Consider the following 56,070-nt stretch of genomic DNA (forward strand, 5'->3'; position numbering starts at 1 on the left):
GGACCGTGATCGAACGGCCGGCGGATGGCCAAGCCTTCGCAGCCCGTCTGGCTGATCGGTCCATCCAGCGCTACGGCTACACCTCCATCTCGGGCGCCATCGACTTCAGCCTCTGGAAGCTGCGGACAAGCGGCGTTCAGGCCGTCCGGCAGGTGATCGACATCTCCGGTGATGGCGCCAACAACCAGGGCCGCATCGTGACCGCGGCGCGGGACGAGGCGCTGGCGCAGGGGATCACCATCAACGGGCTGCCGCTCATGCTGAAGCGGCCGGACGGCCTGTGGGACATCGACAACCTCGATCTCTACTTCCGTGACTGCGTGATCGGCGGACTGGGGGCCTTCATGATCCCGGTGCGGGAGAAGGCCCAATTTGCCGAAGCCATTCGAACCAAGGTCGTCCGCGAGATCGCCGACAGGCCCCGGATCCAGTCGCTTGTCCAGCCGACCCAGGCAGAGGGCCGGGCCAACTGCCTGGCCGGGGAACTCCGGCGGCAGCGGAGTGGAAACTGACCGATCCGGGAGCGGTCAGAGCCAGTCGGATGATCCGGCGGCAGCTCGGGATGGTCATGCGCGATGACCTCAACCTGCTGCGCCTGGCCTTGATCGCAAGCATGACCTCGTCCCGGCCTCGAGGCTGCGATCGCAGATCCGGCAGGCGGCCGCATCATGGCACGGGCGCCCTGCGGCATCCGTTGGAACGAGGGGCCAAGCGACACGGTTGTTTCGGCATCGGGCGGGCCATCGCAGAAGAGCCGCGCTCACGGATGAGGAACAGACGCCATGACGCACAGATTTGGGATCGGCCAGCTCGTGCGGCCACGGGAACGCCTTCTCGAGAATACCGGGATCTACGAGATCCTGGGTCTTCTGCCCTCCGGACCGGACGACGAGCCCCTCTACCGGATCAAGGCAGCGGCAGGGCCGGTCCAGCGCGTCGTACGTGAAGCCGACATCGTGCCGGCATCCGCGTCCTCGCAAGCAAACGGCTGAACAGGGTCCGCCCCCGGCGCATCATCCGAACCAGGAACGATCGGCGAGATGATCCCGATGCGCATCGCCGTCCTTGCCCTTGCAGCCCTGTTCCCCGGCATCTCCGCTGCCCAGGGTGATGTTTGGACCCTCGAACTCCTGGAGCGATACGCCTCCTGGGTCAGGGACGGCGGATTCGCCTGTCCCATGGCCACGAGGGTCACGGAGGTCGGTTCCGATGACCGAGGCACTGCGTTCAAGGTCATCTGCGGTCCGGCCGCGGCCGCCGTCACCGGGGAGGAGGTTGCGTACCGCCTGGAGGTGCGCCCGAACGACACCCGGCTTGTGGAGCCGTGGCAGGAGTAGCCCGCCTCCCGGCGGAAGGATTCTCGTGCCGATCCGCCAAGGACGCACCGGGTCCCGCCCTGCCGATGCTTGCGCGGCCGACCCGCCGGACTCCAAAACGGATTCCAGGTTCAGCCCTTGACCGATCTGTAGCGTTGTGCCGCCCCGATCTCCTCTGATGTGATGACGGCTGGCAGCCTTGGCGCGGCGATTCCGATCAGGTCCTTCACCATCGGATGATCCAGGTGGATGCCGACCTGCCCCCGGCACGCCCACAAGGGCATTCCCGCCATGCCCGCCCATCCTTGCTTCAGTCCGGCGGACGTATGCGGTGGATGGCCTTCCCCGAGACCCAGAGCGATCCCGCCCCGTAACGGATGGCATCGCCCATGGGACCCGACCCGGTGAAGCGGCGGATCAGCGTGTTGGTCCTGGGGTCGATCTGCGCGACCGGCGTTCCCGGGACACTGATCCAGACGTAGCCGCCACCGCAAACGATATCGCCGCCGTCCAACCGTCCGATCGTCTCGATGGTCGCCAGCACCTCGCCGGACCTCCCATCGATCCTTTGCACGGTACCATCGCCTTGGTTCAGCACCCAGATCGAACCTTCTCCGGACGCAATGAAGCGCGGCTTGTCATGGAGCCTCGTGGTCGAAACGATGGCATTGCTCTTCGGGTCGATCCGGTAGAGCTCGCCGTTCTCGGAACCCGTGACCCAGACCGAGCCGAAATCGACCACGATCCCGGCGCTTCCTGACGGGAGTGGGATATTCGCCTCGACCGCCCCGGTCTGGGAATTGTAGCGCGTCAGAACGGTGTCTTTCGTCGGACTGGACTCGGCTGCCGTCACAACCCAGACCCCGCCCTCCCCCGCACCGATGCTGCCCTCGCTGGCCACCATCTGGGCCGGGATTTCCTGCACCAGCTTATTGGCGCCCGGGTCGATCTTGAGGATCAGGTCCCGGCTCGTGGCAGGCACCCACACGGCCCCTTCACCGACCGCCATGGCGCGATACCTACCAAAGCTGCCGAGCTCGATGGCCAAAACACTGTTGTCAGCGGCATCGACCCGGACCAGGGGGCCACCGCTTAGGGCTGGATCCGCAGATCGGGCCATCATCCAGAGGGAGCCAAACCCAAACCCCAGGAAGTCGCCGCCCCGGGGAATTTCCGTCTGCATGATCAGGCTGGTGGCTGGCAACTCTTCCGCCGCCAAGCCCAGGCTTGGCGAACCCAAGATCGGAAGCGATAGCAAGATCAACGTTCTTGCCATGCTCCTCGCCGTCCTCCCTGGAAGGACATCGGCTCGGAAGCTCCGTCCCGTCGGACCGATTACAGCATGGAACCAAGGCTGCGCCTCGCAGGGGAACACGCTGGATCGCACGGCTTGGAACCTGCCATCCACTCCTCCTTCAAGGCTAATTGAGGGTGGGGCGGCGAAGAGGGCAAGCTTGAGAGACATGGGCCGCTCCATAAGACGGGTGGGCGGCGCTCGTCAGAGCGTCGGGAAACGCTACTCGGCCTAGTTTACTCCCATCCGGGCATCCTGTCGTCGCACCAGCGCGTAAAGTCGCGCTATTTCGGATAACCCTCAGTATGGAACCGCTCTGTCGCCCTTCTCGGGGCGCCTGTTCGCTTCTCCAAAAACGGCTGTCTCGCGGCCGCTGATTGATGCCCTGCGGTGTCCATTCCAGGGTGAGAAGCTGCCAAGCCACCACGGCCAGAACCACGACCCCGAAGAGGCTGACCAGAAGAAGGATGGCGCGCATCCTTTTCCTATGTCGGATCAACTCGGCATCGTTGGCTGTTCCCAGCCAATCCGGTTCACTCTGATTGCGCTGTTTGGTCTTCACGGTGCCCCCCGGCAGAAGGAACCGTAGCAGCCTCGCGCACGCAAGACAAAGCCGGCCGCGAATTTTGCATAATCTCCAGTATGGAACTGGATCCCGGGTGCAGATTTTGCTTGACCGGATGAGACACGAAATTCCCATCAAGAAAATTTGAACCTCTGCCGTTAATGCCCGTTATTGCTCCGCTCAGTCCGTGAGGTAATTGACCTTATGGGACAGCAATCCTGGGGGTCTGATGCCTAAGCCGAACGGTCACAGAGCCAGATGGGTGCAAATAGAGGCGGCAAAGCACACCACCCCGGAAAGCATTCGGCGGCGAATTGCCTATGCGGAAAAGCAGATCAATGCCTTAGCGGGCGCGGGTCTCGGTCAAGAGATAGAACAGGCTCGGGAGACCCATTCCGAGTTGATCCAAGTTCTGTCGGAACGCCTCGCCTGTCAGAACTCGTTAGACAAGTCTCTGATTGTCCTCCTTAGAGATGTCACCTCCGGGGAGTGACTGCTGAGAGCTCAACCCACCTTGAACAGGCTCTTGCCTTGGCCGCGCCGCCGCGGGGCGCTGTTGCTCCGGCTCATGTCGAGCTCCTTCTGCCGCTCGGCGATATAGGCCAGAACCGGGCCCAGCCGCTTGTTCTCGACGACCGCCGCCTGATCCACCTGCTGACGGCGGTCAAAGGGCCTGTAGGGCAGCTCCAGGCCCTTGTGCTTGATGGCAAAGCGCCCATCCGGATAGTCATAGACGGTCACCCGCTGGCGGGCGAGGGACAGCGTGATCGCGTTCGGCTCGAGAATGAACAGCACCTGGTCGTACTGCAGGGTCAGATTGCGCGAGACCGTCCGCTCCTCGCGCCAGGCGAACACGTCATCCAGCTCATCGTCCTCGCTGAGCGGGCGATGCAGGTCCTTGTCGCTGTAGGGCGCCTTGGCAAAGCGGCGGTTGAAGTCCGCCATGAATGCCGGCAGGAAGGCATTGCCCGCCTCAAGGGTCGAGATCCCAGCCAGTCGCATCTCCTTGACCAGGCGGTCCTGCAAGGTGCCGTTGGCGCGCTCGACGCGGCCTTTGGCTTGGGGCGAGTTGGCGCAGATGATGTCGATGTTGAGCTGATGCAGGGCTCGCCCGAACTGGGTCATGCCGTCACCGCCCACCGCTCCTTTGCCGTTGACGCGGAAGACGGCATGCTTGTCGGAGTAGAACGCCACCGGCTTGCCGTAGGCCTCCAGGTACTCCCGGGTCGATCGGAAATAATCAAAGGTCGACTCGGTCTCGACGAACTTCAGGTGCATCAGCCGGCTGGTGGCATCGTCAATGTAGACCAGAAGCGTGCAGGGTGGGCCGCGATCCTCGAACCAGGAGTGCTCGGAGCCGTCGATCTGGACGAGTTCGCCGACGCAGTCGCGCCGATAGCGCGGCTGGTGCACCCCTTTGAGCTTCTGCCGGCGCTCCTGCCAGAGACCCGCCGCGATCATCCAGCGCCGGATCGTCTCGACACCCAGATCGATGCCGTGCCGCTCGGCGAGCTTCTCGCAGGCGAGCGTCGGGCCGAAATCGGCATAGTTGGCTGTGATCAGCGCCAGCACCTCGGTCCGCAGCGCCGCCGGGTAGGAGCGGTTGCTGGGCTTGCCGCGCCGGCGCGACACCAAGGCCGTGGGACCACCGGTCTGATAGGCCTTGAGTAATCGGAACACTTGGCGCCGTGTGATCCGCAGCAGTTGGGCAGCTTCGCGCACCGTAATTCGCTCCGCCACGACGTCCCGCAGAATGTGAACCCGATCGATCTCCGGCCGGCTCATCCCGATCACCGTCATCAGACCCAATCTCCCCAGCACCATCACCCAGGGAGAGTGACATTTGTAACGGGGAGAGGAGTGACCTTTCTAACGGGGTTCTACACCACCATTTCGCATTTACCTGGAGGTGTTCTGTAAATCCTTAGGCAGGCCAGGCGATTAGACCTGATTGACATGTCATCCATGGGCATTTGCGATCGAGGTGCCACCGCCATGCTCGCTGTCAAGAACAGGCCTGCGGCCTGCCGCCTCCGGCGGGGCCCTGCGGGCCTTCTTGACCGCTCCGCGTGCCGGCGGCTTGGGGTGTCCAAGCCCTGACGGCTTTGCCCGTCATGGCTCATGACGACCCATAACGTGTCAACCGGCTGCGCACCTCAAGAAGCTCGGTCACGGCGCGCTGATGGCGGCTACGCCATTCCTCTGCTTCGCCGAGCGCGCGCTCATAGCGGCGATCCAGCTCCATTTTCTGCTGGCGGACCTCGGCCAGCTCCGACTCCAGCCGCTTGACCTTGTTGCGCAGCGCCACCTCGATCGTTGCGGCACGGCCCGCCGAGCGAACCCGGACCTCCTCGCCATCGACCGTCACAACCTGCTGAAGCGCTGTCGTGCGAAGTTGCTGGATCACCTCCTTGAACTGGCGGTAAAGGTACTCGCGGCTGACGTTGGCGCGCTCGGCCACGGTCTTGAACGAGATGACCTCACCGTTCCGGCGCATGGTGCCCAAGATCTCTTCGACCGCACGCCGCTTGGTCACACTCCGCTGCCGCGCCGCTGCCAGCAGCCCGCTGGTATTTTCGAGCCTGTCCACTGAACGTCCCCTCCGCCTTGATCGTCTTGATGATGGTCTTGACGTTCGCAAGCCCCTGCTGGGTTCGCTCCATCCGCTTGCGACCGATGTCAGCCATGCGCCGATGGCCGTCGTGCTCGAAGCCTTCCACCTCACCTTTGAAGCGGGTGAGGCTGGCAGCCATGGTGCGCATTTCCTTCTCGAAGAACGGCAACTGCCCGATATCGGCCCGGAAGTACGTGCACGTGAAGCAGGCTCCGTTGTGTTCGCACCATTCACCGATCTGGCCCGGAAGCGAGCAGAGGCCGCCGGGGACGTCAACCGCCAGAGTGGCACCCTTGCGCAGCGCCAGTTCGGCGACCTTGTCGTCGACCTCGCCCTTGATGGAGATGAACTTGCCACCACCCTTCTCGAGGACAGCTTTCTTCTTCAGCTTCAGACGCTGATTGACGTAGATCAGGCTCATGTCGGCCGAGGCATGGCCGAGTTCCATCTGGATCATCATGATGTCATAGCCGGCCAATGCCAGTTCGGTGCCGTAAAAATGGCGCAGGTCATGCCAGCCGAACTTGTAGATGCCGCCGTCCTTGTCACGAATGCCTTGGCGGATGATCCACTTCGCGATCACGTCCCGGGTGTGCCCTGGACTGAGATGGACTTCGGCATCGCCGAGCCTGTGCGGGAACAGGTATTGTGTCTCGCGCCGCCATGCTGTCCGGACGTCGTCCTGCTGCTCCTGGATGGCCTGGATGACCAGAGCATGGGCAGCATCGTTCTTGTGCAGCGGCTTGGTGTTCCAGCGCTTGACCTTGGACTGGTAGAAGGTCAGCAGCATGAAGTCGGCATCGTCCGGATCCGGTGCCAGGCAACCGAACGCAAGGGCGTGCAGGTCGATGGACCGCATGCCCGTATAGCGGGCGATGATCAGAAGACGTTTACAGACAACCGGCAGGGAGTCGAACCTCAGGAAGATCTGCTCAATGACCTCCTCGGGCACCATCGCGTCTTCGAGATTGCGCGCATATTCATGCGTCCGGGGATGATAGCTACGAACCCTGCGAACGTTCCTCTTATCGAAGACAAGGCGGCGCCAGCGGTATTCCGGGAGGTAGGCGGAGGCCCATTGGACCATGTTGAGCGGGTCCGTATACCAGTTCTGCCCGGTAAAGCCCTTGTCGTTGCCCCATGACAGGAACGTATGCTCGATGAACTCCTGTGTGATGTGTTCGGGGCGAGGCGAGGAATGAAGACTGTACAGGCATGCCTCGATCTGTCCCAGGGAGGCAATGTAGGATGGCAGAGTGCGCGGCGAGAGTTCCTTGTGCTCGATTTTGTTGAGAACGTAGCGCCGCGCTACGGTGCGCAGCCACGGAAGTTGAATGCGGAAGAAGCTGAGATAGGGTGCTTTGGACCGCGTCACCGGAACTTCATCGGCGGGATAAACATCCTCCAGGAGAACCAGGTCCCTGGCCTCCACCGGCTTGGCTTTCTCGCGCAAGAGGATGAGGGTGAACACCAAGAGGTTGGCCACGGCACTGGCCACGGGCCCATAGGCTGTCTCGTGGATCGTGGCGTCCCGACGCCATTTGAGCTTCGTGGGGCGAACCGAGTATTCCCTCCCTGCCAGCCAATTCTCAAACAGGCTCCGAAGGGGCGTGCTGCCGCAGCCTAAACCGCTCTCGATAGGGCGACCGAAGTCGATCAGGTGGCGGACCGCAGGTGCTTGAGTGGATGCAAGGTCAGCACAGAAGGGAATCAACTGAATCGCTCGCGTGTACCAGCGGTAGTGCCGGCTCTGTGGCCGTGACAGGCGCCAGGCAAAAAATGCCTTGAGCTCCGTCTTGTAGAACTCCGGCACAGCGGCGAAGTCGAAGCCAATCCCACCCAGCAACTCATCGGACAGCGTTTGTCCGCGCTGCCGGATGATGGATGCCGGGCGGCCCTTTCTGCTGCGTTCTCCATGGGTGTTTCTCTCAACACAGCCACTACTGGGCCCAATCTCCTGGGCGTCGCGGAGGATTTGAGCGTGCCGCGCCCCGCCATAACTGTCCGGCGCGTATAACGCGGATCCGGCGTCGATCCCGAAGCATTCCCGAAGCGTATGGAAGCCCCACAGGTCTCGTTCGAGCAGGGCAGGGTGCAGGGCGGCCAGAAAGGCTCGCAGGCTCCCAAGATACGCGACGTCCGGATCGTAGCTTCGGGCGAGCTTCAGAGCCATTTGAGCTTCTCCTCCGCCAGGCCGATACGCCTCAAGTCATTCAGGCGCTCTTCGACCTCCGTGTGGTTCCTGAGCTGCAGCTTCTTGTACTCGGCATTGAACAGGTGCTTGTAGATGGCATTGGTCGTCTGCGGGCTGGCATGCCCGAGGCGGTCAGCGACATCGAGCAGGCTATAGCCCTGAGCGATCGCCTCGCTGGCATGGGTGTGACGGAACATGTGCCAGGTAAACGCAATCCCCGAGTTCCGGACCAGACGCTTTTGAATGTCGTAGGCGTTGCTCTCAGACAGCCCGCGGCCGATTTGCGCTTTGGCGATGTTGCAGAACACATAATTCGTGCCGGTCTCGAAGGCCGGAAGGTATTCGTCGCTGGCGACATAGTCCTCATACATCGTCATCACGAAGTCGAGCACCGGGATCGGCCGCGCCCTGCCGTTTTTGACGCGCGCCTTGTTCTCGTGAAGGCGGGGCGTGACCCAGATGACGTTCTCCTCCAACCGGAAGTCCTCGTGCAGCAGGCCCCGGGCCTCGCCGATCCGGATGCCGGTCGTGTACAGGAGGACCACCAGGAAGGCGTCGCGCATGAGGCTGGCCGCCTCGATGATCTTCAGGACCTGCTCGGGCTTCAGCCGGTGGTCGACGGCCCGTTTGGCGGAGGCCGCCTTGGCCTTGTGGTCCGACCGGCTTTCGGTGCGGCGCCGCGGCTTGCGCTGTGCGATATGAGCCAGGAAAGGCTTGTAGGCGTCGGGATGATAGGCGCGCGGCCTCTCGTCATTGCCAAAGATCAGCGCGGCGTGGCGCATGTCCAGAAAGGTGTAGAAGGCCTTGATCGCAAACAGGATCTGGTTGTGCAGGCTGGCGGAAACGTCCACGGGTTCCGGGCGCAGCGGGATGATGTTGAGGGCGATCTTCAGATCCAGGATCGGGCCATGGCGGATCAGCGCGGGAATGAAGCGGTCGAGGTCCAAGGGTGTGATCTCCCGGAAGCTCTTGCCCATGGCCGCGAGATAGTTGCCCAGCCGGACCACGTGCCGGGCATAATGGGCGACGGTGCTCGGGGCGTGATGGCGCGCCTCCAGGTAGATGACGAACTCGCGGATCTCGGTGACGATGGCGTCACCGTCATAGGCGGTCCAGGTGACGTGGCCGCTTGGGAGGACGCTGCGCTGCAGGTGCATGGGCCGTCATCCGCGTCGTTGATACCTGATGGTACGACTGTCAGGGACCAGCGCCAAGCGTCCAAAGGGGTAGGTCGATCACGTCGTTGACATGACCAAGCGACCTAGAGGTATTCGCATAAGCGCACTTTTGACAAGAAGTTTGTGGCCCTTGCCGTCGTCCTGATAACTACTCAGGCGGCTAGCACGGTTTCCCGATTGAAGCTTTCGAGGATCCATTGCCGAACCGCTGTCACGGCCGGACGCCGCTCGTGATCGCCGGCATCGATCAGGAAAAATGAGGCGGGCGCCTGGACACTCTCAGCGAACGGTCGAACAAGAATCCCCGATTCCAAATAGCGTTGGCAGGTCACGTTGTCTCCCATGGCGAGACCAAGGCCGCCGACAGCCGCCTCGATCATCGCCAGATGATTTCCGAGATAATGGCGTCCTCCGGTGATGATGCTTCCCTGTGGGACCGTCGCCAGCCAGAGATCCCACTCGTGACCGTTCGCGGCACATAGCAGGGGCGTGTCGGCCAGCTCACGGATGTCACCACTTGCGAAAAGATCCGGCCGGCAAACCGGGAAAAGATCGGTGTCAGTCAACCGCTCGCTGCGTCGACCAGGCCAAATTCCATCGCCATAGCGAATGCACAGATCGACATCGGAGGCGATGACCTCCTTCGGACTGTTTGAAGGACGCAGGTGTAACCGCAGGTCCGGGTACTGCTTCAACAGGTCGCCGACTGTCTTCACCAGCCATAAGCATGTCAGGGCCGGAGGCGCGCTCACCGTGACGTCGCCCCGGACACTCGGTCGATCCAAGCTGATGACGGCCGTCGCCAGAAGATCGAACCCGGAACTCAGGGGGGGCAGGAGTTGCTCTCCTGCCACCGTCAGCTTGAAGCGGTTGCCCGCCCGCTCCAGGAGATCGGTGCCGACAAAAGCTTCCAGCGTCCGGATCTGGTGGCTGACCGCTCCGTGCGTCACCCCAAGCTCCTCCGCGGCACGGGAGATCGAGCGGCGGCGAGCCGCTGCCTCAAAGGCCCGCAGAGCATTGAGAGGAGGAAGCCGGCGTGCTGCCATTGTTAGATTTTCTCACAGTTGAGCCGGAGACATTCTCGTTTGCGTGAGCCTATCTGTCTATAGCAAGGTCTGGGGCTCTTGGCGGAGGCTTCCGGTCGGCCGCTGGACGGATTTCAGAAATACTCAAAAAGGGAGCGGCTCGGTGAAGCGTCTTCAACTACTCGGCATTGCGGCTCTGGGGCTTCTTGCGGCCACAGGCAGCACCTTCGCACAGGCAAAGAAATGGGAAACCGTGAAGATCGCCACGGAAGGCGCCTATGCTCCGTGGAACTTCACCGGCCCCGGCGGCAAGCTCGAAGGCTTCGAGATCGATCTCATCGGCGAGCTCTGCCCGCGGATGAAGGTGAAGTGCGAGATCGTGGCCCAGGACTGGGATGGCATCATTCCGGCGCTCAATGCCGGCAAGTATGACGCCATCATGGCCGGAATGCAGATCACCGATAAGCGGCTGGAAACCATCAATTTCTCGCGGCCGTATGCCCGCACCCCTGGCGCCTTCCTTGTTCCCAAGGACTCCCCCCTGGCAAAGGTGCCGAGCGACAAGGTCTTCGATATCGGCGCGGACACTGCAGCCGCCCAGAAGGCCGCTGACGAGATCAAGCCGCTGCTCAAGGGCAAGGTCGTGGGCGTCCAGGGCTCGACCACCCTTGCAACCCTGATGGAGCGCCTGTTCCAGGGCGTGGAAATCCGCGAGTACAAGACCACAGAGCAGCATGATCTCGATCTCGCGGCTGGGCGCGTCGATGCCGTGGCCGCCGCCACGACCGCCCTCGACATCACCCTGAGCAAGCCGGGCTTCGAGACCTTCGTCATTGCTGGTCCCGGCTTTACCGGTGGCTTCATGGGGCGGGGTGTCGCGGCGGGCTTACGCAAGGCTGACCAAGACCTGAAAGTCATGTTCGACGATGCAATCGCATCGGCCCTGGCCGACGGCACGATCTCACGGCTGTCCCAGAAGTGGTTCAAGCGCGACCTCGCCGCAAAGTAATGAAGTTCAACATTGCTGAACTGGCCCCGCTCGGCTGAGCCGGCGGGGCACGCTGCCTCTTTGCATGAGGACGAGACACGAGAGAGCAGACGCTTCCCCGATGTTCGTCCCCTGCCCTCCTTCAAACCTGGAGTCGGACCATGTCCTTTCGCGTTCTCTCGGCACAGATCATGCACGAGTCGAATTCCTTCAGCGTGCGCCTGACATCCCTGGACCGCTTCGCCGACTTGATCCTGCTCCACGGTGACGAGGCCTTAGGGGCGCTCGATGGGACGAATACCGAGGTCGCGGGCTTCCTTGATGTTGCACGCGAGAAGAACTGGGAACTGGTTCATGTCCTCAGTGCCCATGCTAATCCAGCAGGCTGCGTCACCGAGGAGGCTTTCGAGGAGATCGTGAAGGTCGTCGAGGACGCCGCCCGCCGGGAGCGGGAAGGGCTCGACGGGATTCTGATCGCCTTCCATGGCGCCATGGTCACAACCCATTCGGGCGATGGTGAAGGAGAAATTCTCGAACGCCTCCGCGCGATTGTCGGTCGCGATATTCCGATCGCCGCGACGTTGGATCTGCATGCCAATGTCACCAGGCGCATGTGCGAACTGGCTGACATTCTCGTGTCCTATAAGACTTATCCGCATATCGACATGCGCGTGGCTGGCCGGCATGCGGGCGAGTTGCTGCATCGAACCATGGCTCGCGAAATCAAGCCGCACACCCTCTTCGTGCGCCCGCCCATGCTGGAGGACGCTAATGGCGGCCGGACGGATGTTGGGCCGCTTGTCGCTGTGATGGAGCGGGCACGGGCGTATGAAAGCGCGCCCAACGTTCTCGCAGTGAGCGTCAACGGCGCTTTTCCTTATGCCGATATCGATGAGATCGGCCCAACCATCACGGTGACATATTCCGGGGATCCGGAGCCCCACCGACTCTTCGCCGAAGAGATGGCCAAGGCCATGTGGGATATGCGCCATGATCTCGTTAACCGCTTCCTGTCTCCTGAGGAGGCGGTGGCTTCCGCGCTTGCGGGCGATGACCGGCCTGTGGTCATTGCGGATTATGCCGACAATCCCGGAGCTGGCGGGTACGGTGATGGAACGAACCTGCTTCGCGCCTTGATTGCGGCAGACGCAGACGCCTGCTTCTGCCCGATCGTGGACCCCGAGACTGCCTCGCAGCTGCAGAGCCGGAGGCCCGGTGAAACGGTATCGATTCGCCTTGGTGGCAAAGTGAACTCATCGTTTGGCGGTGAGCCTCTGGAACTCACCGGCACCTTGTTAAGCATGTTCGATGGCAGCTACACTTGTGATGGACCGATGTATGCGGGTGTCCGCATGTCCTTTGGCCCTACGGCAGTGGTTGCGGTTGGGCGTGTTCAAGTCGTCGTCGTCACCGAGCCTCACCAGTGTCATGACCTGCAGCAATTCCTCGCATTTGGTATTGACCCTCGCGCCAAGAGGATCGTCGCTGTCAAATCCATGCAACATTTCCGGGCCGCGTTCGAGCCGATCGCAAGTCGTGTTGTGGTGTGCGACAGCGGTGCGCTGGCCTCTCCGGATCTGACGAAGTTCACCTTTACCCGCGTGCCGAGTCCGATGTATCCGCTCGACCCTAATACCCCGTACAATTCCGAAGTCTTCATTCGTTCCCGGTCCTCTGACGAACCTGTCACAGTGGAGAGGCGAGCATGACACAGCCCTCCCCTGCTTGGCTCGATGCCACTGCCGTCGAGGGCCGGATGAAGCGTGTTGACGCCGTCGCGGCGATGCGCGACCTCTTCGAGGCGTACGGACAAGGCCGTGTGACCCAGCCCGCGCAGGTTCTCACCCTGCTACCCGACAGCCGGGGCGACTTCATTACCTACTCGGGTATTCTGGTAGAGGACGGTGTCTTCTGGGTCAAGGTTTCGCCCTACGTGGTCTCCCCGTCTGGTGGCAAGGTCACGGCCACGACGATGCTGGTGAGCCTTGAGACGGGACAACCTTTGCTGTTCTGCGACTCGCTGGCGCTGACGACAGAGCGAACCGCCGCAACAACGGCTTTGGCGGTCGACCTCCTCGCTCGATCTGATGCGGCCAATCTGGCAATCATCGGCAGCGGTCCTATTGCCCTGGCTCACCTGCGTCACGTCATGCCGCTTCGATCGTGGCGCGGGATCCGCATTCATTCACGCAATATCTCCGCCAAAAAGGAGACCCTTGAGGCGCGCGTTGGTAAACTCTGGCCGGTTCCCGAGATCGTTGACGATTGCTCTCTCGCGGTGGCGGATGCCGATGTGGTGCTGCTTTGTACATCCTCCGGCACCCCTGTTTTATCCATGGACCATATCAGGCCCGGGATGCTTGTGACCTCGATCAGCACGAATGTTGCACGAGCCCACGAAATCCCGCCGGATGCCCTGGCGCGAATGAATGTCTATTGCGATGATCGGTCGACGACCCCGCTCATCGCCGGTGAGATGGTCCTGGCATCGGAGAATGGATGGTCTCGCGACGACATCCGCGGTGATCTGGGTGAACTTGCGTGCGGCAAGGCGCAGGCTCCCTCCCCCGATCACCCCAGCTTCTTTCGGTCCATGGGCCTTGGGATTGAGGACGTGAAGATGGCCCTCGAGATCCACCGCTTGAACTCGCAACCTTAAGCTGATGACAAACCCGCATTCTGAAGTTCGTGCCGATGTTATCGTGCTCGGAGCCGGCATTGTGGGCGTCTCCACTGCTTTGCATCTTCAGATGCGAGGCCGTGACGTCGTCCTGATAGATCGACGCGGCGCGGGCGAGGAAACGAGCCACGGCAATGCGGGGCTGATCGAACGGTCGAGCGTCATTCCCTATGGGTTCCCCCGTGATCTCAGGACCGTTCTTCTCTACGCCTTGAACCTCTCCGCCGACGTGCGTTCCGACTGGCGCTTCCTGCCGCGGATTGCCCCTTGGCTCTGGCAGTTCTGGCGCGAATCCACACCCAAATCGTTGAAAAAGGCAGCGGCCGACATGCTGCCTCTCATCGAGCAGTCAGTCGCAGAGCATGAACTCCTCATGGCTGAAGCCGGGCTTCTGGGGCAACTGCGCCGGACAGGCTGGATCGAGGCATTTCGCAGCCTGAAGTCTCTCGATCAAGCAGCGAAGAATGCGGCGGCTCTCGAGACCTATGGGTTGCATTTCGATATCCTAGACGGCAAGACCCTTCGTCAGCGCGAGCCTCACACGTCCGAGACTCTCATTGGCGGAATTCATTGGCGGGATCCGGCGACAGTTCCTGACCCTGGCGGTCTCGTCAAAGGATATGCTGCCCTGTTCCTGCGACGTGGCGGCCGTTTCGTTCAAGGTGAGGCCCGCACGCTCCAGCAGGATGGCATCGAATGGACGGTCCGCAGCCAGGATGGCTTGATTCGCGCCCGCGAGGCTGTGGTCGCTCTCGGACCGTGGTCCGATACTGTCCTTCGCCCCCTCGGCTACCGCGTTCCGCTGGCCGTCAAGCGCGGGTATCACGTGCATTTCAGGGCTAAAGCCGGGTCTATCCTTCACCATCCTATTGTCGATGTGGACGGTGGCTTCCTGCTGGCACCGATGACGCGCGGTATCCGCCTCACGACGGGGGTCGAGTTTGCCCATCGAGACTCCGCTCCAACTCCACTGCAGTTGGACCGAACGGAGCCCTTAGCACGTGAGATTTTCCCTCTTGAGGAGCGGACTGATCCGCAACCGTGGATGGGTGCCCGGCCTTGCCTGCCCGATATGCGCCCCGTTATTGGGGCGGCTCCAAGGCATACAGGGCTATGGTGCGCCTTTGGCCACAATCATCATGGCCTGACCCTAGGGCCCGTTACGGGACGTTTGCTGGCCGAGATGATGACCGGCCGGGAGACTTTCACTGACCCAAGGCCCTATTCGATAGCGCGGTTCACGCCGTGAGCTCTGTTATTGGGCGCCGAATAGGTTTCAGCGGGCGGATCAGAAATGGCCCTCGCACTGCTTGGACGGTGGGCCCGTGCTTACAACTCGAAGGATAGCTGTGGACTCTCAGGTTCGTCGTCTGTGTTCAGAGCCGACAGGGACACGCCTAATAGACGGACGCTCTTCTCCAACGGAAACAACGTCGTTAGGAGGTCGATACTGCCCTGCTCGAGCGTTGATCGGCTGTCAATAGAGCCCGTCAGCGTGCGGCTGCGGGTGACCTGCTGAAAGTCAGAAAACTTCACCTTGAGCGTCACCGTCCGGCCGCGCACGCTCGTCCGTTCGCAGTACCCCACACCTTGTCGATGATCGGATGGAGCGCAGCCCTCATTTCATCAAACCCCACAAGGTCCTTCTCGAAAGTGTTCTCGGCTCCGACCGATTTGCGGATGCGGTCTGGCCGGACGGGTCGATCGTCGACGGCTCGGGCAATCCAGTAGTAATGGGTACCAGCCTTTCCAAAGCGTTCCTGTAGGACACTGAGCGACGGGGCTTTCAGATCCAAGCCGATAAAGATGCCGAGGTCGTTCATCTTGCGGGCTGTGGCTGGGCCGATGCCGTGGAACCTGCCAACCGGAAGGCTCTCGACGAAGGCCGGCCCCGTCTCGGGCGTGATCACGAACTGACCATTCGGCTTGTTCTGATCCGACGCCATTTTGGCCAGGAACTTGTTGAAGCTGATCCCGGCCGACGCGGTCAGCTGGGTCTCCTGCCAGATCCTGGCCCTGATCTCCCGAGCCACCTGGGTGGCATAAGGAATGCTCTTCCGGTTCTCGGTCACATCGAGATACGCCTCATCCAACGACAGCGGCTCGACCAGCGAGGTGTATTCATAAAAGATCTCGCGGATCTGGCTTGAGACCTCGCGGTAGACGTCGAACCGCGGCTTGACGAAGATCAATTCCGGGCATTTCCGCCGGGCCGTGACGGATGGCATGGCCGAATGCACCCCAAAGCGCCGGGCCTCGTAGCTGGCGGTTGCCACCACACCCCGCTCGCGGGAGCCGCCGACCGCAATAGGCTTGCCGCGGAGCTCCGGATTGTCCCGCTGCTCCACACTGGCATAGAAGGCATCGAGATCCACATGCACGATCCGGCGCTGCGGCTCCGGCGCGCCAGATGGCTCACCGGAACCTGAGGTCAGGTTGTCGCTGGACTGATTGTGGTCGTTATCCAACATGGCGTGGCGCTAGCCCTTGATCCCGAATTCGTGGCGCATGCAGCTGGCGGAAGGAGACCGTTGTTGGTCGCGTACCCTGCGACGTTAAAACCTCGGAGCTCAGATACCATTCATCACTGGCTTTCGGTATTGCGTAGCAACAGGCGACTCAACCTCCCATTGACCAACGAACCATCGACGATACTGCCCTATGAAGCCAGAAGACAGGTACGTTGTCATCGACGTCGAAACTGCGCAATCCTACGATCATATCATCGAAATTGCCGCTGTTGAGGTCGTCGGCAGGACAATCTCCCCTCACTCGTTTGTGCGACGCGTCAAGCCCCGCTCAGCCATGAGCCCTTTCTGCTACGCGGTGCATCGCATTTCGTTGGCCGACTTGGAGGAAGAACCGTACTTTGAGCAGGTCGTTCATGATCTGATGGACTTCGTGGGTGCTAACACGATTATTGCTCACAACTATGCTTACGAGTACAATACACTCAAACGAGAGTTCGAGCGCGCAGCACGGCCGACTTATCCAAGAGAGCGCTTCTTTTGCACCATGGCTCTGGCTAAGCAATCCGGTCTTCCGGGCAAACTCCGTCAGGCGTGCGCGCAAGCTGGCATCAGCATTGCCCACCTGCGGGCCGAGCACGATGCCTTGAACGATGCGCTGTTGGCAGCCCATCTGTTCTTGAAGCTTAGTCCGGCCGAGATGCGCTAGCTCAAAGCATTAAGAACATCCCTTTGAAACCATCTCGATTGTTGGTCCGACCGCGTTATCTAAAGGCGATCCAGTGTTTCGGCATTGCCCGCTTCTGATGGACTGTCCGAGATAATGTTCGGTCTGCAAGCCGGGTGAAGCGGGTTTTCTGACGCGCCAATGCGCCAATGCGATGTTTCTTGCTCCAAGTCCGGTTGGCTCTTCCCGCTTCCAGCTGGAGTCTGCCGAGACTGATCCGCGCTCTGGCGTGGAGACGGTGGGCCGCGGTCGCTGTGGTGGTGGGACGCTTGGCCAAGCGCGTGCGCTCAACCTGTTTGCCGCTCGGGCGGGTCTCCAGCTGGGCAAGCTCCCCAAGTGGAGTTCCAAGCTCGATCCCAACAGCAGCAAGATGCCGGTGAGCCCGTCGGCAGTACTCGATGCTCAGCGCGCTCATCGTGTCTGAGCTGTGTCCGGCGCGGTACTGATCTTCCCTCGATTGCGTGGACACTGGGTTAGCCCGCTTTCCGCTCGGCCTGTTCTGGGGTGAGATACCCGAGCGACGAGTGAATGCGCTGCCGATTATAGTAGCCCTCGATATAGCCGAACAGGTCCCGCCGCGCCTCCTCTCGGGTAGCCCAGCGGCACTGATGGACCAGCTCCTTCAAGGAGTGAAAGAACGACTCCATCGGGGCATTATCGTAACAACAGCCCGTCCGGCTCATCGATGGCTTGGCACCCATCGCAGCAAGCTGTCGGGCATACGTCTCGGCAGCATATTGACTGCCGCGATCCGAATGGTGAATGAGGCCACGACCTGGTCGTTGCCGCTGGGCTGCCATGATCAGAGCTGCCAGGGCGAGTTCGGTGCGCATGTGATCGCGCATTGCCCAGCCCACCACCTTCCGGGTCGCCAGATCCAGCACCGCAGCCAGGTAGAGCCAGCCCTCACCGGTTGGAATGTACGTGAGATACTGTCGGCGAATTCCCTGTTGGCTATTCAGCAAGAGGAGGAATCCATGAGCCTTCATCCCGAGCCGATTGGTGAGATCCCGGCCGAGACCGTGCGAGTTGCCCGGGCAGCTTTCCCTAAGGGCAACATTGTGGCCCGGCTCCGGGATGAATTTAGCATCCTCTACCAGGATGAGGACTTCCGACGGTTCTACCCGAGCCGGGGGCAACCCGCCCTTGCGCCGTGGCGGCTGGCTTTGATCACGATCTTCCAGTTCCTCGAGCACCTCAGCGATCGACAAGCCGCTGACGCTGTCCGGGCCCGGATCGACTGGAAGTACGCCCTGGGGCTCGAGCTGACTGATCCCGGGTTCCACTTCAGCGTGCTCACCGAATTTCGGGCCCGCCTTGTCGCCGGCCAAGCGGAGCATCTGCTGTTGGACACCATGCTCGAGCGGTTCAAGGCCCGCGGTCTGATCAAAGCGCGCGGCAAGCAACGCACCGACAGCACGCATGTGTTGGGGGCCGTGCATGACCTCCATCTTCTCGAACTTGTCGCTGAGACGCTGCGCGCCACTCTCGATGATCTGGCCGCCGTTGTTCCGGACTGGATTCGCGTGATCGCTCAGCCGGCGTGGTTCGAGCGCTATGCACATCGCATTGAGGACTATCGTCTGCCCAAGAGCCGGGAGAAGCGTGAAGCTCTCTCGCTGGAGATTGGCACGGACGGGTTCTTCCTGCTCGACGCCTTGGACGATGCGAGCGCACCGGCTGCGGCTCGAGCGGTGCCGATGGTGCAGACGCTGCGCGACGTGTGGCGGGTGCATTACGCACGGGACGATGGGCGGCCGCGCTGGCGGGCGGGAGCGGAACTGCCACCGGTCGGCGAACGGCTGCAGTCGCCCTATGATCCCGAGATGCATTACTGCACAAAGCGTCAGATGGAGTGGTCCGGCTACAAGGTCCACGTCACCGAGACCTGCGATGACGATGCCGCGCACCTGATCACGCACGTCAAGACCTGCCCGGCCATGGAGCAGGACATGACGAGCACGGCCGAGATCCATGCGTGCCTGGCCGCCAAAGGCCTCCTCCCTTCTGAGCATTACGTGGACTCGGCCTACATTGATGCGGCCTTGTTGGTCAGCAGCCGGCGGGACCACGGGATCTCGCTCGAGGGGCCGGTGCGGGGCGTATCGTCCTGGCAGGCCCGCACGGGACAGGGATATGATCTGCCCAACTTCGTGATCGACTGGGAGCGCGAACAAGTAACCTGCCCACAGGGTAAGGTCTCCGTGACGTGGCGCGTCGCGCGCAGAGAGGATGGAAGCCCGCGCATCAATGCCGTGTTCAGCCGCTCTGATTGTGGAGCCTGCGTCGTCAGAGCGCTGTGCACGCCCGCGAAGGAAGCCCGCCGCGCCGTCTACTTCCACACGCGCCAGGAGTACGAGGCATTGAATGCAGCCCGATCCCGGATGCACGATCCCACATGGAAGGAGCGGTATCATATCCGGGCTGGCGTCGAGGGCACTCTCTCACAGGGTGTGCGGGTATTCGGAATGCGCCGGAGCCGGTATATCGGGCTCCTGAAGACCGGCCTCCAGGAAGTGTGTTCGGCGGCTGCGATGAACGTCTTGCGGGTCGTACACTGGTTGGACGGATGGCCGCGCACCAAGACGCGCGTGACCCGCTTTGCTGCGTTGGCGCCAGCCCTCTGAATTCGCCGACAGTATCTACGTGATGTCGGCCAGCCAGACCCGGTTCGGCACAGATGCCGTGAACTTCTGCTGCAGCAGGTTGGGCGCGATCGGCAGCTGATGACGACTGTCGGTCGTGGTCGGCCGGAAACGGCGTCGGGCCAAGGCTCGGATACCATGCCGGCGCATCAGCCGCTCGACCCGGCTGCGGCTGACCCGGTGGCCTTCAGCGCGCAAGGCCGCATGCATGCGCGGGCTGCCATAGCGGCCCTGATGGCGGGCGTGGAGCCGATGCACCTCGTGCAGCAGGCGCCGGTCGGCAAGAGCTCGTGAGCTCTCCGGCCGAGACCGCCAGGCGTAATAGCCGCTGGGCGACACGCCGAGCACGCGGCACATGAGCCGCACTGGAAAGGTGCGGGCATGCTGCTCAATGAAGCCAAACCTCATTTCGGCACCTCCGCGAAGATGCCGATGACTTTTTTAACACATCGCGCTCCATGCGCGTGCGATCGAGCTCACGGCGCAGTCGAGCAATCTCCGCCGCCTGATCGGCTGGAGACGCCATCGGGGACAAACTGGTCGCAGAACCCTTCGAGCCAGCCCTCGATCGAGTGATACCGCCGTGCACAACGGTCCGCCAGTTGCGCAGCATTGAAGGGGAGATCCCCAGCTCCGTCGCGACCTGCATGAGGGGCCGACCGCTGCTTGCCAGAAGCGCCACAGCCTCCCGCTTGAATTCCGGTGTGAAGTCTCGCCTCGTCTTCGTCATCAAACACCTTCCCGCTCCACAGGAGCGTATCAGAGGTGTCCATCAATGCGAGGGAGGATCACCGAAAAGGTCCTCGAATGAAAGGACCTGCATTTCTGCGAAGCCGAATTCATCCTCGACAGCCTCAGCAACCTGCATCAACCGTGGAGGGATAACGGTTCCCCGCATAACGGGGGATGTCTCAATCTTGATCTGGGCGCGGCCGTTGCCAACCAAGATGCGGGTTTCGTTGTTGCCGCCTCCGGCGATGCGCTGGATGCGCATGTCGCGATGGCCTTGCTATAACCCATCCACGATCCGCCCGAGCGCCTCGTCGATACCGCGTAACGACGTCGCCCGATCCTCGATTGGCAGATAGGTCAGGTCAATGTCGACTGACAGCCGCGGCATGTCCCGGTAGAAGAGGTTGATGGCCGTTCCGCCCTTCAATGCGAAGACCGACTCTCGGGCGATGATTGGTAAAGATTGGACGAGCAGACGGACCTGCTCCGCATAGGGGCTATGCATACGCCTCATCTCCCCTCTTCACCGCGGGGGCCAAGTCTGCCGGGACATAGATCTGGTAGTCGGGATGCAGCTTGCCTCCCTTGGTCAATACCCGGGGGCCCGATCCCAAATCGACGACCGCCTTGTCAACGTGATTGAGCCAGGCGTGCTTGTGCTTGTCGGCGAATACGAAGAATAGGCGTTTAACCTTGACGCTCCGGCAGGCTTGCAGGAGGGACGTCAGCCGGCGCGGCCGGAGATTGGTGAGACCCTGGAATATCATGTCGATGTTGTGGAAGCTCTCATGATTGGGCAGCTCGTCGAGGGCCTCGAGGATCGCCCGCTCAGGAGACGAAAGCCGCATCGGCCATCGCCAAGGGCTCAGCATCGGTCCGCCTTCGGCATCGGATCCTTGCCTAGATGGCTGGTCGGTGCTCTCGATCCCCTGTGTATCGGCGCCAAACAGGGATCGGGTCCTTACCACGAGTTGTGTGTCGATCGGCATCCGTCGGAGCCAGGACGGCACATCGCCGTAAAGGTAGACGCGGCTTGGCCCACTGAGTGACAGGTAATGGGTGTGTCCGCGGGCCTCGAGGGCGCTCAGTCCACCGAGATGGACATCTTTTGCCAGGATCCATTGCAGTGAGAGAAGGACGGCTTGCCAATCCGTCTCGGATGTCGTGCTTGTCTGCATGGGCGGAGGGCGGCGGTACACGCCGTGTGTCACCCGTTCGAGCCACCCACGTTCCACGTATTCGTGGATCGATCGGGGATCGACGCCTTGATGCTTGAGCCAAGCGGCGTCCGTCACGAAGCCGGGGGGCAGGCGATCTAAGAGAGCTTTTAATCCAGGCGATTTTCGATGAGGCATTCTCATCAAACTGGCACTTGTTCAAAAGGGTGGCAAGACCGACTTTTGATTTCCCTTAAATTTGATGAGATTTTCTCAAAGAAATCAGCAATCTGTAAAATGATCGCATAACGGGACAGTTGCTTCCGCGATGGTTAGGTGGCCTTCAAGAGCATCCTGATACTCCGTGCGGCAGTCCCGCAACCCATCCGCGGCCCAACGAAAGGATGGATGGCGAAACGGTATTAAATATCGCATAATTAGTCGCCCCTGAACAACCCACAACTGATTGAGGCTGAAGGATTCTTCGTCTTCGCGAAGCATTGTAAAATGCCGGTTCCTGGGGAGTGACCCACTCAAAACCGGTGTTTTGCCATGGGACCCAAGCCGATGCTGCCGAGCTCCGGCGATCTCTACCGCAGCCGTCTCGATCAGATTCTCGATCAGCGTCACGAGCTGTATCGGCTCGCCGCTCTCATCGACTGGGACAGGTTCGATCAGGCGTTTGGCCGCTTCTATCGTCCGCTCGGACGGCCCGCGAAGCCGACGCGCCTGATGGTCGGGCTGTCCTATCTCCAGCACACTTTCAACCTGTCCGATGAAGCCGTGGTGCAGCGTTGGATCGAGAACCCGTACTGGCAGTGGTTCTGTGGCTGCGAGTACTTCCAGCATGAGTTGCCCTGCGATCCGAGCTCGCTGACGCGCTGGCGCAAACGGCTCGGACCCGACGGACTGGAGACGCTGCTTTCCGCCACCATCCAGGCCGGGTTGGAGAGCGGGGTGGTGCGGCCCTCAAGCCTGGAGCGGATTAGTGTCGATACGACCGTGCAGCCCAAGGCGATCACTCATCCCACCGACGCGAAGCTCTATCTGAAGGCTCTCCTCGCCCTTGTACGGCAGGCCAAGCGCGCCGCCGTGCAGGTCGGTCGCTATGCCCATGCCCGGCAGATGCGGCGCATGCGGCGCGAGCTCAAGCGGCTGAAGACCTATCTTGGACGAGTGTATCGCGATGTCGCCCGCAAAGTCGCCGCGGATGAGGGCCTCGCCCTTCGCTTTGCACGTCTGCTGGGCCTGACGGAGCGTCTTCTGACGCAGGAACGCACGAGCAAGAACAAGCTCTACAGCCTTCACGCCCCAGAGGTGGTGTGCATCGCCAAGGGCAAGGCGCATCGGCCGTACGAATTTGGCTCCAAGGTGGCTGTGGCGGTGACGAACCGGGAAGGCTTTGTGCTCGCCTCCAAGGCGCTGGAGGGCAATCCGTATGATGGCCATACGTTGGACGCCACCATAGACCAGGTCATCACCATGACGGACGTGGAGCCCGTGCGCATCTACGTCGACCAAGGCTATCGTGGGCACGACTATGGGCACGAGGAGCGCGTGTTCATCACGCGACAGCGGCGGGGGCTCACGCCCACGATCAGGCGCGAGCTGAGACGCCGGTCGGCGATCGAGCCGATGATCGGCCACATGAAGGCGGACGGGCGGCTCTCACGTAATCACCTGCTCGGAGCCGCGGGCGACGCGATGAACGCCCTGCTCGTGGCCGCCGACATAACCTGCGACTGATCCTGAACTGGCTCAGGCCTTTTGTTGCTTGGCTCTTGGCAGCCCTGATGGGCTCATCCGCGCAATCGGATACTTCCAATGATCTCTGGAAGCCAATCGCCGCCTGATCAAACACCATTATTCAGGGCCGACGAATTAGTGTTGACAAGAAGTCTGCAATCGGTGCCATGGCAGAAGAGCATACGTCCCTCGCGGTAGAGCCGAGGTCAGCCTACCTGTTGCAGGGACCTTCACAGTCAGAGTGGGAGCAAAGCATCCCAGCCGTGGGCCGTCTGCGATTCTCAACCACCTTCAGCAATTTCAGATCGTCGTTCGTTTCCCGGCAGGAAGGTCTTGCTTGAACCCAGCGATGTGCCGGGCTCTTAGAGGCCCTCGCTCACCCGAGTCTGGTCGTAAGCCCGGCGCACCGTTCCCTTGCCGTAGGTCCGCTCCAGGCGACGCACGATGAAATGTCCACGGGCGAGCGTCTGAAAATGGTCGATGAAGGCGGCGTTGACCGCCGCGCCGCCGATCGCCCCGACAATCGGAACGGCCTGGGCCGCGACCTTCTGCGAGACCACTACGCCGAACCGTGAGCCGATCTGGGCCAGCAGGCGCACGATGGCCGAGGCGCTCTCGTCCACGACCCCACGCCCGGCTATCTGCTGCAGGGCACGAGTGACGGACTTCGCCATTGCCGCCCGTACCGCGAAGTAGCCGGCTTCATGCGCGTTGCCCGAGCCGGTGTGTCCGCCCAGAGCGAAGACCTGGAGGCAGGCCAGTGCCGTCTCGGGATGTTCGAGATCCTCACCCTCGCTCTGGGCGATCCGGGCAATCGACCGCAGCATGATCGCCGTCGAGATCGGGAGCTCCACCAGGACGGCTGATACGCCCAGCGCTCCACCCATGGCGCCCGACAGGATCGCAAGAGCCTTGTGAGCGCGGGTTTCCGGATCCCTGCCCTCCTTTGGGATCGTCCGGAGCGCATAGCGCAGTGCTCGGGTGAGCGCCGCCTGCGTGGCTTTCGAGATCATGTCGGATGCGACCTGGGGAAGAGCCTGCCCGAGCAGCTCGATCGGCCGCCCGGCCAAGGCCGACAGTCGGCCGATGTAGCTTGGCCCCTCCAGCGCGCGGACGGCCTGTCTTAAGGCCGCGCGGTCCTCCTCAGACAGGGCGATCTCCGGAGTTGCGACGTTGCCTGCGGATGCCGGAAGCGGTTCCTGGCGGCGAAGTTCCTGGCTCATCCATCCTATCTGGGGATGCGGGTCCGCTTCGGATAGCCCACGCCTTGTCTCCTAAGGCTGGCTCCGCACCGCATCTGGTTACACGTCGAACACGTCCGGGCAGCTTCCCCCATCTGGCTAAGGATCCGCCACGGCCATGGGATTGCGCGCACTCGGCGGAGCGGACCACTGCGATATCTCCACCCATTGCCCACCGCGGCAGCGACGCTCTCTCTACGGAACCCGACCAGACGTCGCCGCCGACGGTTCGGCTTCAGGAGCGGATCGAGCTTGCCGCATCTCGATCGGGCTTGATCGCCGTTGGGGTCCTCGGAACGGTTTGCGCCAAGCGGTACGGTGAGTCGGTCTCCATCACACCTGCCTGACGCTGATCCGTGTTTAATAAGCGGCCAGAAAGCCGTCACGGGTCTTGGATGGACGACAAGAGAGCCTCTAAGCCGCGTGTCGGTAGGTTTCCCCACATTCCACACCCTGGGAACAAATCAAGAACAATTTCGTGGTGGGGCGGGGCACGAAGCAGTACCATTGCGGCTTTCAAGGGAGACGCTAATGACTGAGCCGGGACGGACGCAACGTGACATTGATCCGATCGAAGCCGATGTCACGGCCGTGATCGAGGCCTGCGGCGGTGATGCGAGGACCGCTATCAGGGCCCTCCTCATCGAGCAACTCATTCAGGAGCAACGGATCGAACGGTTAGCCGCAGCCCTGTCATTCGGTTATGTCCGGGGACAGATCGGCGTTACGGCTGAGCAGATCAAGCCGAAGTCTCTGGGCGCAGTTGGCGCGATGAGTTGATTGCTGCCCTTTGGATTAGTTGGAAAGGACCGGGACAGCGGCATTGCTCGGCGGGCCATGCCGCAGGGATTCGACGGATGGATGCCTCACGGCGCCATCACGTGCGCTCAAATCGATTGGTACGAACAACGCTTGGAGCATTCTCCTGATCTTGGAGGTGCAGGCGATGAAGGATGACTTGGCCACGACGGAGCAGGCAATGAACGTGCAGACTCGCCTGGAAGCCAATGCGATCCTCGATCGCCTCGTCGCAGATGGCTCTACCTTCTCCCGAAACGACGCGCTGCGCTTGATTGAGTTGATCCCCGTCACCCCCGTTCGCGGTTTGCGTTCAAGGGCATTTTCAAAGGACCAGGCTCCGGCATCAGAGGGCATGCGCCTGGTCATGGTGACGTTGAACTTAAGGAAGAATCCAAGGAGAAGACGATCACGCTCAACCTGCCGGCTTCGCACAGGATCGGCGGATATGTGGTGATGCACACGCCCGGCTCGATCTATATCGAGTTGATGTGGGCCGAAACCAAGTTGGACCAATCAGGATTGAGTTGCTTGCTCAATTATAATCGAGCCAGCAAGGAGCCTGAAGACATGCGGATCGCCGCCCAGAAGTCACTGTCGCTGCTTTTCCTCACCTTCAACTACATCTCGTCCGTGTCCTGGAAGCAGCCCGGGTAGGTTTGAGGCAGCGCCGTTGGTGACGACGACGTTCGGTTGCCGCTCTGCTAAGCGGTCGTATGCTAAGGCTGAAAACGGCAGCTCTATTGCTTGGGGAGTAGTGGACGACAGACCCGTCCGCAGGCGTGGTCTCAAGTGTGGAACGTAGGCCCGATCCGGTGCCGGGGCGCTACCATAAGTCGGGAACCGCAGAAGGTTACCATGACCTATGAGCGCTTCTCTTTGCCCGAATCCGGGGGTGAGACTTGTTTTGCTATCACGCACCCGCAAGAAGGGCAGCCAGTTCTCGGCTGTAGTTCTCCCGCCGTTGGTGATGGCGGGATTCAAGCATTGTAAGTGCACGATCCTTGACATGCGAATTCGGTAATGTCGCGATGAGGTCCTGTCGCTGCCGTTCGTATTGATCATCCATTTCCTTCAAGATGGCTTGAAGGGACTTTACGAGAGGATGATCCTCGACAAGTGTCGGCTCTGCGGTTTGACAAATCACTCTCTGCTCCCAGGGAACACAGCGCTCCAGCCACTTGTGTGGGAAAATAAGTGCCGCGTCTGTCGGGAAAACGACAAATCCGATGAATCCAATGTGCTTTGGCGTATACTTCCGCACTGCGCTTCATCACTAGACAAGGTTTGCTGAAACAATTGTCATTTCAACTGCCAAGAAGAACGCGTGACGTGCATTGCCAGCCGGCTCAATACCTTACGTTTATTCTCACAGCGCTGTTCATCAGGCAGACACGGATTGTTTACCGCAGTCGCGGCAGAATGCCCGCTGGGCGCGTGGCGCATCAGCCCGAACAGGAACTCTGGTGCCATTGGTGGATGGTGTCAGTGTGGTTGGAGGGCTTCCTCTCCGCTGACGCCCTGGCTGAGGGTTTTCAGACAGCACCCTTAGCCAGGGCGCTTGGACACGCAACCGGCACGCTAGTTGAAGATCAAGCCAGAACAGGGATTGGTCAGCAGGAGAGAGTGCCGTGGCCCGTTACTATTTCGATGTCCGAAACGGGAAGCCGCCCGTGCACGATGACGACGGCGCAGAGTTCGACAACCTCGATGCGGCTGTGCAGGCGGCAGCCCGCTCGGCGGCTGAGATCGGCACGAGCCGGCTGGCAGGAGGCGATTTCAGCGATGTCGTGATTGAGGTGCGGGACGAGCAGAACCAGCGTGTCGCCACTGTAACGGCGTCGATGCGGATCGAGCGGCACGGCTCATCCTATCAGGGACCGCATTCCTGGAGTGCGTAAGTCCCGAGAGGTCATCATACAACGTCCTGCTGGGCACTTCCATCGGTGCGCCTGATCCACCGGCGCAGGTGGGAGGAACGCCTTGGCCGTATTGGCAACCAATTATCGGCCCGCTACGTTGTCTGCGATGTGTGACGCACGGAGGGTTCCGAATGAGCCGGAAGGATCGTGTTGCGCTATGGGGACGCCTATGACTTATCCTGCTGTCTCTTGCCCTGATTGGCGGCATTGTGACCGAGCCGCTCCTGCGGCCCTTGTGGTCCCCGCCCCTGACCATTGCCCAGCAATAGCAACAACCGCTCATCAGAGATCCGGCCCTGGTCGCGCTCCTGACCGAGGTCGTCGAAGACAACGATCCCCGTGCGAACCTGTTACTGTGGCGGGGCTGCTTTCAAGGCTCGGTCGATCGTCTCTACCATCTCCGTAAGGCGGTAAGGCTTGGCGAGGAAAGGCACTCCCACTTTCTCGCACATCCCATGGCAGATCCGCGAGCGGCCCGAGGTCAAGACAATCGACACGAGCGGTTGGAGAGACAAGGCAGCCTGCGCCAGCTCAAAGCCGTCCTGACCGCCCAGATCGATGTCAGTAAACAGAACATCCACTGACATTTCTCTCAGAATAATCTCGGCCTCTTCCGCGCTGGCCGCTGTGAAGACCTCGTAGCCTGCGTCCCTCAGGACCTCAGTCGCGATCTCACCGATGATCAACTCGTCCTCCACGACGAGAACACGCTCGCGCAGGGACTTCGGGGCTGGGTTCTTCTTCGGTTCGGAGCGGGTCCACGGGGACAGGATCGGTGTCATGTACGCAACCTCACTGAACACATCCGGGTGGTTAACGGCCTATTGTGGCAGGTGTTCAGGGCGGGATGCGACAAGTCTCCGGTATGGTCAGCAGATCGTTAAGGCCTGATGCGGCGCGCTTGATCAGGGCGACACCGCGATAACATCCGGTGCCCCACGTCGGATCTCTGGTCATGCATCCTCAGAGCGGAGCGCGTTCGATCTCAAATGAAGAGTACCGGTCAAGTCCGCCGATGAGAGGGATCGCGGTTTCTCGCCATAACCAGGATTCCTGTTGGACAATCGGTGTGCCAAGGCAAGCCTCGCGCTCGTCATGAACGCGGCAGTCCATCTTCCCTGCCCGTTTGTCGCACCCCGGTTGAGCTGTTGCTGCACTGCACCATCTGGCGTCGTACTTTGTTATGCCGGCGGAGGTGGAAAATTGCTTGAGCGATTGTTGAAGTCCGTGTCGCCAGGGGCGGATGCTGTCGACATCGGCTTGGTCGCAACCGCCATGACAGCCGTCGTCACCGCTATTCTCATCTGCAGCCAGTTGCCTTAGGCGGCAAATTTGGCTGGGGTTCGATGGAACGAACCGGCTTTCCCTTGCTACAGCCACCTGACAGCCCGTTGTGAGTTATGCTCGAAAAGCATAGCCGTACCCCATCAAAAGCAGCTCCCCATCGCCAAGCTGGACCCCTATATGCTGCGGTGCAGCAATCGCGACGGTACTTTATTTGAGCCGCTTCTGCGTAGGGGGAATTCATGTTCATGATCTACATTCTTTCCAAAATCCGCAGCCTCAAGCTCGATCGCCAGACGTGAGCGAGCACCGTTGTCCAACGATCCAAGCAGACCCGTCAAAGCAGCATCAATGCCAGCACCCAAGAAGAAGGCGTCAGGCGTCCGGACATCGATCCGCTTTGACCTGCCGCTGAAATTTTCCTCCACGTTGAGTTAGAGTCCGGCCCCTCACAAGGACGGACAATGAAGCGTTCACGGTTCACGGAAGAGCAGATTATTGGGATTTTGCGGGAGCAGGAGGCTGGGGCAAAGGCGGCCGACCTGTGCCGCAAGCATGGCATGTCGGAAGCCACCCTGTACAACTGGAAAGCCAAGTTCGGCGGCATGGATGTCTCCGAGGCCAAACGGTTGAAGGCGCTTGAGGATGAGAACGCCAAACTGAAGAAGCTGCTGGCGGAGACGATGCTCGATGCCTCGGCCTTGCGCGAGCTGCTCGCAAAAAAGTGGTAGGGCCCGCCGCTCAGCGCGAAGCCGTCGCGCACCTGCAGGCCAGCTTTGGCCTGTCGGAACGGCGGGCCTGTTCCCTCATCGGAGTGGATCGCACCACGATCCGCTATCGCTCCTGCCGGCCGGATGATGCAGCCCTGCGGGGCCGGCTGCGCGAGCTGGCTCACGAACGGCGTCGTTTCGGCTATCGGCGGCTGTTTGTGCTGCTGCGCCGAAGGCGAGACCGCGGGTCTGAACCGGGTCTATCGCCTGTATCGTGAGGAGGGCCTGACGGTTCGCAGGCGTCAGGCGCGCCGACGGGCTGTGGGAACACGGGCGCCGATCCTGGTGGAGGCAAAAGCCAACGCGCGCTGGTCGCTCGACTTTGTCCATGATCAGTTTGCCAACGGCCGGCGCTTTCGCATCCTGAACATCGTCGATGACGTGACGCGGGAATGCCTGGCGACGATCCCCGACACCTCGATCTCGGGCAAGCGGGTCGCCCGGGAGCTGGAAACGGTGATGACGCGCCGAGGCAAGCCAGGGATGATTGTCTCCGATAATGGCACCGAACTGACCTCGCATGCTATTCTCGCCTGGTGCGCCGAGCATCGGATCGAGTGGCATTACATTGCCCCAGGCAAGCCAATGCAGAACGGCTACATTGAGTCGTTCAACGGCCGCATGCGGGATGAGCTGTTGAACGAGAGCCTGTTCTTCGGGCTGGATCATGCCCGCGAGCTGATCGCGGCCTGGGTCGCCGATTACAATACCGCGAGGCCGCATTCCTCATTAGGCTATCAGACACCCACGGCCTATGCCGCGGGCCTGAGAACCGCAAGGGACCATCACGCTGCGCAACGGACAGGCTCCGCGCGCTGGCCCCTTGCTCCTGTCGCGCCACACGGCGTAACACCTGCCGAGGCTCTAACAGCGGCTGGATGAAACTTCAGTGGCAGGTCACCCGCAGGGCTCATGTCCAATGGCCGCAGCGGCCGCTCGAATCTCCACTCGTCCGGATCAACAAACCCGGGAACCGGGCGGTCCTCCGGCACGGCACAGGTGAGATCCGGCCGCCGCATGTTGCGGAACAGGTTGTAGGTGCATTCCCGCGCGTGTGCTCGGGCCGGAGCCAGGAACTGAATTGATGACATGAGGATCCTTGAGGCTGGCGCCTTTGGACAGGCCTTCGTGCACAGCATCTGGAGCATGTCTTACCTCAGGCAGCAGGGATTCTGTATCACTCTTGCGGGGTACCCGGAGCAAGTGGGGTCGTCAGAGGCATGAGCTTCCCTGCCCCCGCCGGCAGAGGGCAAACCTGCCTCAGAGAAGCCGCTGGGCGATGCAGGGCGACGCGTGACCACGCCGCTCATGTCGCGCGTTTCCCGGCACCAGATCCAGCCATGAAAGGCTTTGTGTAGACCAGGCGCCGGTGCCAAGGGCACCAGCTCGATCCCTCCTGTGTCTCACTTCCGCAGAAGATCGCTTTCGATTGATCGTCCGAGACAATGAAGCGGCATTGCCGGGCCTGGAGCTTGACCAGGGTGGTTCGGGTCTGCGGGGACGGTTCGCTGATCTCAGGCATGGCTCCGACATCCAGTACAGGACCAGAGTGCAACACGATGAGGGCCTGCGAGAGTTCCATATCGGCTCGAGCTATCAACAGCTTGATCGATCTGACCTAATCGGCTGAAGGCGGTGAAGGCAATGCATTTGACCTTTCCACGGAGTGAATGCGGGATGCCCCCACATTCATCACACTCAGCTCCTGAATGGACGGCACTTCGCCCCGTTGCTTCAGTCCGCGACGCCAGTTCAAAATGCCACAGTCCGATGACCAGGGCGATCGGTTGAAGCGTCGCTGCGGGAGCCTAGCCTTGATCAGGGGACGACTTGATGGACGATCCAGGAGGGGAGCATGGGTGAGTGGAGGACGGTTTTTGAGGAAGAGGTCGAGGGGCGCCTGGTCACGGTCAAGATCTACCGGAGCGAGGACACCGCGGATGACGACGGGGACGAAGGCCCCGCCGTGAGGGTGACGACAACCTCGGTCGATAATTATCCCGGCGTGTTGGAGGACGAGGATGGCGATACGCTCTTGCTCGAGCGCGAGGATACCGGCCGTCTGATGACCTTGGAGCCTTACAGCCTTGATGACCTTGCGGGCGAACTCATGGAGATCGGCTTTAGCCTCGAGGGGGCGGCCAGTGTCGCCAGCAAGGTTCCTGGATGACCAGACCGGGCTTGTCGCGCTGGGTGAGGCGACAAGGACGGCAGTGCATCCGTGCCTGTCCTTGTCCCTCAGGCCAACCAACCACCGGGCTTACCTAAAGCGGCTCGATGACAACCTCATGACGCCGCGATGAATGGCTTTCGGCAGCCACCAGCGCTCAATGGCCCATATCACACGGTCCCCACGCGTGCGTTATCAGGCTCTCTCTTGCGCTCGGTGAAGAGCGCGAGCACGACCGTGAGAACCATGAAAAGTGCGGAGATGCTGAACACCCATCGCGGCAGGCTCTGATCCATAAGCCAGCCGAACAGCAGAGGGCTCAGTATGCCGCTGAAATTGAATCCAGTCGAGACGATGCCGAAGGCGCGCCCTGCCGCGCCCTCTGGCGCGGCACTGCGGACAAGCATGTCGCGCGATGGCGCGATCATCCCGCCAAGAAAGCCCGCGGTGGCCATGGTCATCGTGAGCAGCGCAGGCGGCAGCGTGACCAATGCAATCATCAGTAAAACTGCGGCATTGATGCCTAAGCAAATTGCAGCGACTTGGGAATGTCGATCCGTGCGATCGGCTAGGAACCCGCCGGCGAGCACGCCTAGTGCGCTTGCCACGAGATAAGCAGTCAGCGCGACATTAGCCGTAGAGAACGAGGCGCTAAAGCCATTCATCAGCGCCACGACGCCGAAATTGCTGATACCAGAGGTGGAGAGGCCGAGCAGCATGAAGAAGATGGTCAGCAAGATGAGCGTCGGCGTGATGATGGACCGCTGTGATGCGTGGCCGCTTGCATCCTTCCGGCGATTTTCCCCCGCCTCCGGAACATCGAATGCCAGCAGCAAGACCGCCACGAGCGGCCCGGTCGCACCGCACACCATCAGCGCGGTGATGCCGCCGAGCGATGTCATCAACGCCGCAACGATCATGGGCGCCATCGCACCGCCGAGATAGCCGGCAAAGGTGTGGATCGAAAAGGCGCGGCCCATCCGTGCCTCATCCATATGGGCGGCGAGAATTGCGTAGTCCGCGGGGTGATAGACGCTGTTGGCCAGTCCAAGCAGAACTGCGCTTGCGATCAGGACGGGGTAGCTCAGATGCAAGCCGAGGAGGCCCAGCGAAGCCCCGCCAAGGCAAAGCCCGATCAGGAGAATCTTACGCGCACCAAAGTGATCGACGAGATAGCCCGTTGGCGCCTGGGTGAGCGCCGAGACGACTGCGAACACTGTCAGCACAAAGCCGAGTTCAATATAGTCGATGTTGAGAGCCGTCTTGAGAAACGGAAAAAGCATCGGCAGCACAAGCATATGAAAGTGACTGACCCAATGGGCCGCCGAGATCAGCGCGAGGGTGCGCAGCCTGGTATCGCGCTTGGTTCGCCGAGATGGGGCGACAACATCGACCATTGAAGAGGCTCCGGTTACCTTTCAGGTGTTAGGCATTGGGGGATGGTCATAGGGCGTCAGGCAGAAAGCTGTTGGCCTTAACGTCTTCGTCCACCCTCAGTCGATCTCGACTTGCATGTGAAAGTTAGCAGGGCTTAAAGCAGCAATTTGGTATTTTGGCCATCTGGCACGCGATCCTTAAGCACTTCCCGGCTCGCGCAGTATTCCACCATGACATCGGCGATCATGCCGAGAGAAGCAAAAGTGGGCAGGCGACCGTTCGCTGCCCTCAGAAAAGTGTCGTAGTACACATCGTGGCAGCTCCATTGCCGGTGCCGTGGGAGGCCAAACTAAAGTCGCAGTGCTTGAGCGTGAGCCTTTCGCCAAAAGGCCGTCACCAGCCGGATGGGCCGAAAAGAAAAAGGCCGGGCACGAGGCCCGGCGAAAGTTAAGGTCCGACAAAAGTCAAAACCTTCCAGAGGGAACGGCCGATACGGCAGCGCCGGGAGGAAGAAAGCGATGCCGCAGGAATTCAGCCACTGCTGATATCGGCGGCATCGCGCCTCTTTGCAACGCAAAGCGCCTCATAAAAGGGCTGCGCTCAGAGCATGGCTTCGTAATGTGCCTTTAATGCTTTGTTTTGGCACGACATCGCTGATCCACCGTCTCGGGTTGATAGATAAGGCGTAATCGACGCTTGCTGCGCGATGTCACTTCCAAGGACTTAGTTCAATCCCTGATGCTCCCTCCTAAGGCAGTTGAGCACAGAGAACGACAGCGGCAATCGCGGCCGATGCGGCGGTGGCCGTCAGCCAGAGGTCGACAGTCCGCGGCCGCTGATCGACAAGTCGCTTCATCAAGACAGCGCTCAAGGATGGGGTTTCAAGGCAATGCGCCGCTAACTGGGACATACCGCGCCTCCGTCAACCCTATCCTGCGATGAGTGTCCAATTGTCGCTGACGCGCCGATCCGAGCCGTGGACATTAGCGTTTTCTTATCCCAGACCCGCAATGCAGTTGCAGGGGATTTGGGAGGGGCTTCGATCCCATGACGGATGGAGCTGAGAGAATAAGCCGGAGCTGGTCCAGGCGAGCGTCGTTGGTGTTCGAGATCAACGAGGCCGGGCAAAGAGAAGCGCCCCGTGCATGGCAGAGGCGCTTCCCTTCCAGGGAGGATATCGGCCCCCCAGCCGTTCCTTCAAGGACAGGGACAGAATGCCTGATCTCAATCGCCTTGGCTGTATCGGATTGAGCACAGGCACCGAGAGATCCGCCCTCAAAGCCCGGCCAGCAGCAGGCTCAGGCCGATCAGGGCGGCAAAGGAGACGACAAACCGCACGGCGGCTTGGGTGAATGTCGGGGCAGAGACAGGCGCTGCAACCTCTGTCGACGGCATAATGAACACTTTCGGGGAATTCAGCGAGTTCTGGAAAATGGGCGGAAGCGGCGATCAAATCCTGTCGCCCGGCCCACGCTATGTGTTCGATTTCCGCGCCGATGTCTGTAGCCGGCAGGCCACGCGGCCGGTCTTGATGCGCCTGATCCGGGACCACCGAAAGCAGCATTGCCGAACGCTCAGGATGGCCTAGATCCCAGGGTGTGCTTCACTCCCTTGGCACACCAGCGCCCCGGTCGCGGTTTCAGACAGCGCCTCGGCCGGGGCGCTTCTCCCTCACACCCCCTGAGGCGGTGTGGCGGTTGTTGGTCTTCACCGGCGGATGGCCGAGACAGGCACACGGTTCCTCCAGCGATGGGAGCTGTGCTCAATGTCCCGGAAGGGCGAAGGCCGCTCGTGTCGCGGCAGATCCTCGAGCAGCTCGGCGGTCCAGGTGTAGGGCTGGCGCAAGCCGCTCCTGGCCACGATGGTGTCGGCGAGATAGAGGTCATAGACGCCGGTCGCGAATTGCATCAGCTGACTTTGGGTCCGAAGAGGCCGGCGGCGCGACCGCATGACGGATCATGTGAAACCAGGTGCATGAAACGCATGGGCCTTAATGCAGCGGGAACTCATGCACTCAGCGCGGAGGTGCCCCGCAGAACGCTTGAAGATGAGTTCACCAAACATTCAGCGCCATCGCCGAGTTCTACAGTTTGACAGTGTGCGTGATGCCCCACGCCCTCGCTGAGATCGTCCAAGCACCCATGAGCCCTCCTCCGTCTGTCTCGACCGCAATGGACAGTCCACCCCTTGCCGAAAAGATCTCGGTGATACCAACCACAAGGGGTGGCGCTCCTGCCAAGGATGCAACCCTCGGCGCCATTGGTCTCGCCGTCCTGGCGACCGTCTTCTTCTCGATGGGCGATGTCGTCGCGAAGGTACTGACGGGCACGCTGCCCGCCATCGAGGTCGCCTGGCTGCGCTACATCGTCTTCTGCCTAGTGGTCGTTCCGACAGCCTTCGGCGCACGCGGCCTGCAAGCAATGCGCACCCGGGATCTGCGTCTCCAGATTATCCGGGCGCTGGCGGGTGCTGGCTCGACCGTCCTGTTCTTTCTCGGGCTGAGATATCTGCCAGTCGCCGAAGCGACAGCAATCTTGTTCATCTCGCCGATCTTCATTACTGCCCTCTCGATTCCGCTGCTCGGGGAGACGGTGGGCATCCGGCGCTGGGCGGCAGCAGTGGCGGGCTTCTTAGGTGTGATGCTCGTTGTCCAGCCTGGCGGCTCGGCCTTTCAAGTGGCCGCCCTCCTTCCAATCTGTGCGGCACTCGGCGGGGCTGTCACCGCCATCACCACGCGGCAGTTGAGTTCCGAAGGGCCAGAGACGACCTTGGCATGGACGGCTGTCGTCAGGCTGGTCACTCTGACCGTCTTCGTGCCCTTCAACTGGCACATGCCCACTACGGGGGAGATTGGGTTGGCTGTTCTCATGGGCGCGTTCTCAACGGTGGGCCATTGGCTCACGATCCTGGCCTACCGCAAGGCCGCAGCGTCCACCATCGCCCCGTTCACCTACATTCAGCTCATGTTCGCCGGTCTGCTTGGCTTTGCCGTCTTCGGCACGATCCCAGGGGCGATGACCCTTGTTGGCGGGCTTATCATTGCGGCTAGCGGTCTCTACACAGCCCACCGTGAGCACGTCAGGGCAAGGGAGGCGAAGCTCACTTCTGCCGGAAACTGCCAGCCTTGAATTCTGGTGGTAAGTGGTCAGCCCTGAACAATGCCGTTTGATCAGGCGGCGATTGGATTCCAAGGTTCGCGGGCAAGATCCGATTGCGCGGCTGAACCCAGCAGGGTGCCCTGGGTCAAGCGACAAAAAGCCTGAGACAGTTCAGGATCATTCTGAGATTGTGCCTGACCGCTCCGAACAGGTGATTGCGTCCCCGTCGCCCGTCCGCCTTCATGTGCCTGATCATCGGCTCGATCGCGGACCGGCGTCGCAGTTCCCGCTTGATGGTCGGCGTCAGCCCTCGCCGCTGCCGGGTGATGAACACCCGATCCGTCCTGGTATGAGCGGCCGGCTCTAATCATTGAGCGACAGGCCCACACGTCCTGGAATTTGCCGCATCGAGGATCGCTTGGCTATGGCCGCAACGACACATTGGCGTGGAACTCTGAAGGGTTTCCGGGCTTGGAAGGCACGTCGTTGTCACTGAGCCGCCGATCGCCATGCCGGAGCCCCAGATTCCTGAACCCTCGCCCCGGGATCGAACGACCCTTGTCAAGCTGCGGGCCCGGCAATGCCGCTTCGTCGTCGGGGACGATGACACGTAGGCGATCTTCTGTGGGGCGCAGACGCGACAGGGGTCGAACTGGTGCCCCTGGCACCGGCGGCTGGTCCATGCGGGGGCGACAGGCCCGGCTGGCAAGGAGCAGAAGCCACCAAGCGGCTGATGTGATCCTTAATCCCTCTGAGAGACAGCTAGCGGCCCTTCCTCGACCAGACGGGCGAACGCGGACCACGTCGTGCCGGTCGCATCGAAGCTCTTCTGAATTGTCTCGACATTCGGCCAGCGCTGCCGGCCGCGCGTATGGACCCGCTTCGACCGGTTGAACGCAGTCGCATCCATGCCGGCGGTTTGGCCAAGCCAGAGGGGCTAAATCGGGCCCTCCAGACAATGGTATCGATGGCGTTCCAAACCTTCTGATGGCTGTCCACAGCTTCACTCCATCCTGCCGTCGATGTCGAAGCCGTCGAACCTGTCTTCGAGGGCTCAGGCGGCAATTTCCTTCAGCTCACGGAAGAGGGATCCGAGATAGCCACGCCGCGGTTCACGGACGAGGGTTCGTGCTTGGCCTGGGCGACGAGGGCGGCTCGGGGATGCGAGCACGAGGTCTCGCGGGAGTTGGCCGGTGCGACGCTCACTGGTCAGATCCCCAAAATGCTCTTTGCCTCCACTCGTTTGAGCCTCAACGTCCCCGCGGCTGCAACGAACGGGCTAGCTCCCGGATCACGCTGTCCTCAATGGCGAGCCTGTCGAGCTCCTGTTCCGCCTCGGCATCGAAGCCAGGCTCGGATGGCGCAGGCGCCTGAGCCCGTCGGGTCGAATGCGGCTCGGCCTCCTGATCCCGGTCATGCAAGGCGTCGAGCAGGCTGTGGAGGGCTGCATTCGTGACCTCGACCTCCGGCACAGCTGGGCGACCGTCGAGGGCGATGGCGCGGAGCCGGAAGCTCGGATCAGCTGTGATCTCGGGTCCGAAAAAGGCCGGCGGCTGGAACGCTCGGGCGGCCTTGTCGTGCTTGAACGCCATGCTGATCAGATCGAGCGATCCAGGAGTAAGGAAGCGCTGGATGGTGGCGGTGTGAGAGTCGACCGTCAGGCTGATGCTCAGATAGGCGATTTGCCCGGCGGTCAGCTCGAGCAGCGCCTCGGCCTGCGCCCGGGATATCTCGGCAGCGTCCTCAACCGGCCCCTTGGCGCCATGAGAGGCTAGAACAAGGTGGCCGGCATCACCCGATACCTGCACGTGCGTGCTCTGGTCATGATCTTCGGGGAAATAGCCCTGCTGCACGCGCTGCCCTGCCCTCTCCTTCTCGATCAGCCGAGCCAAGCCAGAGGCTAGCAGAAAGACACGGGTGATGCTCATGGGTATCAGCCTTCCAGTACGGGGCAGCGGGAGGCGCAGCGGCGGTCAGAGCATGGCTTGAGAACAGAACGCAAAGGCTCTTCGCCGATGTCTGCGCCAACCACGGGCCGAGGACGAGGTTCCATCGCCTTACCGCCTGTCCGCGATTCGGCGCTTGATCAGCTTGTGCGCCTCCGCGATCAGGGTCTCGCGATCGGTCGCAAGCAGGATCGTCGGTCGTTGGCCTTGGCGTGCGATGAAGGAAACCCAGCCGGTCTGCGTCGGCTCGAACCGGATCCGGTGGTCCTGGAACTGCATCTCCTCGGTCAGGCCAGGATTGGAAAGGGCCTGAGACGCCAGCTCGTGTTGCGACGTCATCGCTCGAACCTCGCAGTTCGCATGGCTGCCCTCCCGGACTTCCGATCACGAGCCAGCTGCCAAAGGGCTGGCGCGGGGCAAACGAGACGAGATCCGGGAGATAGCCCTCCTTCACCAGCGCCAGCGGCGGTCCGGAGCCGCTGCGGATCAGGGCGACCTGCTTTAGGATGATTTCAGGCTGTGGCTGGATGGACGCAGCGAGGATTCGACGGCTGGGGCGCAATGGTGCAATCACGGTCCCGAAAGGAGTCTCTGTCTCCGTCAGGGTTTCGTTCATTGCCACTGTCAGGCGTTGGGGGACGAACCAGTTCTCGGCCGTTGCGAGCGGCAGCGTGCCCTGCATTAGCCGAACCTGCCGGTAGTGAATGGTTTCGTCGGGATCGAGGTCGAGAGCCGGCAGAACATCGTCATGGACTATAGCAGGCGAGAAGCGCTGACGGACATCGACGGTGATCGGCCCGTCCGAGAGGCCATGCTCCTCACACCAAGCCAAGAGCGATTGCGTCGCCGTTGCACCCGCGATCAGGCGGGTGCTGAGAGCCCAAATGAGCGCTTCCGTGCCTGATGGTACCGTCATGATGGTCGGTCCCCTTCAACGCAGGCTGTGGCCTGCCGATCGACCACATATGAAGCCGCCTCCCGCTGCTGCAACACCGGGATGGTGATCGGCGGCCTTTGTATTGAGGGGTGATGGCTCACGAGAATTCACGCAGTTCTGGAGCCATGGAAGTCGCCGTGGCTTGGGACCTCCTCCTGAGGTGGTTTCGCAGCGATGCGAGAACCGCGAACAGTATGGCGCCGCTGCATGCTCCGATGATCAATTCGCCGACAACCCGCATGTAGACGTCGTTCGGCACATCATTCGAGACGACGAAATGGATCTGGCGGAGAGCACCTACGGCGATCCCGCTCAACCAGCCATAAACGGCGCTGGTTGAGCGGCTCCACATCGGCTCTGGCTCAATCGACTGCTTCATATTGTGCTTCTGCCGGACCTGCAGCAACCTGAGAGGACGTGCGGCGACGCCGTGGCGAGGCGTGGTTCAGTTTTGCCTTGAGAATGTGCGAGGCACTGAAGAGAATGACCCGGCGGGGCTCGATCGGGACTACTGCCCCGCTTTTGGGATTACGCCCCACGCGCTTCGCCTTGTCGCGCAAGGTAAAGGTGCCAAACGAAGACAGTTTGACGTTCTCGCCCTCTTCCAGCGCGATGCAGATCGTTCCGAGAACCTGACCAACCAGCTCGGCGGCATAGTCTTTCGTGACGATGCCCTTTTGATATACGGCCTCGGCCAAATCGGCGCGGGTCAAGGTCTTGCCTGTCATCGGCACATCCCGATCAGGTTGAAAAAGGGGCTGCCGTTACCAGCAGCCCGAGTGTGGGAGGAACGACTTTCCGCAGAGGAACGAGGCCACGGGGCAGTGTGGCTCGCGCAAGTGACTTAGCATCAAGGCCCGATAATTGAAGACTTGTTGCGCCGATGTAATCGTTTTCGTAATTTTATTTTGCGAGTTACTTGGGGCTTGTGGCTGCAAGGACACAGGTTGGCAATGGCTGGAACGCATACGCGACGCTGCGGGCGAGGCAGATCTAGCGTTGAGGCCAACTCGCGTAATGATCAGTCAGGCTAGGAATTGAAGCTCTCTCAAGCGCTACGAGCGAACGCGCTACGCCCGAAATTTCTTTTCACCACAGGGTCGCCGAGCCATTCGCACACCCCTTCCAGGGTTGGAAAGCTATGTTCGATCTCTTTGAAGGGGGCGGGACGCTTGCCAACAGGCAGATCTTCGAGCAGTTCGGCCGTCCAGATCGTATCCATGGTCCGGTAGCCGGATCTGACAACGCTGCCCATCAGTTCGTCGTTCAGGAGGAGGTCATAGGCGCCAGGCGCAAGTTGAATGAGGCTGTAGGTCATCACGTGCTCTTAGTAGACTTGAACTGCATCTCGATCCATTCATGGGCTCCCGCTCGGGCTGTGCCACAAACGCCATCCATTCGACACCGCTCCAGCTGACGCGAATATGGCATCCGTTGCACTCCACGAGGCCGGCATCCTAAGGGGATGAGGATCAGTCTTCATTGGAGTGGCATAGTCTGCTCCTGATCAGGCGCAAAGACCGAACGGATTCAATCAGGCACAGACCTCGCTCTGAACGCTCCATAAAACGGCTGTGTCTCTTCGTTTTACCTCGGCGCCGGAAGGAGCGATTGGCCAGTCATCTCCGTCGGTTGCGCGACAGCCATGAGATCGAGCAGTGTCGGTGCGACGTCAGCGAGACGGCCATCCCTCAACAGGGCGGTCCCACCAGTTATAAGAATGATCGGGACGGGATTGGTCGTATGGGCCGTATGCGGGCTTCCCGTTGCCGGATCACGCATCAGCTCGCAGTTGCCGTGGTCAGCCGTCACAAGGAGCGCGCCTCCTGCTTCCCCAATAGCCGCCGCGATCCGCCCGAGGGCTTCGTCAACCGTCTCCACGGCTCTAACAGCCGCAGCCAAGTTCCCGGTATGACCGACCATATCCGGGTTTGCGAAATTGAGGACGATCAGGTCCTGCTGGCCTGAATGAATCGCCTCGACGGCACGCGCAGTAAGCTCCGGCGCTGACATCTCCGGCTGAAGATCATAGGTCGCCACCTTTGGCGAAGGAACCATGATCCGGTCCTCCCCGGGGTATGGCTCCTCGGCTCCTCCATTGAGGAAGTACGTCACATGCGGATACTTCTCCGTCTCAGCCATGCGCAGCTGCCGTAATCCCGCCTTGGCGACGACCTCTCCGAGCCCGTTCGTCAGCGTCTGAGGCGGAAACATTGTCCGCATCCTCTGGTCGAGCTCAGAGCTGTAAGAGGTCATACCAACAGCCCCTGCCAAACGTGGCACCTCGCCGCGATCAAATTCGCTGAACTCCGGATTCAGAAGTGCATCGAGAAGCTGGCGGATGCGATCGGCGCGGAAGTTAAAGCTGAGCAGCCCATCGCCATCCCGCATGCCACGATAGTCGCCGATCACGGACGGTGGCAGGAACTCGTCGGTTGTCCCCTGCGCATAGCCACTCGCAATTGCGGCTTGTGGGGTATCGAACCGGATGCCCTGCCCTCGGACCAGGGCTGCGAATGCTTGTGACACGCGATCCCAGCGATTGTCGCGATCCATCGCGAAGTACCGGCCGCAGACCGTCGCGATCGGCGATGCTGCCGGCAGAGCCTCTTCGAGGGAGCGGACGTACGCGGCTGCAGAAGCGGGCGGAGTGTCGCGCCCATCCGTGAACACATGAAGGGCAACGGGAACATCGTTTGCGCTGAGTACCTTTGCCAAGGCCACGGCATGATCTTGATGGGAGTGAACCCCTCCTGGCGAGATCAAGCCGAAGAGGTGACAAGTCCCACCAGTTTCCCGCAAACGCGCAATCAGATCGGTTAATGCAGGTGACCGTGGAATGCTGCCATCGGCGATTGCCTGATTGATCCGCGGCAGGTCCTGCATCACCACCCGCCCTGCTCCGAGGTTGAGATGCCCAACCTCGGAATTGCCCATTTGACCTTCCGGTAGTCCAACGTCGAGACCCGAGGTTCGGAGGAAGGCATGCGGGTAACTCGACCACAGCCGATCAAAATTTGGCGTCCGCGCCTGTCTAATGGCGTTGTCCTCCGCGTCCTCGCGCCAGCCCCAGCCATCGAGGATCAGAAGCATTGTTGGACGATGAACCGTCATTATGATCCTCCTGGGGTTGAAGCGTCACATGCCCTATCCACGGCAACTGCGAGTATAGTAGTCGGCGACAAGTGCCGCTCAAGTGGCAGAGACGGCCAGATAATCAAGAGCGGGAATTATTCGTCAGAAGCTTTCACCACCGTCTGTCTCGGGTGCACCACTCTATCGATCTCCTCGCCGCCAGCGCCTAACGCTCCCGCGGGATCGACCGCTGTTTCCAGCTCTTCTGGCGCAACCGCGAACGAACGACTTTCGCGCTTCGGCGGGAGAGCAAAATGCGCCAGCATCGCGAGCAGAGCCATGCTGGGCATCACGGTCGCAAGCGCCGTCAGGGGATCGCTGAACAGCAAGGCCGCAACCGCAGTTCCAGCAAGCCCAACGCCAATCTGCAGAAAGCCGGCGAGAGCCGAGGCCGCACCGGCAACCTTCGGAAAGCCCGCCAGGGCTGCCGTGGTCGCACCTGGGATCACAAGTGCGGCGCCGAAGGCCCAGATCACCACAGGCCCCATCGCCGTATACAAGGAGAGCGGCAGAAGACGCAGGCCGATGCCAAACCCCATGGCTGAAACAGCAATCAGCATCAGCCCGATCGGGACCAGGCGCATGACCTCGATCCGACGCAGCAGCCGACCCGTGACCGCCGCCCCCAGGGCATAGGAGCCTGTCTGCGCCAGCATCATAAGACCGAACTGGGTTGGTGTCAGACCAATCTTCTCCATCAGGACGAAAGGAAGAATGACAGCCATGGTATAGAACGCGCCGACAGCGCATCCCAAGACGAGACTCCCCCGCATGAAGCCTCTGTCCCTGAGGAGCATCGCATAATTCCGCAGGATCTGACCCGGATAGGCCTGTGCCGGATTAGGTGCGACATTGGTCTCGACACACCAGAAGCCCATCACTAGGAGGGCGACGATGCCGTAGACGACCATGACGAGAAAGATCGAATGCCAGCCCAGCGTGCTCAGGAGCACGCCACCGATGGTCGGCGAGACCGCTGGTCCCACGGCGAGCATCAAGCCAATGAGGTTCATGATGCGCGCCGAGCTCTGACCGGTGAACTGGTCGCGCACGATCGCTCGCGAGATCGCGACCCCTGCGGCGACACCAATGCCCTGGAGCGCTCGTCCTATCAGGAGCCAGGTGATGGAGGGCGAAACGACGGCGATGACACTGCCCACGACATAGATGGAGAAAAATCCGAGGGCGACTGGCCGCCGACCAAAGGCGTCAGAGAGCGGCCCACAGACAAGCTGGGCAAAGGCGAAGCCAAACAGATAGACCGACAAGGACATCTTGATCGCCGCCGGCGTGGTCTGCAGCACCTCGACAAGCGTGGGCATCGCCGGTGTGTAAAGCGCCATGCTGACGGAACCGAGGGCCACGATGAGGGCCCCGGTCACGGCGGTGCGCGTCTCGGACATGAGGGGCTTCATTCCGGCCCCCTTCCCGGCTCGGTGCCAGCAATGTTCGCACGCATCCGCTTCAGCAGGGTTCGGAGCATCCCAGCCTCGTTGGGATCGAAGTCCCGCAGAGCCCCTTCCTGGACTTTCCTCGTGATCCCAAGAACCTGCTCGAGGGTCGGTTGTGCGTCAGGGGCAAGCTGAACGATCTTGGCGCGCCGATCCGTTGGATCGGGCTCCCGCACGACAAGGCCCCGACTTTCCAGTTTGTCGAGGAAGGAGACGAGCGTCATGGGCTCGACATTCATCTGAGCCGCGAGTGCTGTCTGGCGTGAGGCTGGGTAGAGGCTCACATAGGCCAAGGTGCGCGCTTCGCCAGCCGTCAGGCCCAGACCGGCACCCTCAAGGGCCCGATCGATCCGGAGGCGCAGAAGCCGTGCGGCGTCGACCAGGAGAAGGCCGATGGTTCCTTCAGAATAATTAGTAAGCATGCCTTATTATTAGATGAGCTTACTAATCTGGGAAGGCTGCCATTGCACAAACCTGACCTGCGCTGACGGTATGGTGAGGGCACTGGAACGCCTCGACGGCCTGTGAGCAGGTTCTGCCTTGTTGGGATGTGGCCCGGGAAGACGCGTCCAAAATACTCGCAGACACTGCGTTACGCGCTATATGCCCGCGGGTTGATAAGCAGGGGCACGCGATGTCGGATCATGTCTACAAGGTGGTGGAACTGGTTGGTTCGTCTGAAACCAGCATTGAGGATGCCATCCAGACCGCGATCAAGCGAGCCGGTCAGACGTTGAGACATCTGCACTGGTTCGAGGTCGTCCAGACCCGCGGCCACATCGAGGACGGCGAGGTCCGGCACTATCAGGTCGTGCTCAAAGCCGGCTTTGCTCTCGAAGACGAAGCTCCGTAGTACGGGCACAACACCATCATCGGATGGAGGCCCGGCAGTGGCTTGGCGAGGCTGAGATCCGTGATTCAGACATCCACGGCAAGACGTAGGGACCATCATCGATGCTGATCCATCCAGGCAAACGGGCTCCTCTCGCCAACGGTTGGCAAGAAGAAGATTGGGATGAGGCTCGCGAGGCCTATCTGCTCGACCATGCCCCCGGGTTGAAAGAGCACTCTGCAGCCCAGCAAAGAGCGTTCCGTCAGATCGGGGAGGATGCGCAGAGCCGCCATCCCGACCCGACCCCGGACGACATCGCCGCAGCCCTCGCTGCGGAGGCTGCCCTTCCCTACCGCAAGAGAACAGAGGCTCAGCTGCGTCGCGACTTTGAACCTTTGGCAACGCATCTTCCGCAGGACATCAAGAGCAAGCGCAAGCGGTTCATCCAACGGGGTCAGCGGGCGTGGGACAGAGCCAATCCCAGACCTCTGACGGATGACATGCAACGTGCTCTCACGGCAGAATTCGTGACGACCTACGCCAAGGCTGCCCGGTCATAGGCTGCTCCACCACACCCTGCGAGTGCGGACACCGGCAAGGATGCGGTTCCGAGTGGACTCCGCTCTCCCTGACGATAGACACACCGCGCTCGACACTCCCCGCATTCTGCGGTTAGGATCTTCGCTACCTGAGTGGGTTTCGACAGAGGGAAGAGTTTCGTGGCGACAGGAACGGTGAAGTGGTTCAACGAGCAGAAGGGCTACGGCTTCATCCAGCCGGATAACGGAGGCAAGGACGTGTTCGTGCACATCAGTGCGGTCGAGCGTTCCGGCCTGCGTGGTCTCGCGGAAGGCCAGAAGATCTCCTATGAGGTCGAGGCGGACCGCCGCTCCGGCAAAGAGTCCGCTGTCAATCTGAAGACCGCCTGACCAAGCTACCGAGGGTCCGAGGCTATTTCTTTCGCCTGCCAGCAATCCCCGTGTTGTACAACAAGGGTGATGTCACGGTAAACTGAGGCGACCGCGATAAGCCCTGCTTTGTTGAATTCAGGCGAGCACGCCAGCCGCGGCTTTCCATGCCGCCATGGCTTGTAGACGGTGAAGGTGGGTGGCGAGGGCAGACTGGTATGGGCGAAGCGGAACGAACAAGTTCCTGACAGCAGAAAAGACCGAGGTGAACCGCTGCAGGCCTCCGACAGACCGAAAGCCCTGCATCATTCTCTCCCGCTTCCTCAGCGGGAGATGCGAATTCTCAGACCTGTTGTTCAAGCCTTTGTGGGACCGGTGCTCAACACTTGGCATGACTTGGCGTCTGGCTGCTCCGTAGGAAGGCAGCTTGTCGGGGTGTTGTCATGTTAGCCCGGACATGAGATCGAGCGGTGTAGATGATCCGGCATGAGCAAGCCCATTAGCTACAAACGCCACCGCTTTCCGCCTCAGATCATCGCCCATGCGGTCTGGTTGTACTTTCGGTTCCCTCTGAGCCTGCGGCTGGTCGAGGAAATGCTGCTCGAGCGCGGCATCGTCGTGTCCTATGAGACGGTCCGCCGGTGGGCGCTGAAGTTCGGGCCGGCGTACGCTCGCCGTCTCAGGCGCAAGCCGCCAAGCCGCCGCGACGTTTGGCACTTGGATGAGGTCGTGGTCACCATCTCTGGTCAGAAACACTGGCTGTGGCGGGCTGTTGACCAAGACGGATACGTCCTTGATGAAGTCGTACAGACGCGCCGCAACACCCAGGCCGCCAAGCGTTTGCTGAAGCGTCTGTTGAAGAAGCAGGGCTGCCCACCCCGGCGGATGATCACCGACAAGCTCGGCTCTTATGCTGCCGCCCACCGTCAGATCATGCCAGAAGTCGAGCACCGCTCGCACAAAGGGCTAAATAACAGAGCGGAGAATTCGCATCTTCCGTTCCGCCGGCGAGAACGGGCGAGGCAGGGCTTTCGGTCTGCCGGAGGGCTGCAGAGGTTCGTCAACGTGTTCTCTGCCGTCCGCAACCTTTTCGTTCCACCCCGCTCGCGCCGCTCTGCCCGTGCGACCCACCTTCACCGCCTCAACGCCATGGCAGAGTGGAAAGTCGCGGCGAATGTCGCCGCTTGAAGCTGCCATGCGGCCGAATTTGTCTCAATGCGTCCGATGCTGGTTAACGTGACAACACCATTCAAATTGCTCTCATTTCGCAGGTGATCATATTGAGAATGATGATCCCCCTGTCCAAAGCATAAGACAATTGTGTTTTTTCGCATTATGCTAGTACCTAATGTTATACTCAGGGAGTATCTCGGTTAGCTTAAATCCCCGCCAGATTGAAGCGTTCCGAGCTGTCATGCTGGCGGGCAGTATGAGCGGGGCGTCCCAACTGTTGCGAATATCGCAACCTGCCATCAGCCGCTTGATTCGCGATTTCGAAGAGAAGATCTCGATCAGACTATTCGATCGGGAAGGCAATCGTGTGTCTGCACGGCCCGAGGCCGCACTGCTCTACAGAGAAGTCTCGCGTTTTTACTTGGGACTGGATCGGATTTCGAAGGCGGCGGCCGATATTCGCGCTCATAGAACTGGGGAACTCAGCTGGAGTTTGGCCCTTTCAGGTGGGGAAGCATGCAGCCTCGGTAAGGCGATTGAGCAGAGCCCGTGGGATTTTTACCTGGTCCCGGTCCTGTCGAGACGTTTCAAAACTGGTGCTCCACAGTTTGGCCCGTACAACCGCCAGAGCATCGCTGAAGGTCAGGCGCGATTTCGCATACCAGGCGGCCTGCCGTGGCTTCCAGCCATCCTTGAGAGCCTCATTGGACCACACCGTCACCAACGAGAACAGGCCGAGCAACGCAGGCGTGGTGCGGGCAATCGCTCTGTCCGACCACTGGCGCTGCGTTTCCACTCCGAGATGGCGGCGCACTTCCGCGAACGTCACCTCGACCGACCAGCGCCGCACAAACCACCGCAGCACATCCACCGGATTCGCCGTCAGATCCGTGCACAGGAGAGCCCGCGGCTCGAACGCGCCCGCTTCATCCCGCACCAGCACCCAGCGGATCGGCACACTCTTGCCCGGGTGGTACCAGAGCGCCGTGCCGGAGGCGATCGCCAGCCGTCGATCCTGTCCTCCGTACCAGTGTGGGACAGTGATCCGCCGCCAGCGCGTGGTCGGATCGCTCAGTCGCTGCGCCAGGGTGGGCTGGCGAGGGCCCGAGACCCGCGGCCGTCCCTTCTGGCCGGGCGGGCGCACCGGGGGCGGATCGAATAGGCGCGCATCGAGCCGCAAGCGGGTGATCACCGTCAGGTGCCGCCGCACCGCTTCGAGCAACTCGATGGCCGCATAACTCATATCAGCCACAACGATGACCTGTCGCTCAGGCAGCCAACGGGCGACCTGGAGCAGCAGCTGGCGCGCCCAGTCCGTCAACAGCTTGTGCCGATGCCGCCTCTCGTGGGCATAGCGTTCCGAGGGCGCCAGGATGGTGAGGAACGGCAGTGCCCACACGCGGCCAGCCCAGGGGATCGGCGCCAGGAGCATGAGGCTGATCCAGCGCAGGCCCGACGTCTTGACGAAATGACCATGGGAAGAGCGGACCGGATCGCGATAGATGCCACGCGCCCGGATCCGGGCACCCCAGCGCCGCTCGATGGTCTCGTCGATGGCGATCACCACGGGTCCTTCGGGCACGAAGGTGGTGATGAGCTGATGCAGCAGCCGACGGGCGAGATCGCGCGGCGCCCAGCGGTTGCGGTTGAGCACGCGATGGAAGGTTGTAAAGGTGGCAATCTCGCGCAGGCCCAGGATGCTCAAGGCGGACGTGACGGTCCGCCGGCCGGGAGCCAGGATGGCGCCGGTCATCAGGATGAGCACGCCCCGCAAGGTCGGCGCCGTAAAGGCACTCGCGAAGGGTGCGAACCAGCCGGTGAGGACAGGAGCGGGTGCGGGAGGTATCATGGCGCGCTCTGACGGACGTGATGACCGACAGATCAACGCCTTTCTGCGGAGCTGGCCTGTTCATGGGACAACGCGATCGCATCCTGGAGGGGCTCGAAACCCTCTGCCAGGCCCATGATGTTGTGGTGGAGAAGCGAGGCCGCGGCTACTCGTTGCTGAGCCGACGCACCGGGGCGCCGGTGGCACGGCTGCGTCCGACCGACGATCCCGAGAAGGTTCAGGTGTTGTGGTGGAATGGCGAGCGCTGGAAGGACCCTGGTCCGTTCGGCAGGCTGACGATGCCGGTCGACCAAGCCGTCGAGTACATCGCCTCAGAGCCCGCTTTCTGGATCCATGTCTGATCCTCCAGCACCCTCAAAAATGGCCAAACTCAAGCTCAGAGTAGCCACCTTCAATGCCCTGTCACTGAGTTTCATAGGCCATATCCTGACGACGTTCCTCGAGCGCAAGCCTGGAATATCTGTTTTTCATGAGACAGAGGGATCTAGGGCCATCCTTGATCTCGTTGCATCGCGCGAATTCGACTTCGGCATTGTACAGTTGTCTGGAGACTACCCGGGAATCGATGTGGTGCCGTTGCCCTCGGTACCGGCGGTTTGCGTTCTGCCGTTGGGCCACCCTCTAGAGAAGAAACGAGTTATCAAAATCGGTGATCTGCAAGGGCAGAAGCTCATTGCACTAGGCCGCAACAGTCCTCTGAGGATCAGGGTGGATTCGCTCCTAAGCGAGGCTGGCGTCACTTGCGACAAGAACCTCGAGACGACACTCGCCGCCAGCGCATGCGACCTAGTCTCCCGCGGCGTCGGCATTGCCATTCTCGATCCATTTACAGTCAGCTATTATGGCAATACGGAGATTGTCGTTCGGCAGTTCACGCCGAATCTCCCATATGAGATTGCACTGGTCTTTCCAGCCAAGTCTGCACGGCCCGTTCTTGCTACGGAGTTTGAAATGCTGGTCAGAGAGATGATGAAATTGGAGGTGGACGCACTTTCTCAAAGCCTTTTGATATCATCGTCGTGTGGGAGCTCTCCCGACTAGTGAAAGCTTTATTGCGGGCAAGTTCGAATCGATGCGCAAGGCCATGTTCAAACTCCGGAGGACCTATTCACCTACTGGTCGACAGCACGGGTCTCCGCCTCTGCGGACCCGGCGAGTGGTTGATCGAGAAGCACGGCACCCGGAGGCGCAGAGCCTGGAGAAAGCTGCACATCGGGTTAGACGCCGAGACCGGGCAGATTCTTGCAACAGAGCTGACGACCAGCGATGTCGATGATGGCTCGCAGATTGAGCCGTTGCTCAATCACATCACAGATCCACTTGCCTCCTTCATCGGTGACGGAGCCTACGATCAAGCGAGCATCTATAGCACTGTCGCCGAGCGCCATCCTGAGGCTGACGTGATCGTCCCGCCACGATCAACAGCGGTACCGAGCGAGATGGCAGAGAGCACTCCGACTCAGCGCGACCGGCATCTCCAAAGCATCGCGGAGCATGGACCCATGGGTTGGCAGAAGAGGTCCGGGTATACGCGACGAGCCCTGGTGGAGGCATCCATAAGTCGGCTTAAACGAGTGATTGGAAATGCCTTGCGCTCGCGGACGGAACACCGCCGCGCCACTGAAATCGCCATTGCAGTTCAGGCCTTGAACCGAATGCTAGAGCTTGGGCGCCCGAAGTCCGTCCGCATCACTTAAACAATGACGTAGGGTGGGCTGAGTGCGCTCACCGGCCGATCTGTGCAACAAAGCCGGGCCGGAGTGACTTCTTCCGTCCGATGCCCCAGCGTCCATCACATCACCCGCCTCGATTTGCGGACCATCATGAATGGGCTCGATCGACGGGATGGCTTGGCGGTCCTGCTCGCCTCATCTTGCCAAGTTCTGCAAGCAGTGCCGCACCGGTCTTGATGCCGTCGATGAAGCACTCAATCTTGAGATTCTCGTTGGGTGCGTGGTTGGCTTCGTCGGCATTTGCATAGGGAACGACGAAGGCAGGCAGGCCGAGGATCTTGGTGAAGACATAGTCCGGCAAACTGCCGCCGACGGTCGGGTATAGGAGGGGCTCCACGCCTCGTGCAGCGACCACCGCCCTGCGAATCGGCTCGGCATAGGGGGAGTCCATCGGTGTCTTTGAGGGAAGCATTCCATTCAGCGGGATGAACTCGACATCGGGTGCGTAGCGCTTCACATGAGCCGCCACTTTCTCGAAGACATAGTCGGGCGTCAGCGGCTCCACGAGACGGATGTCGCATTTGACGAAGGCTTCGCAGGGCAGCACCGTCTTCATGCCCGGACCGCTATAGCCGCCATGAAAGCCGTTGACCGTCAGCGTCGGATGCAACATCAGCCGGTCATAATAGCCGCGCTCTTTGGGCGCGTCCAGCTCGACCAGCCCAAGCTCCGCCTTGACGGCATCAAGGTCCAACGGGAGATTCGATATTGCCTCACGCTCGAGATTTGTGGCGGGGGTGACCGGGTCTACGAGGCCCTCAATCGTGATTTCCCCTTCCGGGTTTTTCATGGTGGAGAGAAGATGCACTAGCTTCCAGATGGCGTTCGGCACCACGCCTCCAAAATTGCCGGAGTGGACGTCACGGCTCGCCGTCCTGGCACGGAGCTCAAAACCTGCCACGCCGCGCACGCCGAAGGTGACGACCGGGAGCCCGGAGTCGTGGAGCGGACCGTCGGAGGTGACCACGAGATCGGCCTCGAGCATGTCGGCATGCTCACGCACGAATTCGGCAATGTGGGGACTGCCTATTTCCTCCTCGCCTTCAAGCAGGAAGATAATGTTGCATGGCAACTCGCCATGAACCGCCAGATGCGATTCGATCGCCAGAAGCTGCGCGAAATGCTGTCCCTTGTTGTCGCCGATGCCGCGCGCGTAGATACGTCCGTTGCGGATGGTCGGCTCGAAGGGTGGGCTTTCCCAGAGCTCCAACGGGTCCGGCGGCTGTACATCGTAGTGGCCGTAGAGGAGTACGGTCGGCTTCTCCGGCGACACGTGACGCCGGCCGAGCACCATTGGATGGTTTCGGGTCGGCACGGTCTCGGCCTCCATCCCGAGGCCCTTCAACACATCCACGAGCAGGCCGGCCACTTCCCCGATCCCGACATTGTGGGCGCTTATGCTGGGGTGGCGAACATAATCCATCACGCGTGCGATGAACTCGTCGCGATTGTCCTCCACATGATCGAATACCTTCTGGAGATCGGAATCGATGGCGCTCATCGGGCGGCTCCCTCCCGACGAGTAAGGATGATTGCACCGGTTTCGTGAACGCTGCCGCTCCAGCCGGGCGGGACCAGCGTGGTCGTGTCGAGTTGTGTCAGGATGACCGGCCCAACGAAACTCGCGCCCGCCCCGAGCGCAGCGCGGTAGACAAGCGGGACATCGCGGTTGCCGCCCTCGAAGTGGACCGGCGTGTGGCCATAGGGTTCGATGACCGCACAAGCCGCCAGCTTTGCCTGCGGATTGGCAGCGGTCAGGCCCGTGGCTTCCACCCGCAACGTGACGAGCTCAACCGGCGCTTCAAGGGCAAAGCCGTAGAGGGACCGATGCTCCTGCGTGAAAGCAGCCTCCACCTCCTCACGCGTCCTGGCCCAGGGAACGGCGATCTCACCTCCCTGTCCATGGTAGCGGAGGAGTGCCACACGCGTCTTGCGGCGCTTCTCCTTCGGGACGCCCTCTTCCACCAGCCAGCTCTCCGCCTGATCTTCCAGTTCCACGAAGATGGTTTCAGCGGTCTCGACCTCGATCGGACCAGCCTTGGGCAACGTGCGGCTGAACTCCGACTTGAGATCCGCGGCAAGCAGACCATCGGCACACAGCACGCCTGGTGCAGGAGGGATCATGACGCTTGAGATGCCGAGCAGATCGGCCAGCGCGCAGCCATGCAGAGGGCCGGCACCGCCAAAGGGCACAAGCGTGAAATGACGCGGATCGTGCCCGCGCTCGACGGAAACCACACGGACGGCGCCGACCATGTGATTGTCGACGATCGCCAGGACACCGCTCGCCGCGGCCTCGAGCGGAAGGTCGAGCGGAAACGCAACACGATCCTCAATCACGCGCCGCGCCGCATTGGCGTCGAGGCCCATTCGGCCGCCCAGGAGTTTTGCCGGCAGATGGCCGAGCACGACATGGGCGTCGGTTACGGTCGCCTCGCGTCCGCCATGTCCATAAGCGGCGGGACCCGGTCGCGCACCTGCACTGCGCGGGCCGACCGTCAGCGTCCCGTTCTCGACAGCCGCGATCGAGCCGCCGCCTGCACCGATGGTCACCATGTCGACCATCGGCAAGGGCAGCGGCCAGTCACCAACCCTCCCGTGCTGAGTCAAACCGATCTTACCGTCCTTGATGAGACATATGTCGGCGCTGGTTCCACCGATATCGACCGTGATGATATCTTTGATGCCGCAGGCGGCAGCGATCGCACGAGCGCCGACCACCCCGGCGGCCGGACCCGACAGGGCCGTCAATGCAGGCGCTTTCCGGACCGCTGCCGCTCCGGCCACACCACCGTTGGACTTCATGAGCAGGAGGGGTGCTCTCACCTTCTCCTCGTTCAGACGCTGCTCGAGACGGCCCACATAGGTCGTCACGCCGGGCATGACGGTGGCATTGAGCACCGTCGTCAGTGAGCGCTCATACTCACGGACGACCGGCAGCACATCGGTGGACACTGTCACCGCAATGCCCGGAAGTTCGCTGCGCAGGATCTCGGCTGTGCGACGCTCATGCTCGGGGTTCGCGAAGGCGTGCATGAGACAGATCCCGACCGCCCCGACGTCCATCCGGCGGATGGCTTCGGCCGCCTTGAGCACACTTTCCTCGTCGAGCGGCTGTAGCACGCTGCCGCCAGCTGCCAGACGCTCGTCGATCTCGAGGATGCGTGAGGCCGGCACCGGACGCTTGGGCTTCACCCAGGTGTAGAGATTGGCCTTACGCGGGATGTCCTGGCGGCCGATGGCCAGCACATGGCGAAAGCCGCGAGTGGTGACAAGGGCGGACCGAGCGCCCTTGCCTTCGAGAATCATATTGGTCGCCACGGTGGTGCCGTGCAGCACCTGGTCGAGCGCCGTGGCGGGCGCACCGGCATCGGCCAGTGCCAGTTTGATGCCGGTCATGAACGCTTCGGAGGGATCGTCGGGCACGCTCGGCGTCTTGGCACGCCACACCTGACCGGTGGCCCGATCGAGAAGCGAGATGTCCGTGAAGGTGCCGCCGATGTCGACTGCGATCGACAGAGAGGTTTCAGGCGAGGACATCGACATACTCCTGGCGATGGAAACGGCGAACGGAAGGGCGCGACGCGCGTGCTCTGGCGGTGGCGTCCTCGTTCACGCCGCCGTCGATCACGACGCCGTAAAGACGCTCTGCCGCCTCGCGGCTCACATAGCCGCCGAGCACGTCCTCAAGGACTGTCTCGGCCGGTCGGTCGAAGGGATGACCATAGCCGCCGCCACCGCCTGTCTCGATGCGAAGGATGTCTCCGCGCACGAGGCGGTTGCCGTCGGACAAAGGCGCCAGCACGCGTTCGCGGCTGGTACCGGGATTGATGACGGCGCAGCCCGTTCCGCCGGACATGCCCCCGTCGATCCCCCAGGGTGGGTTCTTGATGCTGTCGATACGTATGGCCAGCACGGCATCTTCCGCCAGGATTTCGTATTCCCGGACGATCCCGCAACCACCACGGAAGCGGCCGGCGCCCCCTGAATCGCGGACGATCCCGTATGTGCGCAGACGCACCGGATAGCCGACCTCGAGGAACTCGACGGGATAGTTCTCCTGTGCCACGAAATAGACCGCATCGATGCCGTCCGCGTTCGGCCGCGCACCATAGCCGACACCGATGCCGTCAGCGAGTAGGAAGCGTTCCAACTCACCTGCCTCGTTGCGGAAGTGGCCACGCATGATGCCAATGACATAGGCCGAGTTGGCCGCAGGAGCACCGCTCTTGGCAACATTGACCAGGCCGCCGATGGCGGAGATAACGCGCATGGTGGTGAGGCCGCGCATGCCCAGCGGGGCAGGAAACCGCGGTGCCAGCAGCGAGCCTTCGCGCAGCCTCACCTCGTCGATGGCGTTCGGTCCGCCGGCATTGCAGACCTGGGCCGGATCTCCGCCCAGATAGTAGAGACCGAGCGCCATGCCGGGCACGCCCGGATTCATCAGGTAATTGACCGGACCGGGCGCCTGATCGTCGGTTTCCGTGGCATCGAAGATGAAGCGGTCCTCGCCGTCCCTTCCCTTCTCCCGGGTCAGCGCGAAGCGGATCTTGAACGGACCGTTGCCATGACCGTCGGCGTCAATGGCGTCCGTGAAGCGGTGCGTTCCGTAGTCGAAGGTCTCTGCAAGCCGGGTGCGCACCAGGCGACGCGTGCGGGCCAGCAATTGCGCAAAAGCGTCGGCGACCACGTCCGGTCCGAAGCGATCGAGGATCTCGCCGACGCGTTTGACGCCCAACTCGACGCTCGCCATCAGCGCGCGCATGTCGCCGTTGCTCTGATCGGGGAAACGCGAGTTGCGGTGGAAGATAGCGAGAGCGGCCTCGTTCACCTTGCCCTCATCGACGACCTTGGTGACGGGGATTATGATGCCTTCCTGAAAAACCTCCGTCGCGTCCGGGCTGATGGAGCCTGGCCGGATCCCGCCGATATCTGCGAAATGGGCCCAGCTCATGACGAAGGCGCAGCGCCTGCCATCCTTGAAAACGGGAGCCAGCAGCACCTGGTCATTGGAGTGGGAAACCGCGCCTCGCGAGCCGTAGCAGTCGTTATACCAAAATAGGTCGCCCGGCTTCATGGTCTCCGGCGGGAAGCTCTCGAAGACCGGGCTCGTCATGTCGCCGAAGATCGGCACCATAGAACCAACGGCCATGACGCCGTTCTCATCGAAAAGAGCGGTGTAGAAGTCCTTCTTCTCGCGGATGAAGGCAGAGATTGCCGTTCGCTCCAGAAGGGCCTCCATCTCGGCCTGCGCCGCCGCGATGGCACCGCGGATGATTTCCAGCGTGACCGGATCACAGAGGGGCGTACTGGTTGCCTGAGGGGCTTCGTATGGGTGAGCGCGCTTTGCGGACTGAAGCATTGGTGTTCCTTCACAGTAAGTTCTCTCAGGCGTCTTGTCCCAAGGCGACGACGACGTTCCCGAGGCTTCCTCGTTCGACATGTTCATGAGCGGTGACGATGTCGGAAAGCGGATAGGCCGCTGCGACGGCCACGGACAGTCGCCCCTCGGCGGCGAGCCGTACGAGGCATTCCTCGCCCGCCCGCCGCGCTTCCTCGGGAATGCAAAAACCCTGGATGACGCGCAGATTGGCGCCTTTGTTGGCAAAAGCGTAGTACGGAAACACGGGCTCGGGATTGCTGCTGGAGGAGTAGGAGGCGATGGTGCCGTTCACCCTCAGCATCGCGACATCTACCGCATGATTGGCCCCGAAATCGACCTCGACGATCCGGTCGACACCCTGGCCACCGGTCAGCTCAAACACGCGAGCGACGATATCTTCACGCTTGCGGTCGATGATCGCTGCTGCCCCTGCCGCCCTGGCATGCGCGGCCGCCGCATCGTTGCCGACGGTCCCGAACACCGTGGCGCCGCCCGCGGTCGCCAGCTGAACGGCAAAATGGCCGACCGCGCCCGCGGCACCGTTGACGAGGATCGTCTGACCCTCGACCGGGCCGTCCGCGTAGACTGCGCGATGGGCGGTCATGGCCGGTACGCCGAGGCAGGCGCCAGCCTCGAAGGACAGCCTGTCGCTAAGCGGTGCCGCCTGGCCGGTGGGGATGGCGACGTATTCGGCTGCGGTTCCGAAGGCGCGGCCAGCCGTCCCGTAGCCGCCC

At 61.5% G+C, this 56,070-nt stretch carries 50 protein-coding genes and 9 pseudogenes (2 of these 59 running past the window's edge); 26 read left to right on the plus strand and 33 right to left on the minus strand.

Annotated features, from left to right (window positions below):
• The 3 genes from BB934_RS32605 to BB934_RS32615 form a co-directional block, all read left to right on the plus strand.
• A protein-coding gene (locus BB934_RS32605; protein ID WP_099513987.1) for a DUF1194 domain-containing protein crosses the window boundary here: on the plus strand, nt 1-512 show its 3' portion. The gene continues 289 nt to the left of window position 1, outside the view; the window shows 512 of its 801 coding nt (coding positions 290-801); its start codon lies off the left edge, out of view; it ends in the stop codon at nt 510-512.
• 270 nt (nt 513-782) lie between these two features.
• The gene (locus BB934_RS32610; protein ID WP_099513988.1) at nt 783-992 is read left to right on the plus strand and encodes a hypothetical protein; all 210 of its coding nucleotides are present in this window, start codon (nt 783-785) and stop codon (nt 990-992) included.
• A gap of 57 nt (nt 993-1,049) precedes the next feature.
• A complete protein-coding gene (locus tag BB934_RS32615) occupies nt 1,050-1,337 on the plus strand; it encodes a hypothetical protein (protein WP_157934457.1) in 288 nt (95 codons plus the stop codon).
• A gap of 110 nt (nt 1,338-1,447) precedes the next feature.
• Here the strand turns inward: BB934_RS32615 and BB934_RS47660 are convergent, their stop codons facing one another.
• From BB934_RS47660 to BB934_RS32650, 7 genes are all read right to left on the minus strand, one after another.
• Nucleotides 1,448-1,609, minus strand: a complete 162-nt coding sequence (locus BB934_RS47660) for a hypothetical protein (protein WP_157934458.1) — start codon at nt 1,607-1,609, stop codon at nt 1,448-1,450.
• A gap of 17 nt (nt 1,610-1,626) precedes the next feature.
• Nucleotides 1,627-2,592, minus strand: a complete 966-nt coding sequence (locus tag BB934_RS32620) for a Vgb family protein (RefSeq protein ID WP_099513990.1) — start codon at nt 2,590-2,592, stop codon at nt 1,627-1,629.
• A 1,087-nt stretch (nt 2,593-3,679) separates the two neighbouring features.
• The gene (locus BB934_RS32630; protein WP_099511638.1) at nt 3,680-4,975 is read right to left on the minus strand and encodes an ISNCY family transposase; all 1,296 of its coding nucleotides are present in this window, start codon (nt 4,973-4,975) and stop codon (nt 3,680-3,682) included.
• A 319-nt stretch (nt 4,976-5,294) separates the two neighbouring features.
• Nucleotides 5,295-5,681, minus strand: a complete 387-nt coding sequence (locus BB934_RS32635) for a DUF6262 family protein (RefSeq protein WP_099513992.1) — start codon at nt 5,679-5,681, stop codon at nt 5,295-5,297.
• On the minus strand, nt 5,656-7,962 hold the full coding sequence (locus BB934_RS47665) for a tyrosine-type recombinase/integrase (RefSeq protein ID WP_157934460.1): 2,307 nt from the start codon (nt 7,960-7,962) through the stop codon (nt 5,656-5,658). The genes BB934_RS32635 and BB934_RS47665 overlap by 26 nt, the downstream gene beginning before the upstream one ends.
• Entirely contained in the window at nt 7,953-9,140 is a 1,188-nt protein-coding gene (locus BB934_RS32645; protein ID WP_099513993.1) for a tyrosine-type recombinase/integrase, read from the minus strand. Before BB934_RS32645 ends, BB934_RS47665 begins: the two co-directional genes overlap by 10 nt.
• A gap of 173 nt (nt 9,141-9,313) precedes the next feature.
• On the minus strand, nt 9,314-10,207 hold the full coding sequence (locus BB934_RS32650; protein ID WP_099513994.1) for a LysR substrate-binding domain-containing protein: 894 nt from the start codon (nt 10,205-10,207) through the stop codon (nt 9,314-9,316).
• 142 nt (nt 10,208-10,349) lie between these two features.
• Between BB934_RS32650 and BB934_RS32655 the strand changes: the two genes are divergently transcribed.
• From BB934_RS32655 to BB934_RS32670, 4 genes are all read left to right on the plus strand, one after another.
• Nucleotides 10,350-11,195: a transporter substrate-binding domain-containing protein gene (locus tag BB934_RS32655; RefSeq protein WP_099513995.1), complete on the plus strand. Its 846-nt coding sequence runs from the start codon at nt 10,350-10,352 to the stop codon at nt 11,193-11,195.
• A 140-nt stretch (nt 11,196-11,335) separates the two neighbouring features.
• Entirely contained in the window at nt 11,336-12,883 is a 1,548-nt protein-coding gene (locus tag BB934_RS32660) for a M81 family metallopeptidase (protein ID WP_099513996.1), read from the plus strand.
• A complete protein-coding gene (locus BB934_RS32665; protein WP_099513997.1) occupies nt 12,880-13,833 on the plus strand; it encodes an ornithine cyclodeaminase family protein in 954 nt (317 codons plus the stop codon). The genes BB934_RS32660 and BB934_RS32665 overlap by 4 nt, the downstream gene beginning before the upstream one ends.
• Nucleotides 13,834-13,837: 4 nt before the next feature.
• Entirely contained in the window at nt 13,838-15,103 is a 1,266-nt protein-coding gene (locus tag BB934_RS32670; protein ID WP_099513998.1) for an NAD(P)/FAD-dependent oxidoreductase, read from the plus strand.
• An 80-nt stretch (nt 15,104-15,183) separates the two neighbouring features.
• Here BB934_RS32670 and dinB read toward each other — a convergent pair.
• Nucleotides 15,184-16,325, minus strand: a pseudogene (gene dinB, locus BB934_RS32675) (DNA polymerase IV).
• 190 nt (nt 16,326-16,515) lie between these two features.
• Between dinB and BB934_RS32680 the strand changes: the two are divergent.
• Nucleotides 16,516-17,031, plus strand: a complete 516-nt coding sequence (locus BB934_RS32680; RefSeq protein ID WP_099513999.1) for a 3'-5' exonuclease — start codon at nt 16,516-16,518, stop codon at nt 17,029-17,031.
• Nucleotides 17,032-17,522: 491 nt separating this feature from the next.
• On the opposite strand, the pseudogene BB934_RS32690 reads toward BB934_RS32680, so the two are convergent.
• Nucleotides 17,523-17,978: pseudogene (locus tag BB934_RS32690) on the minus strand (IS3 family transposase); the annotation flags it as partial.
• A gap of 48 nt (nt 17,979-18,026) precedes the next feature.
• Between BB934_RS32690 and BB934_RS32695 the strand changes: the two are divergent.
• Entirely contained in the window at nt 18,027-19,676 is a 1,650-nt protein-coding gene (locus BB934_RS32695; protein WP_099513304.1) for an IS1182 family transposase, read from the plus strand.
• An 18-nt stretch (nt 19,677-19,694) separates the two neighbouring features.
• Here the strand turns inward: BB934_RS32695 and BB934_RS32700 are convergent.
• From BB934_RS32700 to BB934_RS32710, 3 genes and pseudogenes are all read right to left on the minus strand, one after another.
• Nucleotides 19,695-20,424 (minus strand): annotated as a pseudogene (locus tag BB934_RS32700) (IS3 family transposase); the annotation flags it as partial.
• Between the two features lie 60 nt (nt 20,425-20,484).
• Nucleotides 20,485-20,931 (minus strand): annotated as a pseudogene (locus tag BB934_RS32705) (nucleotidyl transferase AbiEii/AbiGii toxin family protein); the annotation flags it as partial.
• Nucleotides 20,924-21,781 (minus strand): type IV toxin-antitoxin system AbiEi family antitoxin domain-containing protein, encoded by an 858-nt coding sequence (locus tag BB934_RS32710; protein WP_099514001.1) that lies wholly within the window; start codon nt 21,779-21,781, stop codon nt 20,924-20,926. The pseudogene BB934_RS32705 and the gene BB934_RS32710, both read right to left, overlap by 8 nt.
• Nucleotides 21,782-22,135: 354 nt before the next feature.
• Here BB934_RS32710 and BB934_RS32715 point away from each other — a divergent pair.
• Nucleotides 22,136-23,436, plus strand: a pseudogene (locus tag BB934_RS32715) (IS5 family transposase).
• A 255-nt stretch (nt 23,437-23,691) separates the two neighbouring features.
• On the opposite strand, the gene BB934_RS32720 reads toward BB934_RS32715, so the two are convergent.
• Entirely contained in the window at nt 23,692-24,552 is an 861-nt protein-coding gene (locus BB934_RS32720) for an EcsC family protein (RefSeq protein ID WP_099514002.1), read from the minus strand.
• 549 nt (nt 24,553-25,101) lie between these two features.
• Here BB934_RS32720 and BB934_RS32725 point away from each other — a divergent pair.
• From BB934_RS32725 to BB934_RS32745, 4 genes are all read left to right on the plus strand, one after another.
• A complete protein-coding gene (locus tag BB934_RS32725; protein ID WP_099514003.1) occupies nt 25,102-25,350 on the plus strand; it encodes a hypothetical protein in 249 nt (82 codons plus the stop codon).
• Nucleotides 25,351-25,516: 166 nt separating this feature from the next.
• Nucleotides 25,517-25,825, plus strand: coding sequence for a hypothetical protein (locus tag BB934_RS32730; RefSeq protein WP_099514004.1), 309 nt, complete (start codon nt 25,517-25,519; stop codon nt 25,823-25,825).
• Nucleotides 25,825-26,025, plus strand: a complete 201-nt coding sequence (locus BB934_RS32735) for a hypothetical protein (RefSeq protein WP_099514005.1) — start codon at nt 25,825-25,827, stop codon at nt 26,023-26,025. The genes BB934_RS32730 and BB934_RS32735 overlap by 1 nt, the downstream gene beginning before the upstream one ends.
• A gap of 974 nt (nt 26,026-26,999) precedes the next feature.
• Nucleotides 27,000-27,269, plus strand: a complete 270-nt coding sequence (locus BB934_RS32745) for a DUF6894 family protein (RefSeq protein ID WP_099514007.1) — start codon at nt 27,000-27,002, stop codon at nt 27,267-27,269.
• A gap of 371 nt (nt 27,270-27,640) precedes the next feature.
• Here BB934_RS32745 and BB934_RS32750 read toward each other — a convergent pair whose 3' ends face one another.
• The gene (locus BB934_RS32750; protein ID WP_099514008.1) at nt 27,641-28,072 is read right to left on the minus strand and encodes a response regulator; all 432 of its coding nucleotides are present in this window, start codon (nt 28,070-28,072) and stop codon (nt 27,641-27,643) included.
• 966 nt (nt 28,073-29,038) lie between these two features.
• Between BB934_RS32750 and BB934_RS32755 the strand changes: the two are divergent.
• Nucleotides 29,039-30,226 (plus strand): annotated as a pseudogene (locus BB934_RS32755) (IS3 family transposase).
• 424 nt (nt 30,227-30,650) lie between these two features.
• Here the strand turns inward: BB934_RS32755 and BB934_RS51150 are convergent.
• The gene (locus BB934_RS51150; RefSeq protein WP_099514009.1) at nt 30,651-30,926 is read right to left on the minus strand and encodes a GcrA family cell cycle regulator; all 276 of its coding nucleotides are present in this window, start codon (nt 30,924-30,926) and stop codon (nt 30,651-30,653) included.
• 273 nt (nt 30,927-31,199) lie between these two features.
• Between BB934_RS51150 and BB934_RS32765 the strand changes: the two genes are divergently transcribed.
• The gene (locus tag BB934_RS32765; protein WP_099514010.1) at nt 31,200-31,514 is read left to right on the plus strand and encodes a hypothetical protein; all 315 of its coding nucleotides are present in this window, start codon (nt 31,200-31,202) and stop codon (nt 31,512-31,514) included.
• Between the two features lie 170 nt (nt 31,515-31,684).
• On the opposite strand, the gene BB934_RS32770 is transcribed toward BB934_RS32765, so the two are convergent.
• Both BB934_RS32770 and BB934_RS47670 read right to left on the minus strand, forming a co-directional pair.
• A complete protein-coding gene (locus BB934_RS32770; RefSeq protein ID WP_099514011.1) occupies nt 31,685-32,911 on the minus strand; it encodes an MFS transporter in 1,227 nt (408 codons plus the stop codon).
• 134 nt (nt 32,912-33,045) lie between these two features.
• The gene (locus BB934_RS47670) at nt 33,046-33,201 is read right to left on the minus strand and encodes a hypothetical protein (protein WP_157934462.1); all 156 of its coding nucleotides are present in this window, start codon (nt 33,199-33,201) and stop codon (nt 33,046-33,048) included.
• A gap of 1,086 nt (nt 33,202-34,287) precedes the next feature.
• On the opposite strand from BB934_RS47670, the gene BB934_RS32775 reads away from it, so the two are divergent.
• Complete coding sequence (locus BB934_RS32775) at nt 34,288-34,479, plus strand: hypothetical protein (protein ID WP_099514012.1); 192 nt, start codon at nt 34,288-34,290, stop codon at nt 34,477-34,479.
• Between the two features lie 119 nt (nt 34,480-34,598).
• Here the strand turns inward: BB934_RS32775 and BB934_RS49570 are convergent, their stop codons facing one another.
• Nucleotides 34,599-34,799 (minus strand): hypothetical protein, encoded by a 201-nt coding sequence (locus tag BB934_RS49570; RefSeq protein ID WP_237050417.1) that lies wholly within the window; start codon nt 34,797-34,799, stop codon nt 34,599-34,601.
• A 296-nt stretch (nt 34,800-35,095) separates the two neighbouring features.
• On the opposite strand from BB934_RS49570, the gene BB934_RS32785 reads away from it, so the two are divergent.
• Nucleotides 35,096-36,019: a DMT family transporter gene (locus tag BB934_RS32785; RefSeq protein WP_162299248.1), complete on the plus strand. Its 924-nt coding sequence runs from the start codon at nt 35,096-35,098 to the stop codon at nt 36,017-36,019.
• A 115-nt stretch (nt 36,020-36,134) separates the two neighbouring features.
• On the opposite strand, the pseudogene BB934_RS49575 reads toward BB934_RS32785, so the two are convergent.
• The 9 genes and pseudogenes from BB934_RS49575 to BB934_RS32830 all read right to left on the minus strand — a co-directional run.
• Nucleotides 36,135-36,326 (minus strand): annotated as a pseudogene (locus BB934_RS49575) (IS5/IS1182 family transposase); the annotation flags it as partial.
• 913 nt (nt 36,327-37,239) lie between these two features.
• The gene (locus BB934_RS32795) at nt 37,240-37,917 is read right to left on the minus strand and encodes a CYTH domain-containing protein (RefSeq protein WP_099514014.1); all 678 of its coding nucleotides are present in this window, start codon (nt 37,915-37,917) and stop codon (nt 37,240-37,242) included.
• A 129-nt stretch (nt 37,918-38,046) separates the two neighbouring features.
• A complete protein-coding gene (locus tag BB934_RS32800) occupies nt 38,047-38,274 on the minus strand; it encodes a hypothetical protein (protein WP_099514015.1) in 228 nt (75 codons plus the stop codon).
• Between the two features lie 695 nt (nt 38,275-38,969).
• The gene (locus BB934_RS32805; protein ID WP_157934463.1) at nt 38,970-39,251 is read right to left on the minus strand and encodes a hypothetical protein; all 282 of its coding nucleotides are present in this window, start codon (nt 39,249-39,251) and stop codon (nt 38,970-38,972) included.
• Entirely contained in the window at nt 39,235-39,600 is a 366-nt protein-coding gene (locus tag BB934_RS32810) for an integration host factor subunit alpha (RefSeq protein WP_099514017.1), read from the minus strand. Before BB934_RS32810 ends, BB934_RS32805 begins: the two co-directional genes overlap by 17 nt.
• 320 nt (nt 39,601-39,920) lie before the next feature.
• Nucleotides 39,921-40,190, minus strand: a complete 270-nt coding sequence (locus BB934_RS32815) for a hypothetical protein (RefSeq protein WP_099514018.1) — start codon at nt 40,188-40,190, stop codon at nt 39,921-39,923.
• Between the two features lie 269 nt (nt 40,191-40,459).
• Nucleotides 40,460-41,986 (minus strand): 2,3-bisphosphoglycerate-independent phosphoglycerate mutase, encoded by a 1,527-nt coding sequence (gene gpmI, locus BB934_RS32820; protein ID WP_099514019.1) that lies wholly within the window; start codon nt 41,984-41,986, stop codon nt 40,460-40,462.
• 116 nt (nt 41,987-42,102) lie between these two features.
• Entirely contained in the window at nt 42,103-43,422 is a 1,320-nt protein-coding gene (locus BB934_RS32825; protein WP_099514020.1) for a multidrug effflux MFS transporter, read from the minus strand.
• Nucleotides 43,419-43,880 carry a MarR family winged helix-turn-helix transcriptional regulator gene (locus tag BB934_RS32830; RefSeq protein ID WP_099514021.1) on the minus strand — a complete coding sequence of 154 codons (462 nt, stop codon included), beginning with the start codon at nt 43,878-43,880 and terminating at the stop codon, nt 43,419-43,421. Before BB934_RS32830 ends, BB934_RS32825 begins: the two co-directional genes overlap by 4 nt.
• A 212-nt stretch (nt 43,881-44,092) precedes the next feature.
• Between BB934_RS32830 and BB934_RS32835 the strand changes: the two genes are divergently transcribed.
• From BB934_RS32835 to BB934_RS32845, 3 genes are all read left to right on the plus strand, one after another.
• Nucleotides 44,093-44,311, plus strand: a complete 219-nt coding sequence (locus BB934_RS32835; protein ID WP_099514022.1) for a dodecin — start codon at nt 44,093-44,095, stop codon at nt 44,309-44,311.
• Between the two features lie 101 nt (nt 44,312-44,412).
• Nucleotides 44,413-44,850 (plus strand): hypothetical protein, encoded by a 438-nt coding sequence (locus tag BB934_RS32840; protein WP_099514023.1) that lies wholly within the window; start codon nt 44,413-44,415, stop codon nt 44,848-44,850.
• Nucleotides 44,851-45,009: 159 nt separating this feature from the next.
• Nucleotides 45,010-45,219, plus strand: coding sequence for a cold-shock protein (locus BB934_RS32845; protein ID WP_099514024.1), 210 nt, complete (start codon nt 45,010-45,012; stop codon nt 45,217-45,219).
• 117 nt (nt 45,220-45,336) lie between these two features.
• Here BB934_RS32845 and BB934_RS32850 read toward each other — a convergent pair.
• Nucleotides 45,337-45,630: pseudogene (locus BB934_RS32850) on the minus strand (DDE-type integrase/transposase/recombinase); the annotation flags it as partial.
• Between the two features lie 54 nt (nt 45,631-45,684).
• On the opposite strand from BB934_RS32850, the gene BB934_RS32855 reads away from it, so the two are divergent.
• Nucleotides 45,685-46,386 (plus strand): IS6 family transposase, encoded by a 702-nt coding sequence (locus BB934_RS32855; RefSeq protein ID WP_099514025.1) that lies wholly within the window; start codon nt 45,685-45,687, stop codon nt 46,384-46,386.
• A gap of 160 nt (nt 46,387-46,546) precedes the next feature.
• Nucleotides 46,547-46,732, plus strand: a pseudogene (locus BB934_RS51155) (LysR family transcriptional regulator); the annotation flags it as partial.
• Nucleotides 46,733-46,873: 141 nt separating this feature from the next.
• On the opposite strand, the gene BB934_RS32865 reads toward BB934_RS51155, so the two are convergent.
• Nucleotides 46,874-48,220 carry an IS701 family transposase gene (locus BB934_RS32865; RefSeq protein ID WP_099513884.1) on the minus strand — a complete coding sequence of 449 codons (1,347 nt, stop codon included), beginning with the start codon at nt 48,218-48,220 and terminating at the stop codon, nt 46,874-46,876.
• Nucleotides 48,221-48,282: 62 nt separating this feature from the next.
• On the opposite strand from BB934_RS32865, the gene BB934_RS32870 reads away from it, so the two are divergent.
• The 3 genes from BB934_RS32870 to BB934_RS32880 are packed head-to-tail and all read left to right on the plus strand — an operon-like array spanning nt 48,283 to nt 49,917.
• Nucleotides 48,283-48,561 (plus strand): hypothetical protein, encoded by a 279-nt coding sequence (locus BB934_RS32870; RefSeq protein WP_157934446.1) that lies wholly within the window; start codon nt 48,283-48,285, stop codon nt 48,559-48,561.
• Nucleotides 48,562-48,580: 19 nt separating this feature from the next.
• Nucleotides 48,581-49,261 (plus strand): LysR substrate-binding domain-containing protein, encoded by a 681-nt coding sequence (locus BB934_RS32875; protein WP_157934464.1) that lies wholly within the window; start codon nt 48,581-48,583, stop codon nt 49,259-49,261.
• Complete coding sequence (locus BB934_RS32880) at nt 49,261-49,917, plus strand: IS5 family transposase (RefSeq protein WP_237050532.1); 657 nt, start codon at nt 49,261-49,263, stop codon at nt 49,915-49,917. Before BB934_RS32875 ends, BB934_RS32880 begins: the two co-directional genes overlap by 1 nt.
• A 124-nt stretch (nt 49,918-50,041) precedes the next feature.
• Here the strand turns inward: BB934_RS32880 and BB934_RS32885 are convergent, their stop codons facing one another.
• The 4 genes in view from BB934_RS32885 to BB934_RS32900 are tightly spaced (at most 25 nt apart) and all read right to left on the minus strand, a layout consistent with a single transcriptional unit that may run on beyond the window.
• Nucleotides 50,042-51,454, minus strand: coding sequence for a M20/M25/M40 family metallo-hydrolase (locus tag BB934_RS32885; RefSeq protein ID WP_099514027.1), 1,413 nt, complete (start codon nt 51,452-51,454; stop codon nt 50,042-50,044).
• A complete protein-coding gene (locus tag BB934_RS32890; RefSeq protein ID WP_237050418.1) occupies nt 51,451-53,493 on the minus strand; it encodes a hydantoinase/oxoprolinase family protein in 2,043 nt (680 codons plus the stop codon). Before BB934_RS32890 ends, BB934_RS32885 begins: the two co-directional genes overlap by 4 nt.
• Nucleotides 53,480-55,315, minus strand: coding sequence for a hydantoinase B/oxoprolinase family protein (locus tag BB934_RS32895; protein ID WP_099514029.1), 1,836 nt, complete (start codon nt 55,313-55,315; stop codon nt 53,480-53,482). Before BB934_RS32895 ends, BB934_RS32890 begins: the two co-directional genes overlap by 14 nt.
• 25 nt (nt 55,316-55,340) lie before the next feature.
• Nucleotides 55,341-56,070: the 3' portion of an NADPH:quinone reductase gene (locus tag BB934_RS32900; protein WP_099514030.1), read on the minus strand. The gene runs 278 nt beyond the window's last position; the window shows 730 of its 1,008 coding nt (coding positions 279-1,008); its start codon lies beyond the right edge, outside the window; the stop codon is at nt 55,341-55,343.

It is taken from the genome of Microvirga ossetica (assembly GCF_002741015.1).
Taxonomy (GTDB): Bacteria; Pseudomonadota; Alphaproteobacteria; order Rhizobiales; family Beijerinckiaceae; genus Microvirga; species Microvirga ossetica.

Bases quoted from the DNA above. Each gene is read 5' to 3' on its own strand.
- BB934_RS32610 (WP_099513988.1), top strand. From the start codon at position 783: ATGACGCACAGATTTGGGATCGGCCAGCTCGTGCGGCCACGGGAACGC.
- BB934_RS32615 (WP_157934457.1), top strand. From the start codon at position 1,050: ATGCGCATCGCCGTCCTTGCCCTTGCAGCCCTGTTCCCCGGCATCTCC.
- BB934_RS47660 (WP_157934458.1), bottom strand. From the start codon at position 1,609: ATGGCGGGAATGCCCTTGTGGGCGTGCCGGGGGCAGGTCGGCATCCAC.
- BB934_RS32620 (WP_099513990.1), bottom strand. From the start codon at position 2,592: ATGGCAAGAACGTTGATCTTGCTATCGCTTCCGATCTTGGGTTCGCCA.
- BB934_RS32630 (WP_099511638.1), bottom strand. From the start codon at position 4,975: ATGACGGTGATCGGGATGAGCCGGCCGGAGATCGATCGGGTTCACATT.
- BB934_RS47665 (WP_157934460.1), bottom strand. From the start codon at position 7,962: ATGGCTCTGAAGCTCGCCCGAAGCTACGATCCGGACGTCGCGTATCTT.
- BB934_RS32645 (WP_099513993.1), bottom strand. From the start codon at position 9,140: ATGCACCTGCAGCGCAGCGTCCTCCCAAGCGGCCACGTCACCTGGACC.
- BB934_RS32650 (WP_099513994.1), bottom strand. From the start codon at position 10,207: ATGGCAGCACGCCGGCTTCCTCCTCTCAATGCTCTGCGGGCCTTTGAG.
- BB934_RS32660 (WP_099513996.1), top strand. From the start codon at position 11,336: ATGTCCTTTCGCGTTCTCTCGGCACAGATCATGCACGAGTCGAATTCC.
- BB934_RS32665 (WP_099513997.1), top strand. From the start codon at position 12,880: ATGACACAGCCCTCCCCTGCTTGGCTCGATGCCACTGCCGTCGAGGGC.
- BB934_RS32670 (WP_099513998.1), top strand. From the start codon at position 13,838: ATGACAAACCCGCATTCTGAAGTTCGTGCCGATGTTATCGTGCTCGGA.
- BB934_RS32680 (WP_099513999.1), top strand. From the start codon at position 16,516: ATGAAGCCAGAAGACAGGTACGTTGTCATCGACGTCGAAACTGCGCAA.
- BB934_RS32695 (WP_099513304.1), top strand. From the start codon at position 18,027: ATGAGCCTTCATCCCGAGCCGATTGGTGAGATCCCGGCCGAGACCGTG.
- BB934_RS32710 (WP_099514001.1), bottom strand. From the start codon at position 21,781: ATGCCTCATCGAAAATCGCCTGGATTAAAAGCTCTCTTAGATCGCCTG.
- BB934_RS32720 (WP_099514002.1), bottom strand. From the start codon at position 24,552: ATGAGCCAGGAACTTCGCCGCCAGGAACCGCTTCCGGCATCCGCAGGC.
- BB934_RS32725 (WP_099514003.1), top strand. From the start codon at position 25,102: ATGACTGAGCCGGGACGGACGCAACGTGACATTGATCCGATCGAAGCC.
- BB934_RS32730 (WP_099514004.1), top strand. From the start codon at position 25,517: ATGAAGGATGACTTGGCCACGACGGAGCAGGCAATGAACGTGCAGACT.
- BB934_RS32735 (WP_099514005.1), top strand. From the start codon at position 25,825: ATGCACACGCCCGGCTCGATCTATATCGAGTTGATGTGGGCCGAAACC.
- BB934_RS32750 (WP_099514008.1), bottom strand. From the start codon at position 28,072: ATGACACCGATCCTGTCCCCGTGGACCCGCTCCGAACCGAAGAAGAAC.
- BB934_RS51150 (WP_099514009.1), bottom strand. From the start codon at position 30,926: ATGGAACTCTCGCAGGCCCTCATCGTGTTGCACTCTGGTCCTGTACTG.
- BB934_RS32765 (WP_099514010.1), top strand. From the start codon at position 31,200: ATGGGTGAGTGGAGGACGGTTTTTGAGGAAGAGGTCGAGGGGCGCCTG.
- BB934_RS32770 (WP_099514011.1), bottom strand. From the start codon at position 32,911: ATGGTCGATGTTGTCGCCCCATCTCGGCGAACCAAGCGCGATACCAGG.
- BB934_RS32775 (WP_099514012.1), top strand. From the start codon at position 34,288: ATGAACACTTTCGGGGAATTCAGCGAGTTCTGGAAAATGGGCGGAAGC.
- BB934_RS49570 (WP_237050417.1), bottom strand. From the start codon at position 34,799: ATGCAATTCGCGACCGGCGTCTATGACCTCTATCTCGCCGACACCATC.
- BB934_RS32795 (WP_099514014.1), bottom strand. From the start codon at position 37,917: ATGAGCATCACCCGTGTCTTTCTGCTAGCCTCTGGCTTGGCTCGGCTG.
- BB934_RS32800 (WP_099514015.1), bottom strand. From the start codon at position 38,274: ATGACGTCGCAACACGAGCTGGCGTCTCAGGCCCTTTCCAATCCTGGC.
- BB934_RS32805 (WP_157934463.1), bottom strand. From the start codon at position 39,251: ATGAAGCAGTCGATTGAGCCAGAGCCGATGTGGAGCCGCTCAACCAGC.
- BB934_RS32810 (WP_099514017.1), bottom strand. From the start codon at position 39,600: ATGACAGGCAAGACCTTGACCCGCGCCGATTTGGCCGAGGCCGTATAT.
- BB934_RS32815 (WP_099514018.1), bottom strand. From the start codon at position 40,190: ATGACCTACAGCCTCATTCAACTTGCGCCTGGCGCCTATGACCTCCTC.
- gpmI (WP_099514019.1), bottom strand. From the start codon at position 41,986: ATGACGGTTCATCGTCCAACAATGCTTCTGATCCTCGATGGCTGGGGC.
- BB934_RS32825 (WP_099514020.1), bottom strand. From the start codon at position 43,422: ATGAAGCCCCTCATGTCCGAGACGCGCACCGCCGTGACCGGGGCCCTC.
- BB934_RS32830 (WP_099514021.1), bottom strand. From the start codon at position 43,880: ATGCTTACTAATTATTCTGAAGGAACCATCGGCCTTCTCCTGGTCGAC.
- BB934_RS32835 (WP_099514022.1), top strand. From the start codon at position 44,093: ATGTCGGATCATGTCTACAAGGTGGTGGAACTGGTTGGTTCGTCTGAA.
- BB934_RS32840 (WP_099514023.1), top strand. From the start codon at position 44,413: ATGCTGATCCATCCAGGCAAACGGGCTCCTCTCGCCAACGGTTGGCAA.
- BB934_RS32855 (WP_099514025.1), top strand. From the start codon at position 45,685: ATGAGCAAGCCCATTAGCTACAAACGCCACCGCTTTCCGCCTCAGATC.
- BB934_RS32865 (WP_099513884.1), bottom strand. From the start codon at position 48,220: ATGATACCTCCCGCACCCGCTCCTGTCCTCACCGGCTGGTTCGCACCC.
- BB934_RS32870 (WP_157934446.1), top strand. From the start codon at position 48,283: ATGGGACAACGCGATCGCATCCTGGAGGGGCTCGAAACCCTCTGCCAG.
- BB934_RS32875 (WP_157934464.1), top strand. From the start codon at position 48,581: ATGGCCAAACTCAAGCTCAGAGTAGCCACCTTCAATGCCCTGTCACTG.
- BB934_RS32885 (WP_099514027.1), bottom strand. From the start codon at position 51,454: ATGAGCGCCATCGATTCCGATCTCCAGAAGGTATTCGATCATGTGGAG.
- BB934_RS32890 (WP_237050418.1), bottom strand. From the start codon at position 53,493: ATGTCCTCGCCTGAAACCTCTCTGTCGATCGCAGTCGACATCGGCGGC.
- BB934_RS32895 (WP_099514029.1), bottom strand. From the start codon at position 55,315: ATGCTTCAGTCCGCAAAGCGCGCTCACCCATACGAAGCCCCTCAGGCA.